Annotated in this window: 52 protein-coding genes and 2 tRNA genes (2 of these 54 cut by a window edge); 17 read left to right on the forward strand and 37 right to left on the reverse strand. The window is 55.6% G+C overall.

Features of this window, described 5'->3' with window-relative positions:
- Positions 1-26: the end of a GNAT family N-acetyltransferase gene (locus WFO64_RS09720; RefSeq protein ID WP_337011155.1), read on the forward strand. It extends 478 nt beyond the left edge of the window; only the last 26 of its 504 coding nucleotides appear in the window; its start codon lies off the left edge, out of view; it ends in the stop codon at positions 24-26.
- Here the strand turns inward: WFO64_RS09720 and WFO64_RS09725 are convergent.
- The 4 genes from WFO64_RS09725 to rraB all read right to left on the reverse strand — a co-directional run bounded on the left by WFO64_RS09725 (position 21) and on the right by rraB (position 3,752).
- Positions 21-806 (reverse strand): histidine phosphatase family protein, encoded by a 786-nt coding sequence (locus WFO64_RS09725; RefSeq protein ID WP_337011156.1) that lies wholly within the window; start codon positions 804-806, stop codon positions 21-23. The two genes, WFO64_RS09720 and WFO64_RS09725, sit on opposite strands and share 6 nt — an antisense overlap.
- A 10-nt stretch (positions 807-816) precedes the next feature.
- A complete protein-coding gene (locus WFO64_RS09730; RefSeq protein ID WP_337011158.1) occupies positions 817-2,145 on the reverse strand; it encodes an OprD family outer membrane porin in 1,329 nt (442 codons plus the stop codon).
- Between the two features lie 374 nt (positions 2,146-2,519).
- Positions 2,520-3,281, reverse strand: coding sequence for a tRNA isopentenyl-2-thiomethyl-A-37 hydroxylase MiaE (gene miaE, locus WFO64_RS09735; RefSeq protein ID WP_337011160.1), 762 nt, complete (start codon positions 3,279-3,281; stop codon positions 2,520-2,522).
- A 54-nt stretch (positions 3,282-3,335) separates the two neighbouring features.
- Complete coding sequence (gene rraB, locus WFO64_RS09740) at positions 3,336-3,752, reverse strand: ribonuclease E inhibitor RraB (RefSeq protein ID WP_337011162.1); 417 nt, start codon at positions 3,750-3,752, stop codon at positions 3,336-3,338.
- Positions 3,753-3,913: 161 nt separating this feature from the next.
- Between rraB and argF the strand changes: the two genes are divergently transcribed.
- The 4 genes from argF (at position 3,914) to ridA (ending at position 7,109) form a co-directional block, all read left to right on the forward strand.
- On the forward strand, positions 3,914-4,921 hold the full coding sequence (argF, locus tag WFO64_RS09745; RefSeq protein ID WP_337011164.1) for an ornithine carbamoyltransferase: 1,008 nt from the start codon (positions 3,914-3,916) through the stop codon (positions 4,919-4,921).
- A gap of 316 nt (positions 4,922-5,237) precedes the next feature.
- Positions 5,238-6,173 carry an aspartate carbamoyltransferase gene (pyrB, locus tag WFO64_RS09750; protein WP_337011166.1) on the forward strand — a complete coding sequence of 312 codons (936 nt, stop codon included), beginning with the start codon at positions 5,238-5,240 and terminating at the stop codon, positions 6,171-6,173.
- Positions 6,174-6,185: 12 nt separating this feature from the next.
- Positions 6,186-6,650, forward strand: a complete 465-nt coding sequence (gene pyrI / locus WFO64_RS09755; protein WP_010251684.1) for an aspartate carbamoyltransferase regulatory subunit — start codon at positions 6,186-6,188, stop codon at positions 6,648-6,650.
- Between the two features lie 72 nt (positions 6,651-6,722).
- Entirely contained in the window at positions 6,723-7,109 is a 387-nt protein-coding gene (ridA, locus tag WFO64_RS09760; RefSeq protein WP_337011513.1) for a 2-iminobutanoate/2-iminopropanoate deaminase, read from the forward strand.
- 52 nt (positions 7,110-7,161) lie between these two features.
- Here ridA and lplT read toward each other — a convergent pair whose 3' ends face one another.
- The 8 genes from lplT to WFO64_RS09800 all read right to left on the reverse strand — a co-directional run bounded on the left by lplT (position 7,162) and on the right by WFO64_RS09800 (position 24,209).
- Complete coding sequence (gene lplT, locus WFO64_RS09765) at positions 7,162-8,352, reverse strand: lysophospholipid transporter LplT (RefSeq protein WP_337011168.1); 1,191 nt, start codon at positions 8,350-8,352, stop codon at positions 7,162-7,164.
- A complete protein-coding gene (gene aas / locus WFO64_RS09770; protein WP_337011170.1) occupies positions 8,349-10,499 on the reverse strand; it encodes a bifunctional acyl-ACP--phospholipid O-acyltransferase/long-chain-fatty-acid--ACP ligase in 2,151 nt (716 codons plus the stop codon). Before aas ends, lplT begins: the two co-directional genes overlap by 4 nt.
- 90 nt (positions 10,500-10,589) lie before the next feature.
- Positions 10,590-11,978 (reverse strand): efflux transporter outer membrane subunit, encoded by a 1,389-nt coding sequence (locus WFO64_RS09775; protein WP_337011172.1) that lies wholly within the window; start codon positions 11,976-11,978, stop codon positions 10,590-10,592.
- 3 nt (positions 11,979-11,981) lie between these two features.
- Positions 11,982-15,083 (reverse strand): efflux RND transporter permease subunit, encoded by a 3,102-nt coding sequence (locus WFO64_RS09780; RefSeq protein ID WP_337011173.1) that lies wholly within the window; start codon positions 15,081-15,083, stop codon positions 11,982-11,984.
- Positions 15,080-18,289 (reverse strand): efflux RND transporter permease subunit, encoded by a 3,210-nt coding sequence (locus WFO64_RS09785; RefSeq protein WP_337011174.1) that lies wholly within the window; start codon positions 18,287-18,289, stop codon positions 15,080-15,082. Before WFO64_RS09785 ends, WFO64_RS09780 begins: the two co-directional genes overlap by 4 nt.
- Entirely contained in the window at positions 18,286-19,494 is a 1,209-nt protein-coding gene (locus WFO64_RS09790) for an efflux RND transporter periplasmic adaptor subunit (protein WP_337011177.1), read from the reverse strand. Before WFO64_RS09790 ends, WFO64_RS09785 begins: the two co-directional genes overlap by 4 nt.
- A 423-nt stretch (positions 19,495-19,917) precedes the next feature.
- Entirely contained in the window at positions 19,918-21,657 is a 1,740-nt protein-coding gene (locus WFO64_RS09795; RefSeq protein ID WP_337011179.1) for a penicillin-binding transpeptidase domain-containing protein, read from the reverse strand.
- Between the two features lie 278 nt (positions 21,658-21,935).
- Entirely contained in the window at positions 21,936-24,209 is a 2,274-nt protein-coding gene (locus WFO64_RS09800) for a molybdopterin-dependent oxidoreductase (protein ID WP_337011181.1), read from the reverse strand.
- Positions 24,210-24,398: 189 nt separating this feature from the next.
- Here WFO64_RS09800 and galR point away from each other — a divergent pair, with 189 nt between their 5' ends.
- Positions 24,399-25,400 (forward strand): HTH-type transcriptional regulator GalR, encoded by a 1,002-nt coding sequence (galR, locus tag WFO64_RS09805; RefSeq protein ID WP_337011183.1) that lies wholly within the window; start codon positions 24,399-24,401, stop codon positions 25,398-25,400.
- 8 nt (positions 25,401-25,408) lie between these two features.
- Here galR and WFO64_RS09810 read toward each other — a convergent pair whose 3' ends face one another.
- Entirely contained in the window at positions 25,409-27,781 is a 2,373-nt protein-coding gene (locus tag WFO64_RS09810) for a beta-N-acetylhexosaminidase (RefSeq protein WP_337011185.1), read from the reverse strand.
- A 249-nt stretch (positions 27,782-28,030) separates the two neighbouring features.
- On the opposite strand from WFO64_RS09810, the gene nrdD reads away from it, so the two are divergent.
- Entirely contained in the window at positions 28,031-30,169 is a 2,139-nt protein-coding gene (gene nrdD, locus WFO64_RS09815; protein ID WP_337011187.1) for an anaerobic ribonucleoside-triphosphate reductase, read from the forward strand.
- Entirely contained in the window at positions 30,166-30,633 is a 468-nt protein-coding gene (gene nrdG / locus WFO64_RS09820; protein WP_337011189.1) for an anaerobic ribonucleoside-triphosphate reductase-activating protein, read from the forward strand. Before nrdD ends, nrdG begins: the two co-directional genes overlap by 4 nt.
- Here the strand turns inward: nrdG and WFO64_RS09825 are convergent.
- Positions 30,625-31,260, reverse strand: a complete 636-nt coding sequence (locus tag WFO64_RS09825; protein ID WP_337011191.1) for an NAD-dependent epimerase/dehydratase family protein — start codon at positions 31,258-31,260, stop codon at positions 30,625-30,627. The two genes, nrdG and WFO64_RS09825, sit on opposite strands and share 9 nt — an antisense overlap.
- A gap of 146 nt (positions 31,261-31,406) precedes the next feature.
- Between WFO64_RS09825 and WFO64_RS09830 the strand changes: the two genes are divergently transcribed.
- A complete protein-coding gene (locus WFO64_RS09830) occupies positions 31,407-31,928 on the forward strand; it encodes a type 1 glutamine amidotransferase domain-containing protein (protein ID WP_337011193.1) in 522 nt (173 codons plus the stop codon).
- A gap of 35 nt (positions 31,929-31,963) precedes the next feature.
- On the opposite strand, the gene WFO64_RS09835 is transcribed toward WFO64_RS09830, so the two are convergent.
- On the reverse strand, positions 31,964-32,392 hold the full coding sequence (locus WFO64_RS09835; RefSeq protein WP_337011195.1) for a YhbP family protein: 429 nt from the start codon (positions 32,390-32,392) through the stop codon (positions 31,964-31,966).
- Positions 32,393-32,467: 75 nt separating this feature from the next.
- On the opposite strand from WFO64_RS09835, the gene WFO64_RS09840 reads away from it, so the two are divergent.
- A complete protein-coding gene (locus WFO64_RS09840) occupies positions 32,468-32,761 on the forward strand; it encodes a GIY-YIG nuclease family protein (protein WP_337011515.1) in 294 nt (97 codons plus the stop codon).
- Here WFO64_RS09840 and WFO64_RS09845 read toward each other — a convergent pair.
- Together WFO64_RS09845 and ubiT are read right to left on the reverse strand one after the other, a co-directional pair.
- Entirely contained in the window at positions 32,745-33,251 is a 507-nt protein-coding gene (locus WFO64_RS09845; RefSeq protein ID WP_337011197.1) for a GNAT family N-acetyltransferase, read from the reverse strand. The genes WFO64_RS09840 and WFO64_RS09845 overlap by 17 nt on opposite strands.
- Complete coding sequence (ubiT, locus tag WFO64_RS09850; RefSeq protein ID WP_337011517.1) at positions 33,245-33,769, reverse strand: ubiquinone anaerobic biosynthesis accessory factor UbiT; 525 nt, start codon at positions 33,767-33,769, stop codon at positions 33,245-33,247. The genes WFO64_RS09845 and ubiT overlap by 7 nt, the downstream gene beginning before the upstream one ends.
- Before the next feature lie 205 nt (positions 33,770-33,974).
- On the opposite strand from ubiT, the gene ubiU reads away from it, so the two are divergent.
- The 3 genes from ubiU to WFO64_RS09865 all read left to right on the forward strand — a co-directional run bounded on the left by ubiU (position 33,975) and on the right by WFO64_RS09865 (position 36,985).
- Complete coding sequence (gene ubiU / locus WFO64_RS09855) at positions 33,975-34,970, forward strand: ubiquinone anaerobic biosynthesis protein UbiU (RefSeq protein ID WP_337011199.1); 996 nt, start codon at positions 33,975-33,977, stop codon at positions 34,968-34,970.
- Between the two features lie 9 nt (positions 34,971-34,979).
- Entirely contained in the window at positions 34,980-35,858 is an 879-nt protein-coding gene (locus WFO64_RS09860; RefSeq protein ID WP_337011519.1) for a U32 family peptidase, read from the forward strand.
- A gap of 116 nt (positions 35,859-35,974) precedes the next feature.
- Positions 35,975-36,985, forward strand: coding sequence for a luciferase-like monooxygenase (locus WFO64_RS09865; protein WP_337011200.1), 1,011 nt, complete (start codon positions 35,975-35,977; stop codon positions 36,983-36,985).
- On the opposite strand, the gene WFO64_RS09870 is transcribed toward WFO64_RS09865, so the two are convergent.
- Both WFO64_RS09870 and WFO64_RS09875 read right to left on the reverse strand, forming a co-directional pair.
- Positions 36,972-37,274 carry a helix-turn-helix domain-containing protein gene (locus tag WFO64_RS09870; protein WP_337011202.1) on the reverse strand — a complete coding sequence of 101 codons (303 nt, stop codon included), beginning with the start codon at positions 37,272-37,274 and terminating at the stop codon, positions 36,972-36,974. The genes WFO64_RS09865 and WFO64_RS09870 overlap by 14 nt on opposite strands.
- On the reverse strand, positions 37,271-37,549 hold the full coding sequence (locus tag WFO64_RS09875) for an AraC family transcriptional regulator N-terminal domain-containing protein (protein ID WP_337011521.1): 279 nt from the start codon (positions 37,547-37,549) through the stop codon (positions 37,271-37,273). Before WFO64_RS09875 ends, WFO64_RS09870 begins: the two co-directional genes overlap by 4 nt.
- Here WFO64_RS09875 and WFO64_RS09880 point away from each other — a divergent pair.
- Positions 37,451-37,828: a hypothetical protein gene (locus tag WFO64_RS09880; RefSeq protein ID WP_337011544.1), complete on the forward strand. Its 378-nt coding sequence runs from the start codon at positions 37,451-37,453 to the stop codon at positions 37,826-37,828. The two genes, WFO64_RS09875 and WFO64_RS09880, sit on opposite strands and share 99 nt — an antisense overlap.
- A gap of 133 nt (positions 37,829-37,961) precedes the next feature.
- Entirely contained in the window at positions 37,962-38,045 is an 84-nt protein-coding gene (locus WFO64_RS09885) for a hypothetical protein (protein ID WP_337011523.1), read from the forward strand.
- Positions 38,046-38,099: 54 nt separating this feature from the next.
- Here the strand turns inward: WFO64_RS09885 and WFO64_RS09890 are convergent, their stop codons facing one another.
- The 17 genes from WFO64_RS09890 to rlmE form a co-directional block, all read right to left on the reverse strand.
- Positions 38,100-40,025 (reverse strand): DEAD/DEAH family ATP-dependent RNA helicase, encoded by a 1,926-nt coding sequence (locus tag WFO64_RS09890; protein ID WP_337011204.1) that lies wholly within the window; start codon positions 40,023-40,025, stop codon positions 38,100-38,102.
- A 16-nt stretch (positions 40,026-40,041) separates the two neighbouring features.
- On the reverse strand, positions 40,042-40,098 hold the full coding sequence (gene yrbN, locus WFO64_RS22565) for a protein YrbN (RefSeq protein ID WP_098053093.1): 57 nt from the start codon (positions 40,096-40,098) through the stop codon (positions 40,042-40,044).
- A 105-nt stretch (positions 40,099-40,203) separates the two neighbouring features.
- Complete coding sequence (nlpI, locus tag WFO64_RS09895) at positions 40,204-41,088, reverse strand: lipoprotein NlpI (protein ID WP_337011206.1); 885 nt, start codon at positions 41,086-41,088, stop codon at positions 40,204-40,206.
- Positions 41,089-41,217: 129 nt separating this feature from the next.
- Entirely contained in the window at positions 41,218-43,353 is a 2,136-nt protein-coding gene (pnp, locus tag WFO64_RS09900; protein WP_337011208.1) for a polyribonucleotide nucleotidyltransferase, read from the reverse strand.
- A 310-nt stretch (positions 43,354-43,663) separates the two neighbouring features.
- Entirely contained in the window at positions 43,664-43,933 is a 270-nt protein-coding gene (rpsO, locus tag WFO64_RS09905) for a 30S ribosomal protein S15 (RefSeq protein WP_003851063.1), read from the reverse strand.
- 131 nt (positions 43,934-44,064) lie between these two features.
- Complete coding sequence (gene truB / locus WFO64_RS09910) at positions 44,065-45,009, reverse strand: tRNA pseudouridine(55) synthase TruB (protein WP_337011210.1); 945 nt, start codon at positions 45,007-45,009, stop codon at positions 44,065-44,067.
- Positions 45,009-45,416: a 30S ribosome-binding factor RbfA gene (gene rbfA, locus WFO64_RS09915; RefSeq protein WP_337011525.1), complete on the reverse strand. Its 408-nt coding sequence runs from the start codon at positions 45,414-45,416 to the stop codon at positions 45,009-45,011. Before rbfA ends, truB begins: the two co-directional genes overlap by 1 nt.
- Before the next feature lie 65 nt (positions 45,417-45,481).
- Positions 45,482-48,175, reverse strand: coding sequence for a translation initiation factor IF-2 (infB, locus tag WFO64_RS09920; protein ID WP_337011212.1), 2,694 nt, complete (start codon positions 48,173-48,175; stop codon positions 45,482-45,484).
- A 17-nt stretch (positions 48,176-48,192) separates the two neighbouring features.
- Positions 48,193-49,680 (reverse strand): transcription termination factor NusA, encoded by a 1,488-nt coding sequence (nusA, locus tag WFO64_RS09925; RefSeq protein ID WP_337011214.1) that lies wholly within the window; start codon positions 49,678-49,680, stop codon positions 48,193-48,195.
- Positions 49,681-49,704: 24 nt separating this feature from the next.
- Positions 49,705-50,157, reverse strand: coding sequence for a ribosome maturation factor RimP (rimP, locus tag WFO64_RS09930; RefSeq protein ID WP_337011216.1), 453 nt, complete (start codon positions 50,155-50,157; stop codon positions 49,705-49,707).
- 212 nt (positions 50,158-50,369) lie between these two features.
- Positions 50,370-50,446: transfer RNA gene (locus WFO64_RS09935), tRNA-Met, on the reverse strand.
- A gap of 59 nt (positions 50,447-50,505) precedes the next feature.
- Positions 50,506-50,592 (reverse strand) — tRNA-Leu (locus tag WFO64_RS09940).
- 40 nt (positions 50,593-50,632) lie between these two features.
- Entirely contained in the window at positions 50,633-50,971 is a 339-nt protein-coding gene (gene secG, locus WFO64_RS09945; protein ID WP_009092412.1) for a preprotein translocase subunit SecG, read from the reverse strand.
- A 218-nt stretch (positions 50,972-51,189) separates the two neighbouring features.
- Complete coding sequence (gene glmM / locus WFO64_RS09950; protein ID WP_337011218.1) at positions 51,190-52,524, reverse strand: phosphoglucosamine mutase; 1,335 nt, start codon at positions 52,522-52,524, stop codon at positions 51,190-51,192.
- 2 nt (positions 52,525-52,526) lie between these two features.
- On the reverse strand, positions 52,527-53,360 hold the full coding sequence (gene folP / locus WFO64_RS09955) for a dihydropteroate synthase (protein ID WP_337011220.1): 834 nt from the start codon (positions 53,358-53,360) through the stop codon (positions 52,527-52,529).
- A gap of 79 nt (positions 53,361-53,439) precedes the next feature.
- Positions 53,440-55,365, reverse strand: a complete 1,926-nt coding sequence (ftsH, locus tag WFO64_RS09960; protein ID WP_033743100.1) for an ATP-dependent zinc metalloprotease FtsH — start codon at positions 55,363-55,365, stop codon at positions 53,440-53,442.
- 113 nt (positions 55,366-55,478) lie between these two features.
- Positions 55,479-56,108, reverse strand: a complete 630-nt coding sequence (rlmE, locus tag WFO64_RS09965; RefSeq protein WP_031375418.1) for a 23S rRNA (uridine(2552)-2'-O)-methyltransferase RlmE — start codon at positions 56,106-56,108, stop codon at positions 55,479-55,481.
- A gap of 127 nt (positions 56,109-56,235) precedes the next feature.
- Here rlmE and yhbY point away from each other — a divergent pair, with 127 nt between their 5' ends.
- The gene (gene yhbY, locus WFO64_RS09970; protein WP_010251809.1) at positions 56,236-56,529 is read left to right on the forward strand and encodes a ribosome assembly RNA-binding protein YhbY; all 294 of its coding nucleotides are present in this window, start codon (positions 56,236-56,238) and stop codon (positions 56,527-56,529) included.
- Between the two features lie 106 nt (positions 56,530-56,635).
- Here the strand turns inward: yhbY and greA are convergent, their stop codons facing one another.
- Positions 56,636-57,112, reverse strand: coding sequence for a transcription elongation factor GreA (gene greA, locus WFO64_RS09975; RefSeq protein ID WP_010251811.1), 477 nt, complete (start codon positions 57,110-57,112; stop codon positions 56,636-56,638).
- 249 nt (positions 57,113-57,361) lie between these two features.
- On the opposite strand from greA, the gene dacB reads away from it, so the two are divergent.
- On the forward strand, positions 57,362-57,671 hold the 5' portion of the coding sequence (dacB, locus tag WFO64_RS09980; protein WP_337011224.1) for a serine-type D-Ala-D-Ala carboxypeptidase. It continues 1,124 nt past the right edge of the window; 310 of the gene's 1,434 nt are visible here — the first part of the coding sequence; the start codon lies at positions 57,362-57,364; the stop codon falls past the right edge of the window.

Consider the following 57,671-nt stretch of genomic DNA (forward strand, 5'->3'; position numbering starts at 1 on the left):
AAGTGCGTATGTTGAGATCGCTATAAGCCTCGCTCGACGTAACGCATGTCGTTGATGGACTCAATCACGAACTCTCCGCTATCAGTGTAACGCAGCAGTGTCACGCTAGCATTGTGCAGCGGCTGGTTTAACGACGTATCGCCAAGCGCTTGCAATAGCGCTGTAATCGCCATGCCGTGCGTGACGACCAAAACGTTACCGCCGCCCTTCTGCCGGGCCTGCTGCGCTATTTGGGTCAGGCTCTCCACCATTCGCTTCGCCACCTGCTGATAGCTTTCGGCCATCCCTGTTGATTTAATGCCTTCAAGTGACGATGTGCCAGACGCTTCCGCCTGGCGGATAGCGTCTATCATCCGGTCGATATGAATCTTACCTTCGGCAAATGCCTTCATTAGCGCCGTAGCGGATGCAAAACTGACCTGCCTGGCGGCGGCGTCCCACATATTCTTATCCAAATCGCCCTCATACAGTCCAAAGCCAACTTCCCGCAGCCCTGTGAGTTCGTTTAACGGTAGCGGTGTTTTCCATTCGTGCATGACCAGCTGCGCGGTTTGTCTCGCTCTGCCAGCATCGCTGGACCAGACGGCGATAAAGGGCACTGTCTGCAGGCCGCGTCCCAGCTTTTCCGCCACCTCCATGCCCGCTGGCGTTAGCGGCGTATCTGCCCATCCCTGCACGCGCTGAACCGTGTTAAACATCGTTTTACCATGCCGCGTAACAAACAGAGTTACATCGGCAGCGAAAGCTTCAACTGCACCCGTCCCTATCACGACAAAAATCACCAACACTTTCAAGATTCTCTTCATCCTATTTTCCTTATTTGAACAGATTTAATTTATACTCAAATGCGATCTCGGCCGAAAGAGAGGGAGAGCGCATAGCATTTCCCTGCGCATTAAAAAGCGGCGTTTCTTTATTATTCTTGTATGACCAGCCATAACCAAATAGCGTAAAAACCGACAGATTTTTCAGGGCGGGATGGGGTTCGATAAAGCGGTTTATGAGCGCAATTTCTCCCGAACGTATAGGCTTATTTCGGTAATTAAACTGTCCATAGTTGATCTGAAATCCGCTAAAAATACCTTTTGCAATTTCAAACTCAGTCTGCGACACCAGCGCCAGTTCTTTATCACGGGTATAATCTTTTCCGGCAGAGGTAAGTGAGTTAAAACGCCCGCGACTATTTTTTGTCAGCGGGCGCGCATAATATCCCACCGCATTCTGTTTGGGCGCCGAGGTCCAGGCAGCAGCGAATTTTTGTGTCCATCCGTTGTTAATCCAGTCTGCTTCGCCAACATAGTGCCACGCATGATCATCGAATGATCTTTTGCTGGCGGCCATGCTTTTATAATTTTCCAGCCCCTGACTGCCATAGATTTGAGAGGACAAACGCCAGTGCGGAGAGAGGGAGTAATTCGCTTCGATAACGTGACGCTGCTGATAGGCTTTCGCCTCGCCAAATGCGTAGGCGAGCCGTCCACGGTCACCTTTATAGCTCAGTGCGCCCGTATAAACCGCAGCAATTGTCCGTTGGTCCTGGGTTTGCAGGGCAAGCCTATCCGGCGAGTCGTGGCGAAGCGTTTTGGTCACGTAAGCTAAATCCAGCCGTACGTTCTCCCCGTTCAACGAGCCGCTATAGCCTGAGTAACTGTTTCGTGAAAGGCGATCAGTGGTGGTCAGAACGCCGACGTTTTTTAACTCCTGCCAGCCCGCTTTCACCTCGATTCCAGCCTGTTCGTCACCCAGCTTCATTTTCAGATAGTGCTGACCAAACTTGCTAAAGCCGTGAGCGTCAGCTTTTTTCCGGTTGCCGCCGCTGTCATAAAGCAGGCCGCGTGATGCAAAGTTATCGCTGGCCCCGAGCCTAATCGCACGGATGTAGGTTGCATCGAAACCCAGCCAGTCCCACAGATAACCGGAACGAAAATTCAGGCTTGCTGCTTGTCCCCAGGCGTTATGAACGGCTTTAGGCTGCGCTTCATTTTCTTTGAGATACTTCCAGTGATTACGCAGCTTCAGCTCTAACTGCGCATCGTGCAGGAAAGCATTGTCAGAACGTGAAAATGCGTCGGAATAGTCAGCCCATGCCAGAGGCGGCGGTAAAAGCAGTGGAATAAATAACAGAATATAGATCTTTTCCCTCATTTTATTACCCCTTCCATTAAATACTTGTTAATAAAACTGACCGTCAGGAATAAGGTGGCTGGCCTCTTCCCATCGGTGGACAGAGCAAAAAAAAACCTGATTCATAATTCCTCTCTGGCAAAGAGGAATTATGAATCAGGTTTTGCTTAAAATAATAACAACCCTGGTTTGGCAACGGCTACTATACTTATCCCTCAGAGAAAAAAAAGAAGAGAAAAAACATTCTGTGAGGGATGACTCAAATAATATCCCGCAAAAGTAACTAATACGTATTAAATTGATAATTAACGTTTGTCTTTTTGTTATTAACTAAATCAACCCGATTCAATTTAAAACAGTAACGACCGCCAGAAGAGCGGCCGTGTTGACTATTATCAAAATGCCGGTATGCCGCTGTGAAAGCGTAATTCGCTGTCGGGTTCGCTGATTAACCGCCCTTCTGTTACCCCAATCGCCTGCACCCGTGGCGCGATATCTTTGGTGGAAATCTGCGCTGCCAGAGTCAGATAGTCCTGATAATGCCGCGCCTCGGAGCGCAGCAGCGACAGATAGAACTTCGCCAGTTCATCATCAAGATAGGGCGCCAGACTGGCGAAACGCTCACAGGAGCGCGCCTCAATGTAAGCGCCACAAATCAGCTTATCTACCAGCGTTTCCGGCTCATGAGTCGTGACTTCGCGCAGCAGCGATTTGGCATAGCGGCTGGAGGTGATCTTCTGATAGACCAACCCGCGCGACTGCATAATCTCCCACACCTGATAGAAATGATGCAGCTCCTCTTTAATCAGCAGCACCATCTTCTCCACCAGTTCATCCGCCCACGGCATCGCATTGCGCATGATGATACGTTTCGTCAGGTTCTTATGGGCGTTGATAAAGTCGCTGTCGCCATCTTCGCGGAAGATAAAATCTTCATAGGGTTTCAGCCATGCCAGAATGGCGTCGCCGCTGGGTTTGTCAGCAACATATTTGCGGATCAACCACACCGCAGTCTGAGCGGCTTTCAGCTCGCATACCAGATGATCGGTTAACAGAAGAGTCAGATTTTCCGGCTTGCGCGCCTCATCAATCCAGGCTTGTGGCGTGCGGCAGCGCAGAAACTGATAGATCGGTTCAAGTAAGGGTGCGTAGTTCATGATGTCAAAATAAGTGGCTGAGGTGACAGGCGGAGAACTCTCCGCCCCGGCTACTTAGTGGCGAATGCCATCATCTTCTTCGTCGATGGCATCTTCATCATCTTCATCTTCGGCATCGGGGTCTTCAAAGTAGGTGCCCCAGCCGTCGTAATCCACGTTGTATTTACCAATCAGGTTCACCAGTTGCTCAACCTGCACATCGATCAGTTCAGACTTCAGCGCGGATTCACTGATGATGTCGACGCACATGACGGTGGTGCCATCTTCCAGCTCCAGCTCTTCCGGCTCGGTGACTTCATAACCCAGCTTGAACGCATCAACAGCGGCTTTTTCCAGTGAATCAAAATTATTGCATGAGAGATGGTGCTCAATGGTATAGAGCGCTTCAGGATCGCTGCCATCCTCCAGCAGCTCTTCGATAATCTGCCGTGTCTCTTCCTGCTGCTCTTCCAGTAATGCTTCATATGCCATGACGATGTCCTCTCTGAGTTCGGCAATAAACAATTATTTTCCCACACTGCCTGTCGCGCCACTACACAAAACAAAAAGTTTATTAGCCCCCACACTTGAAAATGCATATTCATACGGTTAAATTGAATTTTAATTCACTTTAATGATTACCGGAGTGTTGTATGAGTCAGCTTTATCAGCGTCATTTCCTCAGGCTTCTGGATTTTACCCCCGCCGAAATTAATCACCTGCTCACCCTTTCTGCTGAATTAAAACAGGCCAAAAAGAGCGCCAGCGAAGTACAGTATCTGAAAGGTAAAAACATTGCGCTCATCTTCGAAAAAGACTCGACCCGTACCCGATGCTCTTTCGAAGTTGCCGCTTATGACCAGGGTGCGAACGTCACTTATCTTGGCCCGAGTGGCAGTCAGATCGGCCATAAAGAGTCGATGCGCGACACAGCACGAGTGCTGGGCCGAATGTACGATGGCATTCAGTATCGCGGTTACGGCCAGGAACTGGTGGAAACGCTGGCGGAACATGCCGGTGTACCGGTGTGGAACGGCCTGACCACTGAGTTTCATCCCACTCAACTGCTGGCCGATCTGCTGACTATGCAGGAGCATCTGCCAGGCAAAAAACTCAGCGAGATGACGCTGGTCTACGTCGGCGATGCACGCAACAACATGGGTAACACCATGCTGGAAGCCGCGGCAATGGCAGGGCTGGATCTGCGTCTGGTGGCACCAAAGAGCTGCTGGCCAGAGGAAGAACTGGTGGCACATTGCCGTGACGCCGCGCAGCAGACCGGCGGGGAAATCACCCTCACTGAAAATATTGCCGACGGCGTGAAAGGCGCTGACTTTATCTACACCGATGTCTGGGTGTCGATGGGCGAAGACAAAGCAGTGTGGGCTGAGCGTATTGCCCTGCTGCGTGACTATCAGGTCAACCGGGCGATGCTCGATCTGACCGGCAACCCGCAGGTTAAATTCCTGCACTGCCTGCCCGCCTTCCACGACGACCAGACCACACTGGGCCAGCAGATGGCAGAACAGTACGATCTGCCCAACGGTATGGAGGTAAGCAACGAGGTGTTTGAGTCGCCGCACAGCATTGTGTTCGACCAGGCGGAGAACCGCATGCACACGATCAAAGCGGTGATGGTGGCCACGCTGGGCCAGCGCTGAGTGACGGGTCTCGTTGAACCGATCTCACTCAACAGCGTTCGCTGGTGCCGGGCTGTTTGTCCGCCCGACCACTGCCGGGCGCTTATCGTCAAAGCAGCCGCAAACGTTTTCCTCTTGCTGCACTACCGCGAACGGGTATAATGCGGCCCAATTTGCCGGAGGAAATATGCTACAGCACAGCGGACAATTTGATGCTCAATCACGCCTGACCGCAGGCGGTGCTGCTGTTTCTTTCGGTCATCGACCCGATCATAAAAAAGCCCCTTAAGCAGGGGCTTTTTTTTGTCCGCAATCCGGCCGCGCAGAGGAGACAGCTATGGCTAACCCGCTATATCGCAAGCACATTATTTCAATCAACGACCTCAGTCGTGAAGAGCTGGAACTGGCGCTGCACACCGCCGCAAAACTCAAAGCCTGCCCGCAGCCGGAACTGCTGAAGCACAAGGTTATCGCCAGCTGCTTCTTTGAGGCGTCGACCCGGACTCGCCTCTCGTTTGAAACCGCGATCCATCGCCTTGGCGCGTCAGTGGTGGGCTTTGCTGACGGCAGTAATACTTCGCTGGGCAAAAAAGGCGAGACTCTGGCCGACACCCTTTCAGTGATCAGCACCTACGTTGATGCGATCGTGATGCGTCACCCGCAGGAAGGCGCCGCGAGACTGGCGACCGGGTTCTCCGGCGGCATCCCGATTCTCAACGCCGGTGACGGCGCGAACCAACATCCGACCCAGACGCTGCTCGATCTCTTCACTATTCAGGAGACGCAAAGTCGTCTTAATCAGCTGAATGTGGCGATGGTCGGCGACCTGAAGTATGGCCGAACCGTGCACTCGCTGACGCAGGCGCTGGCGAAATTTGATGGCAACCGCTTCTTCTTTATCGCGCCCGATGCGCTGGCGATGCCGGCTTATATCACCGACATGCTGGATGAGAAGAATATCGCCTGGTCACGTCACGACAGCTTTGAAGAGGTGATGCCGCAGCTCGATATCCTCTACATGACGCGGGTGCAGAAAGAGCGGCTCGATCCGTCAGAATATGCCAACGTCAAAGCGCAGTTCATTCTGCGCGCTGCCGATCTCAATACGGCGCGCGACAACATGAAAGTGCTGCACCCACTGCCGCGCATCGACGAGATCACCACCGATGTCGATAAAACCCCATACGCCTGGTATTTTCAGCAGGCAGGTAACGGCATCTATGCGCGCCAGGCTCTGCTGGCACTGGTTTTAAACAGCGAACTCGCCCTGTAAGGAGATTCCCCCATGACGCAAGACAACAAATTGCAGGTCGAAGCGATCAAACGCGGCACGGTCATCGACCATATTCCGGCGCAGATCGGTTTTAAATTGCTCTCCCTGTTCCGGCTGACTGAAACCGATCAGCGCATTACCATTGGCCTGAATCTGCCCTCGGGGGAGATGGGCCGCAAAGATCTGATCAAAATTGAGAACACCTTTCTCACTGACGACCAGGTGAATCAGCTGGCGGTCTATGCGCCCCATGCTACGGTTAATCGCATCGACGACTATGAAGTGGTGGCAAAGATCGCCCCAACACTGCCGGATCACGTTGAACGGGTGCTGACCTGCCCCAACAGCAATTGCATCAGCCGCAGCGAGCCGGTCTTCTCCAGCTTTGCCGTTAAGCAGCGCGCCGACGATGTACATCTGAAGTGCAAATATTGCGAAAAAGAGTTCGCTCGCCATGTGGTGCTGGGTCACTGGTAATCGCCCTGCCCGATCTTATAATGGGCAGCACTGGCGGCATCGCCGCCTGACGACATAATCAAAGGAGCAATGATGTCTCGTGAAATCAGTACTGAAAAAGCCCCTGCCGCTATCGGTCCCTATGTTCAGGGAGTCGATCTGGGCAGCATGATCATCACCTCGGGTCAGATTCCGGTCGATCCGGCGACCGGCCAGGTGGCGGATGACGTTGCCGCACAGGCGCGTCAGTCACTGGAAAATGTGAAGGCGATTGTGGAAGCGGCGGGCCTGAAGGTCGGTGACATCGTAAAGACCACGGTGTTCGTGAAGGACTTAAATGATTTCGCCACGGTCAACGCGACCTATGAAGCGTTTTTCACGGAGCATAAGGCTCACTTTCCGGCGCGTTCCTGTGTCGAGGTGGCTCGTCTGCCAAAAGATGTGAAGATCGAAATCGAAGCGATTGCCCTTCGTCGCTAAGTGGGTTCTCACCGCCTCTCTCCGCTAATGCCGAAGAGAGGCGGTGAATCGCTTAACGTTTAGCCGGTCGCCACAGCCACAACAGCGCTATTGCCAGCGCAAACAGCACGCCAAAACCGACGCCGGTCGCCACCGCAGGCGCACCCGCCTTGATCGCCAGCGTATAGAACCCCAGCATGATCAGCATGGCGCTGTTCTCACCCAGGTTCTGCACCGCAATCGCATTGCCTGACCCGACGCTCTCTTTGCCCCGCGCCTGCAACAACGCATTCAGCGGCACGACAAAGAACCCCCCCAGCGCACCAATCAGCATTAGCACCAGATACGCATTCAACAAGGAATGCTGCAACGCAAAGACCACGACCATCACGCCAATCAGCACACCGGCGGGCATACAGCGACGCACCGTCTCCAGCGTCACCAGCTTCGCGGCCGCCGCGGCCCCCATCACAATCCCGATCGCGACCATGGCATTAAGGGTGGTGGGGGTTGTGTTGTCACTGATGCCCAGCGCCACCGGCACCCACAGCACCAGCAGGAAACGCAGCGTCACGCCTGCGCCCCAGAACAGGCTGGTGCCGAGCAGCGAGAAGCGCGTCTCTGCGTCGCGCCACAGCAGCGTGGCGGCGCTGAAAAAGCGGCGCACCATCACGCCGAACTGCCAGCTCTGACCAGGACGTGCCGCCTGCAGTTTTGGGATGAACAGGTTAGCCACCACCGCGATGCCGTAGGTCAGCGCACAGATCACCAACGCCGCCAGCAGATGCCAGTCAGCCAGCATACCGCCCGCCACCGAGCCGAGCAGAATGGCGGCGATGGTCGATGCCTCCATCAGCCCGTTAGCTTTTACCAGCTTCTCGCCGTGGGTAATTTCACCGAGGATGCCATACTTCGCTGGAGAGTAGGCCGCTGCGCCCGCACCCACCAGGGTATAACCCAGGAAGGGATTAAAGCCGAAGCAGATCACCAGTGCGCCCAGCAGCTTCAGGCTGTTGGCGAGCATCATCACCCGCCCTTTCGCCATGCTGTCCGCCACCTGCCCGACAAAGGGCGCCAGCAGAATGTAGGCCGCGACAAATAGCATCTGCAGCACCGGCTGACTCCACTCGGGATAGTACTGACTTTTCAGCACGGCCAGCGTGGCAAACAGCAGCGCGTTATCGCCGAAGGCCGAAAAGAACTGGGCGATAATCACGGCGATCATGCCGCGTGACATCAACGGTGCATTACGATCAAGGCTCATGCCTGCTCCTCTTCCGCCATTTTTTTCAGCGTCACGTAATCGGGTTTACCGCTGCCCAGCTGCGGCAACGCCTTCATCACCCGGATATCACGCGGCAGTGCCAGTTCTGGCGCACCCAGCTCACGGGCCGCTTTCTGCAGTCGGTCGCGCGCCAGTTCGTTATCGGTGGTGAACAGCACCAGCGCTTCACCGCGCTGACCATCCGGGCGCAGCGAAGCGGCATGGTGTTTGTCCGGCGACGCCTTCAGGGCGATCTGCTCAACGATCTCCAGCGACACCATCTCACCGGCAATCTTCGCAAAGCGTTTGGCACGCCCCTGAATCTGGCAGAAACCGCCCTCATCGAAGCTGACAATATCACCGGTGTCATACCAGCCCGCTTCCTGATTGCCTTCGCCATCGTCGGCGACCGGCGCTTCCAGCACGCCAGGGTTCTCAACCCGCAGATAGCCTTTCATCACGTTCGGTCCACGCAGCTGCAGCCGTCCGCCCTGCTCAATGCCCGGCATCGACATCAGCCGCGAATCCATGCCCGGCAGAATGCGTCCTACGGTATGTGCCTTCGCCGCCATCGGCACGTTGATTGCCACGACCGGCGCGCACTCGGTGACGCCGTAGCCTTCGAGAATGCGAATGCCATACTTATCAATATAAAGCTGACGGGTGTTCTCCTGAAGCTTCTCCGCACCGGCAACGACATAGCGCAGGCGGGCGAAATCATAGGGCGCGGCAAAGCGTGCGTAGTTACCCAGGAAGGTTGAGGTGCCAAACAGCACGGTGCAGTTACGGTCGTAAACCAACTCCGGCACGATGCGATAGTGCAGCGGGCTGGGATAGAGGAAGACCTGAGCGCCGGTCATCAGCGGCGTAAACAGCCCGACGGTCAGACCAAACGCATGGAATAGCGGCAGCGCCGACATAAAGCGGTCGCGCGGGGTGAAGTCCGCTATGGTGCGGATCTGTTCGACGTTCGCCAGCAGGCTTTTATGCGAGTGCACCACACCTTTGGGATTGCCTTCAGAGCCGGAAGTAAACAGCACCATCGCGGCGTCTTCCGGCTGCTGGAGCAGCTGCGCGCGATGCGGCATCAGCAGATGCGCGATAATCCACAGCTTGTCCTTTCCCGTCACCGTATCTTTCAGGTCTTCCAGATAGATCCACTGCACGTCGTCAAGCCCCTGCGGCAGATGCCACAGATTGCCTTTGTCCAGGAACTGCCGCGACGTGAAGACGGTTTTGATCTGCGCGGCGGTCAGCGCCGCCCGCATGCCGTTAACGCCTGCGGTGTAGTTGAGCATCGCCGGAACGCGGCCGCGCAGTGATGCGCCGAAAATCGCCGCCGCCGTGACGGTGGTATTGGGTAATAGCAGCCCTACCACTTCACGCGGCTGGCTGTAGCGCTCCAGAATACGGCCTACGCCCAGCGACTTCTTCAGCAGGCCGTTGTAGCTGTCGGGTTTAAAATTCACATCTTCGATGCAGCGCTTAAACGCGCCATAACGAGTACGCGCCGCCAGAAACGCCTCAAACAGGGTTTCACGCGGACGCACCGCCATGCGCGCTTCCATCATCACGTGATGCAGATGCTCACCAGCCAGCACGCGCCGATCGCGCGCCCGTTTCGCCTCCGGCATGGGAATGCGGGTGGCAGGCAGAATGGTCAGGGTAATGCGCGGGAACAGGCGACGTTTAAACACACCAGCCAGACGTCCAAACGGCGTGAACTCTGCGCCTTCAATCCGCATCGGCACCACGTTAGCGCCCGAACGCGCCGCGACAAAACCCGCCCCGCTGTAGATCTTCATCAGCGATCCGGTGACGGTGATCCGTCCTTCCGGGAAGATCACCACCGGGCGGCCACTGTCGATCAGCCTGACCAACTGCTTCAGCGCCATGGGCCGCGTCGGATCCAGCGGCACAAAGTCGATAAAGGGTTTAACCAGACGCATAAACCAGCTTTCGCTGATGGTCGAATAGACGGCAAACACCGGCTTAACAGGCAAAAAAAGCGCCAGCAACATGCCGTCGAGAAATGACATATGGTTCGGCGTGATCAATACCTTCTGCTTTTGCAGTTCGGCGACGTCGCCACGCAGTTCGACCCGCCATAACAGGCGAAATACCAGGCGTAATAATGTGAAAATCATGCCGGCTCCTTAGCATCGTGAAAAATAGCCCCTCACGATGCAGGATTTGATGCGGTTCGACAACAGAATTATCGGCAACCGGCTCCTCCTTCAGGGGGCCTGCCAGCCACCGCCCAGCGCCGCAATCAGTGCCACGCTGCTGACCCACTGCGTGCTCTGCAGCGTCAGCAAACTCTGCTGCGCACTCAGACTGCTGTTTTCAGTGGTTGCCACATCCAGATAGGTAATCATGCCCGCCTCATACTGCATCCGTGTCACCCGCGCGGAAGTCTGCGCCGCCTCAGTCGCACGCTGCTGCGCAGCGATCTCGCCCTGTAGGGTGTTCAGCTCCACCAGCTGATCTTCCACCTCCTGCATCGCGGTCAGCACCGTCTGACGATAGCTGGCGACGCTGGCATCCCAGCTGGCGCGCGCCTGATCGACCTGTGCGGAGGTCGCACCAAAGTCCAGTAGCGTGCCGCTCAGCTCCGGCCCCAGCGACCAGACCCGGTTCGGCAGCGAGAACAGCGAATGCAGCACCGAGGAGCTGGTGCCACCACTGGCACTCAGGGTCAGGTCAGGATAGTAACCGGCTACCGCCACACCCACCGCGGCATTGGCGGCGGCCATATTACGTTCAGCGTAAGCGATGTCGGGACGTCGCTGTAATAGCTGACCTGGCAGGCCCGCCGGCATAGCGGGCAGCGTGGCCGTCAGCGGCGCGGCGCTCAGACTGAATTCGGCGGGGGCTTTACCCACCAGCAGCGCAATGGCGTGCTCCATCTGCGCGCGCTGCCACTGATAATCCTGCGCCGAGGCACTGGCACTCTCCAGCTGCAGCTGTGCCTGAGCCAGGGTCGCGCGCGACGCGGTGCCCGCCTGATACTGGCTATTAATCACTTTCAGGTAGCGCTGATAGGCGTCAACGCTCTGCTGATAGAGCGCGATTTTCTGATCCATGATGCGCAACTGGAAATAGTCCTGAGCAAGCTCAGACTGGGCGCTCAGGGTGATATTGGCCAGTTCGGCCGCGCTGGCCGAAGCACTGGCGCGGTTCTCCTCCAGCGTGCGCCGCAGTTTGCCCCATAAATCCAGCTCCCAGCTGGCACTCAGCGACGCCTGATGGCTGCTGCTGGTGGTACGCACGCTGCTATCAGTGGCAGGGCTGCCGCTGCGCGTTATGCTGCCGTCATAGCCCAGCGAGGGAAACAGCGCCGCACGTGACTCTGCCGCCAACGCCTGCGCCTGCCGGTACAGCGCGGCATAATTCGCCACGTTCTGATTCGACACACTGACCTGACTCAGCAGCCCGCTCAGCGTGGCATCGTGATAAATCGCCCACCATTCGCCTTTGCGCTGATCATCAAGCGGTGTCGCCTGCTGCCAGCCTCTGGCCTCTTTATAGTGAATCGGCATCGCCACCGCCGGGCGCTGATAGTCGGGACCGACGCTACAGCCGCCCAGCAGCAGCATCACAACAAACGGGATAACAGGTTTCATGAATCAGGATTCCGCATGGCGCAGACGACGCCATTGACGTTGAGTGGCACGGCCCAGACGATCGAGCCAAAGATAAACAACCGGCGTGGTAAACAGCGTCAGCAGCTGGCTGAGCGCCAGTCCGCCCGCAATAGCGATCCCGAGTGGGCTGCGCAGGTCGGCATCACCGCCGCTGCCCAGCGCCAGCGGCAACGCGCCGAAAAAAGCAGCCAGCGTGGTCATCATGATGGGCCGAAAGCGCATCAGGCACGCCTGGGTGATCGCCTGCTGCGGCGACATGCCCTGCTGCCGCTCTGCGTCGATGGCGAAATCGATCATCATGATGGCATTCTTTTTCACGATGCCGATCAGCAGGATGATACCAATCAGCGCGATCACCGTGAGTTGCGTGTTGGTCAGCAGCAGCAGTAACATCGCCCCTACTCCCGCCGACGGCAGGGTCGAGAGGATCGTCAACGGATGGATGTAGCTCTCATAGAGCACGCCTAGCACGATATAGACCGCTGCCAGCGCTGCCAGAATCAGCCACGGCATGGTCGCGGTAAGCTGTGAAAAAGCGGCAGCGGTGCCAGCAAAACCGGCATGAATGGTTGACGGCAGGCCCAGCTTCGCCATCGCCTGTTTGATCAGTAACTGCGCCTGTTCCAGCGAGACACCCTCATTGAGATTGAATGCTACCGTGCTGGTGGCGGACTGTGCCTGATGCGCCACCGACAGCGGCGCGTTGCCACCGCTGAAGCGGGTAAAGGCGGAAAGCGGCACACGGTCACCGCTGTCGTTAATCACGTAGAGCTGCTGCAGCGTCTCCGGATTGGCGGTGTCGCTATCCTGCAGTGACATCACCACGTGATACTGATTCAGGGTGTGATAGAGCGTGGCGATTTGCCGCTGGCTAAACGCATTGTTCAGCAGCGTATCCAGCATTTCAACGTCGACGCCAAGCCGCGTAGCGCGGTCACGGTCAATTGTCAGTTCCACCTCCTGACCGCCGGTCTGCGAGTCGGAGTCCACGCTGTTAAGCTGGGGGATCGCCGCCAGCGCCGCCTGCACTTTCGGCGTCCAGACTCGCAGCAGCTCAAGATCGTCCGCCTGCAGGCTGTACTGGTATGTCGCGTTAGCGCTGCGTCCGCCAATGTGCAGATCCTGCGCCGCCATCAGGAACATCTGCGCCCCGGCGATGTGACTGGTTTTACGCGTCAGCCGGTTTGCCACTTCGGTGGCGGTGGCATCGCGCTGGCTAAACTCCTTAAGCCGCACAAAGAAGTTGGCGCTGTTGCGGGAGCCAAACATCCCGCTGCCCATCGACGACATCACGCTCTCTACCGCCGGATCTTCCTGAATGATCTGCGTGAACATCAGCATTTTCGGCTTCATCGCCTGAAACGAAATGTTCTGATCTGCGCGCAGCGCGCCCATCAGCAGCCCGGTATCCTGATTGGGAAAAAAGCCCTTCTGCACCACGGTGAAGAGAAAAACATTCAGCAAAACGGTCAGCAACAGGCTGAGTAGTGTCAGTTTCTGGTGGCGCATCACCCACTCCAGCCCGCGCCCGTAAGCAGCCAGCAGGCGATTCAGCTGGTTTTCAATATACTGATAGAGCGGATGCGGCCGCTGGCTGACGGGCGGTTTCGGTTTCAGCAGGCGCGCGCAGAGCATCGGCGTGAGGCTCAGCGAGACAAACAGCGAGATCAGTAGCGACACGGTGAGCGTCACGGCGAATTCGCGGAACAGCCGCCCGACAATGCTGCCCATCAGCAGGATCGGGATGAACACGGCGATCAGTGACACGGTCATCGACAGCACGGTGAAGCTCACCTCCTGCGCCCCGCGCAGAGCCGCCCGCAGCGGGCTCAGCCCGCGCTCAATATGACGGGTGATGTTCTCCAGCACCACAATTGCATCATCCACCACGAAGCCAGTGGAGATAATCAGCGCCATCAGCGACAGGTTATCCAGACTGTAACCGAGCAGGTACATCACCGCACAGGTGCCGATTAGCGACACCGGCAAGGCCAGCGCCGGAATGATCACCGCCTGCAGATTGCGCAGGAAAATAAATACCACCGCAATCACCAGCAGCACCGCAATCAGCAGCGTCTCTTCGGTGTCATACAGCGAGGCACGCACGCCAGGCGAACGATCAACCACCACTTTCAGCTGGCTATCAGCAGGAAGACTTTTTTCCAGCAACGGCAACTGCGCTTTTATCGCGTCGATGGTTTCCAGCATGTTGGCACCCGCCTGACGTTTGATGCCGATCATGACCGCAGGCGTGGCATTAAGAAATCCCGCCTGATAGCGATCTTCTACCGAGTCATAGACCGTGGCGACGTCGCGCAGCCGCACCGCATTGCCCTGCTGATAAGTGACGATCAGATCGCGATAACTGGCGGCCTTCTCCAGTTGACCATTACTGTCCACCAGCCACGACTGGTCACTGCCCTGTAAGATCCCTTTGGGCAGATTGGTGGTGCTGTTGGCAACGGCGGCGCGTACCGTCTCCAGCGAGATGCCATAGTGGATCAGCTTCAGCGGTTGCAGATCAATCCGCACCGCCGGTAAGGCGCTGCCCATCAGCGACACTTCGCCCACGCCCTGCACCTGCCCCATCGCCTGTTCGATTTTGCTCTCCGCCAGATCGTAGAGCTCACCTGGCGTGCGGGTGGCAGAGGTCAGCGCCAGCATCACAATCGGCGCATCTGAAGGGTTGGCTTTGCGATAGGTCGGCAGCGACGCCATCGCGCTCGGCAGTAAGCTGCGCGCCGCGTTAATCGCCGCCTGCACGTCGCGCGCCGCGCCGTTGATATCGCGGTCCAGCTCAAACTGCAGGATGATGCTGCTGGAGCCCTGCGAACTGCTGGAGGTCATCTCGCTGATACCGGCAATCTGCCCCAGCGACCGTTCCAGTGGGGTGGCGACCGTCGCCGCCATCGTTTCCGGGCTGGCTCCGGCCAGGCTAGCGCTGACCATAATGGTCGGGAAATCGACCTGCGGCAGGGGTGCCACCGGCAACAGCCGGTAGCCCAGCGCGCCGAGCAGCAGGATTGCCAGCGTCAGCAACAGCGTCGCCACCGGACGAAAGATAAACAACCGGGTCAGATTCATTGTCCGCTCCGGGCCTGATGCTGGCGACGTTTCACCCAGGCATTGCCGCGCTGTGCCAGCGCATCAAACCAGAGGTAGATCACCGGCGTGGAGAAGAGCGTCAGCACCTGACTGACAATCAGCCCGCCGACAATCACCAACCCCAGCGGCTGTCGCAACTCTGCGCCCGAGCCGGAAGCCAGCATCAGCGGTAACGCACCGAGCAGTGCCGCCATCGTCGTCATCAGAATCGGCCGGAAACGCAGCAGGCAGGCCTGATGAATCGCGTCTCGCGCGCTGAGGTGCTGTTGCTGCTCCGCCTCCAGCGCGAAGTCGATCATCATAATGGCGTTCTTTTTCACGATGCCGATCAGCAGGATCACCCCAATCAGCGCAATCAGGCTGAATTCGGTGCCCGCCAGCAGCAGCGTCAGCAGCGCGCCCACCGCCGCGGAAGGCAGCGTAGAGAGAATAGTGACCGGATGAATAAAGCTTTCGTAAAGGATGCCGAGCACCACATACATGGTGATCAGCGCTGCCAGTATCAGCCACAGGGTATTGCCGGTGGCGCTCTGAAACGCCGAGGTTTCTCCCTGATAACGCAGGGTGGTACTCTCCGGCAGATGCAGTTGCTGCCGCACCTCCGCTATCGCCCGCTGTCCATCCTCCAGCGAATAGCCCGGATTAAGGTTGAAAGAGATCATTACCGCCGGGAACTGGTTCAGCCGCATGTGCATCAGCGAGCCGGTGCGCTGATGAATAGTGGCGATAGCAGTGAGTTTCACCATCCCGCTGCTGGTGGTGGTGGTGTCAGAGGATGAGGTGGATGCTGACGTTGATGAGGATGTGGAGGTTGATGAAGCCGTGCTGGTGGATGACGACGACGAACTGCTGCTGGAGGACGGCTGCAAATAAACCTCATCAAACGACGCCGGGCCCTGCTGATAGGCCGGTGCCACTTCCAGTACGACCCGATACTGATTCGATTGGGTAAAAATGGTCGACACCAGACGCTGACCAAAAGCGTTATAAAGTGCGGTATCCACGTCCGACGCGGTGATACCGAAGCGCGCTGCCTTGTCGCGATTCAGTTCAACGTAAGAGACACGCCCCTGATCCTGCAGATTACTCACCACACCATTAAACTCGGGCCGCTGCTGCAACGCCGCGACCAGTTTCGGTGAAGCGCTGACCAGATTTTCACTGTCAGCATCGTCGAGTGTGAACTGATACTGACTCGGCGACACCTGATCGTTGACGGTGAGATCCTGCGCCGGCTGGAGATAGAGCCGGATACCCGCCACGTCGGCCGTTGCCTGTTGCAATTGTTTAATCACCTCATCCGCCTTCACATCACGCGAGGCAAACGGCTTAAGGTTTATCTGCAACCGCCCGCTGTTGAGGCTGGTATTCGTGCCATCGATACCGATAGTCGATGACACGCTCTCCACCGCCGGGTTTTTCAGGATCAGCTTAGAGAGCGCCTGCTGCCGCGTTGCCATGGCCTTGAACGAGACATCCTGTGAAGCAACGGTAATGCCCTGAATCAGCCCGGTATCCTGGGTCGGGAAGAAACCTTTTGGCACCACCAGATAGAGCAGCGCCGTCAGGCCGAAGGTCGCCAGCGCCACCAGCAGCGTCAGCTTCTGATGGTTCAGCACCACGGTCAGCAGCCGATCATAGCCGCGTACCAGATTGTCAAACAGCTCGCCGCCCTTGCGGGCAAACACCGACTGCTGCTCTGGCGGAATGTGACGCAGCAGATAAGCGCACAGCATCGGCGTCAGGGTCAGTGACACTAACATTGATACCAGAATCGCCACCGCCAGGGTAATCGCGAACTCCCGGAAGAGTCGCCCGACCACATCGCCCATAAACAGCAGCGGGATCAGCACTGCAATCAGCGAAAAGGTCAGTGAGATAATGGTGAAACCAATCTGCTGTGAGCCTTTCAGCGCCGCCTCCATCGGTGACTCGCCCTGCTCCAGCCGTCGTGAAATGTTTTCCACCACCACGATGGCGTCATCAATCACAAAGCCGGTAGCGATAGTCAGCGCCATCAGCGACAGGTTGTTAAGGCTGAAACCGGCCAGATACATCACACCAAAGGTGCCGACCAGTGACAGCGGTACCGCCACGCTGGGAATCAGCGTTGCCGCGACATTGCGCAGGAACAGGAAGGTCACCATCACTACCAGCGCAATCGACAGCATCAGCTCAAACTGTACATCGTTGATCGAGGCGCGAATGGTCTGAGTACGATCGGAGAGAATCGTCATCTTCACGCCATCCGGCAGTGCCGCCTGCAGCGCAGGGAGTTGCGCCTTAATGTTGTCTACCACCTGGATCACGTTAGCCCCCGGCTGGCGCTGCACGCTGATCACAATCGCCGGCTGGTTATTGGCCCATGCCGACTGGAAGCTGTTTTCCGGACCCTGTTCGATATGAGCGATATCTTTCAGGCGCAGCGCAGCACCATTCTCATAGCTGAGGATCAGGTTGCCGTACTCTTCAGCAGTGCGCAGCTGGTCGTTGGCGTCAATGGTCACTGAATGATATTTACCGTCAAAGCCGCCTTTGGAGCCATTGACGTTGCTGTTGCCAATCAGCGTATTCACCGCCTCCAGCGTCAGATGATGCGCCGCCAGAGCCTGAGGATTCATCTGCACCCGGATTGCTGGCTGATGACCGCCCGCCAGTGTCACCATGCCGACACCCGAAATCTGCGACAGCTTCAGCGCCACCCGGGTATTCACCAGATCCTGCACCCCAGTCAGCGGCAGAGTGTCGGAACTGGCCGCCAGCGTCACCACCGCGCTGTCCGCCGGGTTGACCTTTTTATAGGTCGGCGGATTAGGCAGGTCGTCGGGCAGCAGGTTATTCGCCGCATTGATCGCCGCCTGCACCTCCTGCTCGGCGACATCCAGCGACAGATCGAGGCTAAACTTCAGAGTAATAATCGACGAGCCGCTGGCGCTGGTGGAGCTCATCTGGCTCAGCCCCGCCATCTGCCCTAACTGCCGCTCCAGCGGCGACGTGACTGACGACGCCATCACATCCGGACTGGCGCCGGGATAAAGCGTGGTGACCTGAATAGTCGGATAGTCGACCTGCGGCAGCGCCGAGGTCGACAGGAATTTATAAGCAAAGATGCCCGCGATCAGCACACCGACCATCAGCAGAATGGTGGCGACCGGACGCAGAATAAACAGGCGTGATGGATTCATTTCGACACAGCACCGGTAGCGGGCGTCTCATCCGCCAGCGACACTTTGCTGCCGCTGGTCAGACGATCGATCCCTTCGGTGACCAGTCGATCGCCCGGCGACACGCCGCTGAGGATCGCCTGCTGATCGTCACCGAAAGTGGGGCCGGTGGTGACGGCTTTGCGCGTGACGCTGTGGTCCTGATTGATCACGAACACAAAGCTGCCGTCGCTGCTCAACTGCAGCGCCTGCGCCGGGATCACCGTCGCGCCTTTCAGCACCTGGGTTTGCAGCCGCAGATTGACAAACTGGTTAGCAAACAGTGACTCATCCTGGTTGGCAAACACCGCTTTCAGCGCCACGGTGCCGGTGGCGGTGTCGATCTGGTTGCTGATGAACTTCACTTCGCCACTGCCGATCTGATGCTGGTTTTCCTGATCAAACAGCGTGGCGGGCAGGCTCTTCCCCTGATGCAGTACGCTGACCAGGGTCGGGATTTCGCTTTGTGGCACGCTGAAGGTCACGGCGGCGGGCTGCATCTGAGTAATAGTCACCAGACCGGTGCTGTCAGAGGTTTGTACCATGTTACCGGGATCGACCTGCCGCAGGCCGACGCGTCCACTGATCGGTGCCGTGATGCGGGCATATTCAATGCTCAGCTTCGCACTGGCGATCTGTGCCTGATCGGCGGCGACGGCACCGCGATACTGCCCGACGGTGGCAATCTGGCTGTCCAGATCCTGGCGCGCCAGCGCATCCTGCGCCGCCAGTTTGCGGTAGCGCGCCAGCGTCAGCTCGGCGCTTTTCAGCAGCGCCTGATTTTCGCTGAGTTCGCCCTGATACTGGTTCAGCGTCGCCTGATAGCTGCGCGGATCGATCTGCGCCAGCAACTGCCCGGCACTGACCTTCTGACCCTCGGTAAAGAAAACCTGTTCCAACTGGCCATCAACCCGGCTGGTCACCGTCACGCTGGCGTTGGGGATCACCGTGCCGAGCGCATTCAGCCATACCGGCACATCCGCCGTGCTGGCGACACCGCTGTGTACCAGCGTCGCCCCTCCACCCATCGAGCCAGGCGTACCGGGCTTGCCCGGCGGCATCCCCTCGCCCGGCCCGTGACCCGCCGACAGCAGACGCCAGATAATGCCAGCGATAATCGTGGCCACCAGTAACAGGAGCAGCCATTTAAGCCCAAAAGTACGCGCCGGGCGAGAAAGGTGAGTCATCGTCAAACTCTTCAGATAAGCAAAAAAAGAAATCCCGGAACGTGCGGAATGCGGCAGTGAAAACCCATTGCGGCGAGCAAAAAACCGCCAGGCTTCACGGCGGCCATTATCGGTGAAAGGCGGCACGCCTTTCTATTGGTAAACTGTCAGGATTTCGTTAAGAACAATGATGATTTAGCGACTGTTTTTACAGTGGGAATGCCAGGGTTAGCCAGGCAAAAGAACACCACGCATCTGCGTGGATTGGTGTAATAACAGGATTCTCACTGCCGAAGCGGTGTTGCTATCACACTTATTAATCCCTCTGGGGCAGCTATCCTCGCACTGATTGACCTCGCGAAAAAAGCGGGAAAACGCAACCAAATTATGGTAAGTGTAACGAGTTGTGAATCTCTTTCACACCTCGCTTACACTCTGATTTTTCTAGGATTTAACCGGAGGATTGGCCGGTGGTTTGGTATAGATGGCATCCGGCGCAATGTTCATGTGTTTCAGTACCGGCCCCATGATATTACCGAATACCGGTGCGGCAACCGAGCCACCAAAGTGATCGCCCGCCGTCGGATGGTTGATCATAACCACCAGTGCTACTTCAGGATGGCTGGCTGGAGCAAGACCAGCGGTATAGTTGACGTACCCGCCATCATATTTGCCGCTGGCGCCCATTTTTTCAGCCGTACCGGTTTTGGTCGCCAGACGGTAGCCCGGTACAGCTGCTTTCAGCCCGGTTCCGCCCGGCAGGACATCGCTCTCCAGCATATGCACCACTTCTTTCACCGTTTCCGGATTAGCCACCTGCCGTCCCATGACCGGTGGCGTGACGCGGGTGATCGACAGCGGACGGTAAATGCCATAAGAGCCGAGCGTGGCGTATTCGCGGGCAATCTGCAGTGGCGTCACTCGCAGGCCATAGCCAAAGGAGAAAGTGGCCCGCTCAATATCGGCCCAGCGGGTGCGGTGCAACGGAAAGTAACCGACGCTTTCGCCAGTCAGCCCTAATCCGGTCGGTTTGCCCAGGCCGAACGCATGATAAGTATTCACCAGCGCTTCGGCGGGCATCGCCAGTGCGAGGTGTGATACCCCGATGTCGCTCGATTTTTGCAAAATGCCGGTCATGGTCAGGCGCGGCCAGTGGCCGACGTCGCGGATCAGGTGGCCGTTAACGCTGTAAGGCGTGGTGTCGATCACCGAGTCCGGGCGCACCAGGTGGCGCTCCAGCGCTTCCATCACCACTAACGGCTTGACGGTTGATCCCGGTTCATAGCTGTCATTGATGGCAGAGTTACGCATCTGCGCCGGAGTGGCCCCTTCATAGTTGTTGGGGTTAAACGACGGATAGGAGGCCATTGCCAGAATCTCGCCGGTGTCGATCTTCACCAGCACGGCGGCACCCGAATCCGCCTTGTTAATCAGCACGCCATCACGCAGTTTGCTGTAGAGCGTGTACTGGTCATATTTGTCGATGCTGAGCTGCACCGTCGGCGGCTGCGTCGGCGGCTGGTAGTTGATCATCGCGATGATATTGCCCGCCGCATCCTGACGATAGACCTCTTTGCCCGGCTCGCCCTGCAACACTTTATCAAAGCCTTTTTCCAGTCCGTTCAGACCGACGTTATCCGCCCCCACGATGCCGATCAGCGGCGCAGAGGCTTCGCTCATCGGATAGAAACGGCTGTCGTCATAGACTTCGCTGATGCCTTTCAGCTTCAGCTCTTTAATGTCTTTGGCGATGCCCAGTTCGACTTTACGCCCCAGATAGAGGAAGCGACGTTTCGGGTTGGCGGTGATCTGTGCGGCCAGCTCTTCGGAACGGGTGTTAAGCGCCGCAGCAAGGTAGGTCCATTTAACACTGGTAAAATCCGGGTTGCTCTCCAGCACGCGCTGCGGATCGGCGATGACGTCGCGCGAAGGCACGCTAAGCGCCAGCGCTTCACCGTTACGATCCAGCAAGGTTCCGCGGCTGGTGGGCAGTGTCACCGTACGCAGCGATCGCTGATCTGCTTCATGCTCCAGCATCGGCTGATTCAGGAACTGCAGGTCCGCTACGCGCGCCAGCAACACCACCAGACAGGTCATGACACCCAGGCAGATCAGCCGAAAACGAAAAGGGTTAAACGGCGCTTTTATCTGGTCTTTTCCCAGTAGTTTTTTAATCCGGGGCATGGCATTCCGCTGCGCAAAATAAAGAGAAAGGGGTAAGTGCCAGCAGTTATAAAGAAAGCGCTGGCCGTATAACAGGAAAACTGTGTATCAGTTCGTTATCGGCAGCAAATTTTGGGCAAAAAAAACCTGCGCATCTGCGCAGGTTGGTGTAATCAAAAAAATTTATTGATGTTCACCCATCAATACCTCTGGGACCCTGACTGTAGCAAGGGGGATTGATCGGCTGCCATCACTCAAACGCAACAGTTACCGGCAAAATGTAACCAGCCATGAGATCCTTACGCTATTGTGCAATCCTGATGTTTTTTGATTTCCACCAGGCAACTCATGGCGTTTGGCCCCTGCGTCAGTGACGAGGTCCCGATGTCGAGCGTCAGCACGTTGGGGTTACCCGCGCGATCATGTGGCTGCCACACCCTGCCGAAGCCGGGATCAAACCAGGCGCCGGTGGCGATAATCACCACGCCCTGCGTCACGCCCTCCGTGATCCGCACGCCCGCCAGCATCACGCCGCGCGCGTTGCTTACCTCAATCTCGTCGCCCTCCACCAGCCCGCGCGCTGCCGCATCGTGCGAATGCATGTAAAGGGTTTCGTGTCCGGCAGTTTTATTGCCCTGCACCGTGTTGGTGGCATCCAGCTGGCTGTGTAAACGGTCGGACGGCTGAATCGAGATCATATGCAACGGATAATCGCGGCTGACCGACGAACCGAGCCACTCCTGCGGTTCACGCCATTCCGGATGGCCGGCGAAATCGTCCAGCTGGTAATCCGCAATGGTCTGACTGAAGAGCTCTATTTTGCCGCTGGCGGTGTTGATTGGATTCGCCTGTGGATCGGCACGGAAATCATCCATAAACTGATAGGGCTTGCCACCTTCGGGGATTTCTACAAAACCGCGCTGCCAGAACGCCTCAAATTCAGGGAAGTCGATGCCTTTGCGCTGGTGTGCGGTCGCGCACTGCTGATAGAGGTGCGCAATCCACTGCATCTCGTTGCGCCCTTCGGTGAAGGTATCACGGTAGCCCAGGCGCTCTGCGAGATCGGCAAAGATATCAAAGTCATTGCGCGCCTGATGCTGCGGTTTAATCGCCTGATGCATCGCCAGCACAAAGCGATCACGTGAGGAGCCGCCGATGTCATTGCGCTCCAGCGTGGTGGTGGCGGGCAGCACAATGTCCGCCATCTGCGCGGCGGGCGTCCAGACGATATCCTGCACCACGACCGTATCGGGGCGTTGCCAGCCCTCCACCAGCCGGTTCAGCTGCTGGTGATGGTGAAAAGGATTGCCGCCCGCCCAGTGCACCATATGAATGTCGGGATAGTGCAGAGTTTCGCCCTGGAAGCGGTAAGGCTGGCCGGGATTGAGCAGCATATCGCTGATTCGCGCCACCGGAATCGACAGCCCGGCAGGATTGGGGCCGGTGCTCATCATCGGGGCTGGTCCCTCCTGGCGTGGGTTGCCGACGCTGTTCATCGAACCGTGACCAAAGGAGAAGCCCGCGCCAGGCAGGCCAGGCTGACCGAGCATCGACGACAGCGCAATCATCATCCAGTAAGGCTGTTCACCGCGATGGGCGCGCTGAACGGAATAGGAACAGGTGATAAAACTGCGCTTACCGGTAAGTTGCTGCGCCAGCTGCACAATGCGATCGGCCGGGATACCGGTAATGCGACTGGCCCAGCCGGCCGTTTTCGCCACGCCGTCCGTCTCGCCCAGCAGATAGGCGCGCAGCTGCGGCCAGCCGGTGCAATGGCTGGCGAGAAACGCTTCGTCAACCGCGCCACGCTGGGTAATCTCATGACCCAGCGCCAGCATCAGCGCCACATCGGTATTAGGGCGTATTGGGATCCACTCGGCGTTAACAAATTCCGGACAGTCATCGCGCATCGGGCTGATGTTGATCACCGGCGTACCTTTTGCCGCCAGCTGCATTAACGCCGGTTTCAGGCTGTGCTGCCCTGCACCACCCGAGGCGACCTGGGCGTTTTTCAGCGCCAGACCACCAAAGGCGACAAAAATTTCTGCATGATCCACCACCTGCGGCCATTCGGTAACGCGCCCGGTCAGCGGCATATAGGTGCCAATCACATAGGGCAGGAAGAACTGCGCAGCGCCCCAGCTGTAGTTACCCTGTTGATCAACGCCGCCGCCGCCCTGAAAGTAGAAGCGACGAACCAGCGTGCGGGCATGATTGACGCGACCGGCCGATGACCAGCCGTAAGAGCCGTTGAAAATGCCCGACGCACCATAGCGCTCGCGAATGCGGCGATTCTCCTCCGCGATCAGATCCAGCGCGGTTTCCCAGTCGACTTCAACAAAATCTTCCCGGCCACGCAGCGTACGGTCGCTCTTCTCGCGTGACTTCAGCCACGAGCGCCGCACCATTGGCTGGCGAATGCGTTTATCGGAATAGACCAGTTCGGGAATGGTGTGGATCATCGGCGACGGATCGGCATCGGCGAAGAAAGGTTCGCAGCCAATCAGGCGATCGTTTTCAGTGACGGCGGTAAAGGCGCCCCAGTGCGCCAGATGTGGCACTTTGGTTTTCATCGTTGTTTTTCACGGTAGCCTGATGGGAGATTGAGCATAACATGGTGCGACGTCTCAGCAGAAGATGTGCCTGCGGGTCCGATTTTGCCCCTTTTGCGACGACGCTGACATTCTGCCGGGTTGATGTGTCCGCCCTTTTCCGTAACACTGATGCGATGTGTAAACGTTTTCCCCCAAGCAGGTCAACGCATGGCTACCATAAAGGATGTTGCGCGACTGGCTGGCGTTTCTGTCGCCACAGTCTCCCGTGTAATCAATAATTCTCCCAAAGCCAGCGACAGCTCCCGACAGGCCGTAGGCCAGGCGATGGAGCAGCTTCAGTATCACCCAAATGCCAATGCACGCGCGCTGGCCCAGCAATCAACCGAAACGCTCGGGCTGATTGTCGGTGACGTCTCCGATCCCTTTTTTGGCGCAATGGTTAAAGCCGTGGATGAGGTGGCAGGCAACACCGGGAACTTTTTACTGATTGGTAACGGTTACCATAATGAGCAAAAAGAGCGACAGGCGATTGAACAGCTGATGCGTCACCGCTGCGCAGCGCTGGTGGTTCACGCCAAGAAAATCCCCGACGCAGAACTGGAAGTGCTGATGAAGCAGGTGCCGGGTATGGTACTGCTGAACCGACTGATAAAAGGCTTTGAAAAGCGCTGCATCGCGCTTGACGATCGCTATGGTGCCTGGCTGGCGACCCGTCATCTGATCCAGCTTGGCCATCAGAATATTGCCTTTATCTGCTCGACTCACACCATTTCCGACGCCGAAGATCGCCTGCAGGGTTACTACGATGCGCTGAAAGAACACGGCTTGCCGTGCAGCGATCGGCTGGTCACCTGGGGTGAACCGGATGAAGTAGGCGGTGAGCAGGCGATGACGGAACTATTGGGTCGCGGCAGGAGTTTTACCGCCGTCGCCTGCTACAACGACTCAATGGCGGCAGGGGCACTGGCGGTGCTGAGCGATAACGGCGTCCGCGTGCCGGAAGAGATGTCGTTGATCGGCTTCGACGATGTGCTGGTTTCGCGTTATGTGCGACCGCGCCTTACCACCGTCCGCTATCCGATTGTCACCATGGCACAGCAGGCGGCCCAGCTGGCACTGGCGCTGGCCAACGATCTGCCGCTGCCGGAAGTGACCCACATGTTCAGCCCGACGCTGGTACGCCGCCACTCGGTCAGCGGCCCGGCCTGACGCCGCGGTTACTGAAAAGCACGCAACAGCGTCTCCAGCGGCCTGACCAGCGCAATCACCGTTTCATCCTGTACCTCGGCGGCGGCATCCAGTGTCGCCTGCATCTTCGCCACTTCGCTGGCACCAAACGCCTGATTGCGTCCGTAAGCATTAACCAGCGCGATGCCCATGGCGGTCAGTACCTCAATCTGCTGTACGCTGTGTGCCAGCGGCTTCAGCGTTGCGCTGGCGTTAATCATCGGCAGCACCGCGATGGTGTTGTCCTGCCAGCGCTGCAGCGGGGCGCGAACCGCAGAGGCGGCAGCCGGATTTTTACGATTGGCGATCAACACGGCGACCTGCTGTTGCAGCTGGCGTACCGCTTCACTCTCAGCGGGCAGCACATCTGCCAGCCGGTTTAAGGGTTCATGGTAGTCGTAGTGGCCCGCCTGATACTTGAGATGCTGGCGCGTGTAGTATTGCGCCGGTTCCAGCACCTCGGCCAGAACCCGTAGTGGGGCGATATCGTGACCATCGGCCAGCCGCATCATTTGCTGCTCTGTCTGCGCATGTTGCAGCGTACCAACCGATATGCTGCTCCAGCTATCCATCGCCGCCAGCCGCGAATACAGGGAGTCGGTGTTGGTGACATTCGGTGCCGACCATAACCGCTCAGCCACCACAAAGGCACGTGGCCACAATTTGGTATCAATAATCTGGCTGTTGATGTTTTCCGCCCACAGCGCCGCCTCACCACCCAGCAGATTTTGCTGTACCTGTTCTGGCGAGGGCAGCACGGGCGCGATGCCCGCAGGCGGCTGTGTCAGACGTTGACCGCTGGTGGGATAACGCACGTTGCCCACCTCGATATAACCCTTGAGTGCCTGCTGTTGCAGCGTGACCACCGGCTGGAACGGCCCCATCCAGCTATCCACGCTAAATTGCACCTGCCGGGTAGAGAGCCAGTTGATCTGATTGACCATCCGCCGGGCTTTGCCATCAAAGTCGATATAACCGCGCCAGCCTGCCTCTCCCTGAATCAACGTAAAGCTGCCCTTTACCGGGCTGCCTTTCAGCCGTGGCATAGTGAATGACCAGCTCTGCGCCTGATCGCCTGGCCGCAGACGATCCTGGCCGTTAAGCCCCTGCGGCATGATCTCATTGCTGTAGTGATAGCGGGCAGGCTGGGGCTGGTCGAGGTAGAAGCCGGTGGAGAGGATGCCGCGGTAATTCTCTTTTGCCAGCGCACTTAGCGCATCCTGGCCCTGCCACGACTGGATCAGAATGCTGCGCGGCAGATCGGGATGGGCAATCTCATCCCAGCCCACCATCTGACGGTGATGGGCTTCCAGAATTTTTTCCACCCGCTGATTGAAGTACGCCTGTAGCGCATGGGCATCTTTCAGATCGTGGTCGCGCATAAACTGCTGAATAGCGGGTGAGTCGTTCCACTGTGCTGGATCCACCTCATCGCCACCAATGTGCAGCCAGGGATCGGGGAAAATCGCCGCCATCTCACCCACCAGGGTGTCGATCACCTGATAAACCTGTTCGTTGCTGGGATCGAGCAGCGGTTTAAAGACGCCCCAGCCGCGCTCCATCTGATAATTTCCCGGCGCGCTGATAAGCTCAGGCATCGCCACCGCAAGCGCAGAGGCATGTCCCGGCATATCCAGTTCTGGTACCACACGCACCCCGCGATCGGTGGCATATTTCACAATCTCACGCATCTGCTGCTGGCTGTAATAGTTGCCATCGCTGGCTTTCTGCTGCAGCTGGGGATAGTGGCTGGAGGCGAAGCGCCAGCCCTGATCATCGGTGAGATGCCAGTGAAAGACGTTCATTCGCGCGGCGGCGATGCCGTCGATCTGACGCTTAAGCGTCTCCACCGGCATAAAGTGACGCGCAGTGTCGATCAGCACACCGCGCCATGGGAAGCGCGGGTAATCGTGGATGGTGACATAAGGAATAGTCGTGCCCTGTGCGCCATTTTGTATTAGCTGTAGCAGGGTTTCCATGCCGCGCATCGCGCCAAAACGGTCGGGCGCAGTTAACACGACGCCTTCGCCATCGACCTGTAAATGATAGCTCTCGTCGCTATCGGGCAGCGGCAGCGGGTCCACTGCCTTAGCGATCACGATGCGGATAGTCGGTGCTGTCACTGGCTGGGTGGCGGGTAACAGCGGCCAGCCGGTCTGATTGCTGATGCGCTCCAGCCAGCGTGCTTCGGCACCCGCCAGATGATCACCAGAGATTTGCAGCGTCAGCTGCGGCGTCAGAGTGAGTGCGCCGCCGCTGGTGGTCTGCTCCACCTGTTGCGGCCAGGGCATTAGCGGCAGCGCACTGGCCAGGGTTATCGGGCTAAGGGCTGAGAGCAGAAGCAGAGAACGGGGTAACCACATTGGCGGGCGTCCTTGTAACGTCAACGGTTTGACAGCGCAGAACTTTGATTAAAGTTGCTGCACGCCGTTCCGCCAGTGAATCCTGCAGGAAACCTGAAAAATGACCCGATTTTTTTACATTAGTCGGAATTTCTGCCGGGTTGAAGCTTCCTTGTTTCAGGTCAAATCAGATCGCAATAATTCTCAGCAATCACTACATGTAGGTAATAGAATCCTTTTTACCCCCATATGTAGTTTACGGAGAGAGAAATGGCGACGGTGGTAATCAAGCGGGATGGATGCAGGACAGGCTTTGATGCGCAGCGTATTGAGCAGGCCGTGGCGGCAGCGGCAGGAGCAGCAGACGTCGACGATGTGGCCTGGTGCGCGCAGGTCGCCGAGCGCGTGGCATTGCGGCTGGCCGATCGTCCCGAAGTGGATATCCGTGAAATTCAGTGTGCGGTAGAAGAGACGCTGATGGCGGGCCCCTACCCTCAACTGGCCCGCGCCTACATTGAATACCGCCACGATCGCGATGTTGCCCGCGATCGTCAGAGCCAGTTACACCACGCTATTCGCGGACTGGTCGATCAGACCAATCCGGCGCTGCTGAACGAGAATGCCAACAAAGACAGCAAAGTGATCCCGACACAGCGCGATCTGCTGGCCGGGATCGTCGCAAAGCATTACGCACAACAGCAGATCCTGCCGCGCGATGTGGTGCTGGCGCACGAGCGCGGCGAGATCCACTATCACGATCTCGACTATTCGCCGTTCTTTCCGATGTTCAACTGCATGCTGATCGATCTTAAAGGCATGCTGACCAACGGTTTTAAAATGGGCAATGCCGAGATCGAGCCACCTAAATCGATCGCCACCGCCACCGCCGTGACAGCACAGATCATCGCGCAGGTCGCCAGCCACATTTATGGCGGCACCACCATTAATCGTATTGACGAAGTGCTGGCCCCGTTTGTTGAGCAGAGCTATGCCCGGCATCTGGCGATTGCTAAGCAATGGCAGATCCCGCAAGCAGAGCAGTATGCGCGCCAGCGTACAGAGAAAGAGTGCTACGACGCCTTTCAGTCGCTGGAGTATGAGGTAAACACCCTGCACACCGCCAACGGTCAGACCCCATTTGTCACCTTTGGTTTCGGACTGGGAACGGACTGGGCTGCCCGCCTGATTCAGCAATCGATTCTGCTTAACCGACTGGCTGGACTGGGTAAAAATCGCAAAACAGCAGTGTTCCCAAAACTGGTTTTCAGCATTCGCGAAGGTATCAACCGACGGGCGGGCGACGTTAATTATGACATCAAGCAACTGGCGCTGGAGTGCGCCAGTAAGCGGATGTATCCCGACATACTCAATTACGATCAGGTGGTTAAAGTCACTGGCTCGTTCAAAACGCCGATGGGCTGCCGCAGCTTCCTTGGCGTGTATGAAGAGAATGGTGAACAGATTCATGAGGGGCGCAACAATATTGGGGTGATTAGCCTGAACCTGCCGCGCATCGCACTAGAAGCAGGCGGTGATGAAGCGCGCTTCTGGACCCTGCTCGATGCGCGACTGCTGCTGGCTAAGCGGGCGCTGATGACGCGGGTGGCACGGCTGGAGAAGACCAAAGCACGCGTTGCCCCCATTCTTTATATGGAAGGGGCTTGTGGCGTTCGGCTGAATGCGGATGATGAAGTGGGTCCCATTTTCCGTAATGGCCGGGCGTCCCTGTCGCTGGGCTATATCGGCCTGCACGAAACACTGAATGCGCTTAGCGGAGGGCATCAGCATCCTTATGATGATGCGGCACTGCGCGCCAAAGGGGTGGAGATCATTGCCTATCTGCGTGAGGCAACCGAGCGCTGGAAAGCGGAGACCCACTACGGTTTCAGCCTCTATAGCACGCCAAGCGAGAATCTTTGCGACCGCTTCTGCCGCCTTGATGCGGCGCAGTTTGGTCTGGTGCCGGGCGTCACTGACAAGGGCTATTACACCAACAGCTTCCATCTCGACGTAGAGAAGAAAGTGAATCCTTACGACAAAATCGACTTTGAAGCGCCCTATCCGCCGCTGGCGAATGGCGGATTCATCTGTTACGGCGAATACCCGAACGTGCAGCACAACCTCAAGGCGCTGGAAGATGTCTGGGATTACAGTTACGACCGCGTGCCTTACTACGGCACGAATACCCCAATTGATGAGTGCTACGAGTGCGGCTTCAACGGCGAGTTTACCTGTACCAGCCGCGGCTTCACCTGCCCGAACTGCGGTAACCACGATCCGGCGCGTGTCTCCGTCACCCGGCGGGTCTGCGGCTATCTGGGCAGCCCGGATGCGCGACCCTTTAACGCCGGTAAACAGCAGGAAGTACAGCGTCGGGTGAAGCATCTCGCAGAAGGGCCGCAGGGATGATGCATATCCATCGCTACTATGATGTGGATATCGTTAATGGCCCTGGCACCCGCTGCACGCTGTTTGTCGCCGGTTGCGAACATCAGTGTCGCGGCTGCTACAACCAGCGCACCTGGCGCACCGATTCCGGCGTGCCCTTTACGCTGGCGATGGAGGAGCAACTGCTGGCGGATTTGCAGGACACACGCATTCCGCGCCAGGGATTATCGCTGAGCGGCGGCGATCCGCTACATCCGCATAACGTGCCGCACATTCGCCGTCTGGTGAAACGGGTTCGGCAGGCGTGTCCCGGTAAAGATATCTGGCTCTGGACCGGTTATCGAATGCAGGAGCTGAATGCGGCGCAACGCGCGGTGCTGGACTATCTCGATGTGCTGATTGATGGCCGTTTTATCGAAGAAGAGAAGGATGCCACGCTGCAATGGCGCGGCAGCCGTAACCAGATAATCTGGCAGTTACGCTGAGTGACGCGGAATTTCGCCCGACTCAATGACAGTGACGCGCTCGCCACCCTGCGTGAAAGCCTGCTGGTGCAGACAGCGTGCCACGTCGCGCGCATGCACCGCCCGCCAGTTTCCTGGCAGCAGTGAAAACATCGGTGCCATCAGGCTTTCACCCCGGCGCTTCTGCGCGCGATCACCTAACAGCAATGAAGGCCGCACCAGCGTCAGGTGTGGCCAGCCCTGATGGCGCAGCGCATTCTCCATTTCGCCTTTGACGCGATTATATAAAAATGGTGAGTGACGATGGGCACCGTGCGCGCTGATCACCAGCATCTGCTTCGCCCCTAAACGTAATCCGCTTAACCCGCTGTCCACCACCAGGGTGTAATCGACGTGGATAAAGGCCTGTTTGCTGCCCGCCTGCTTACGCGTGGTGCCCAGGCAGCAGAACACCGTATCCAGCGAACTCTGCAGCGGCCCCAGCACATCCGTGAGATCGGCTTCAACCGGATTAACCACTTTATGCATCGCTGGCAAGGGTCGGCGGGTTGGTGCGATGATCTCATCGACGCGCGGATCCTCAATCAGTAAGCGCAGCAGATGCGACCCGACTAAGCCGGTAGCACCGGTCAGTAATACGCGATTCATCTCAGATTCGTCCTTATTTCACTGCTGACAGGTTAAAAGATAGCTGATCTTAACGGGCTGGCTTGCGTTCTCACCCTCAGCGACCAGACTTACATTGTTATCAGGATAGCGCGGCTCGCGCTCCACTCGTTTTAAGGAGGAAAAAAATGAGCAAGAAAGTGGCGGTTTTGATTACCGATGAATTTGAAGACTCAGAATTTACCTCACCCGCTGAGATTTACAAACGCGCTGGTTTTGAGGTGGTTACCATTGAGAAACAAGCCGGCAATGTCGTTAAAGGCAAAAAAGGCGAAGCGGAAGTGACCATCGATCGTAGCATTGATGATGTCAGCCCGGCGGAATTTGATGCCCTGCTGCTGCCAGGCGGCCACTCGCCTGATGCCCTGCGCGGTGACGATCGTTTTGTGGCTTTTACCAAAGAGTTTGTTGCCAGCGGCAAGCCAATCTTTGCCATCTGCCACGGGCCACAGCTGCTGATTAGCGCTAATGGCGTGCGCGGTCGCAAGATGACCACCGTTAAAGCCGTTGCCATTGACCTGATCAATGCCGGTGCTGACTTCCATGACCTGGAAGTGGTGGTAGACAGCGATAAGCTGGTCACCAGCCGTACTCCAGCCGATTTACCGGCCTTTAATCGTGAATCCCTGCGGATACTCGAAGCGCTGTAAACTCGCTACGCCCTTTTCTGCTGAAAAGGGCGTTTTTATTTCTCCCGCTGCCAGGCAATTTTCTTCCCGAATCCCAGTGCATTATCCGTCATCTTCATCTCATCCAGCGTAATCTCCCATAACGGTGCCGACACTTTGCGTGAGACCGGAAAACGTTTCTGGTAAGCGGCTCGGGCGACCTTCTCTGTTTCCTCCTCCAGCCGGGTGATACGGCCACGATATTGCACCCCTTTAATCAGGAGCACGCTTCTGGGCTGGCCATTAACGGTGCCTGCAACCTGCGAATTCTGCAGCATTAACTCACCATGGCGGGTATCGGGTTCGGTCATGATCCAAAAAGCCATACGCATCTCATCAAAGACGTAGTAGCAATTAGCGCACCACAGTTGATCGTCGAAGGTACAGCAGAGTGAAAGCACATGCTGCTTTCTGAGGTAGCGAACCAGATGGGCGTGTTCGGACAAGATAAACTCCTGACGGTGCGCCGAAGAGTGAAGCGCGCTACACTGCCCGGCACCTTTTTTTGGGAAATGATTGCGATGAGTCAGCAGTGGCAACTCTACATCGTCCGTACGGCGAAAGGGAGCCTGTACACCGGCATCACCACTGATGTGGTACGCCGGGTCGCTGAGCACCAGAGCGGACGCGGTGCCCGCGCACTGCGCGGCAAAGGGCCGCTGGACCTGGTGTTTCACTGTGAAGCGGGCGATCGTGCCAGCGCCTCCAGACTGGAATATCAGGTTAAGCAACTGACCCGTCAGCAGAAATTACTGCTGGTGGCGGGTCAGCCGATGAGTCTGGAAAGCTGGCTGAGTATTACCGCTGGCGATTAAAAGGGTCGGCGTAGTCAATCTGCCCTTCCGCGCCGTCATAGGCATTATCCGCCAGACGGTAGACCTGGAACGCAGCCTCTGTGCCCGGCCAGCGGCTGCGCAGGCCGTGACGTGCAGCCGGTTCAAAACCAAAACGGTTGAACAATGCCGGAGCACCCAGCACGACCACAGCGCTGTAGCCAAATTCATTAAGCGTATCCAGCCCCTCATAAATCAGTTTGCTGGCAATACCCTGGCCGCGCAGCGTTTCATCGACGGCCAGCGGAGCCAGGCCAACCCAGCCGCGATCTTCACCCTGAATGCTGACCGGACTGAATGCGGCATAACCCAGCACCTGTCCCTCGTCATCAGTGGCGACCACGCCTAAGGTTAGCAGGCCATCTTCACGCAGCGTCTGAATCAGTTCCGCCTCTGCTGAGGTACTGAAGCAGCGTCTGAGCAGCGCGTCGATGCCTGCGGCATCAACACCAATTTCGCTACGGATTAACATGCGGCACCTGCGCGCGCCTGTGCGGCCTTCGCGTCCTGTTTCATGCCGGCGTCGACAAATGCCGCCATCTGTTCAATGGCCGTGCGTAACGCGGTGGGCATAGCCTCGGGTTCAATAGCATCCATTACGTTCTTCACCTCAAGTCCCAGTTCAGTGTCACCTTCAATCACCAGCCGGCGTTGAAAGAACAGCATGTCGGGGTCTGCTTTACGTGCTGCCACCAGCAACAGATCATTGGCATTGCCCCGAAACCAGACATCCGCTTCGGACTGATGCAATACCGCCAGTCGGCCGTCCTGCAGCGTGGTTATCCATTGCAGATTGAGATCGGCAATCTCGATACCCAGCAGGCGACCATCCAGAAAGTCTAACTCACCTTCAGCCAAAGCATCATGAAATTGCCAGTTTAAGAGTTGTTGCAGAAGCAACTTCTTGACCGGGAATGGGGTGAGTGCCGCAGGTAACCCTAAGATTTTTGGACCATTTTTTACAAAGTGGGCATGTATCCGCTCTAACACTTTCATCACTCCCTTTAGAAAATTTTACGTATATTGCCATATCCTTTTCAGCACGCCTCCTCTGAGATCAATAAAAACCGCTGCGAAAAGAGGGAAAAAAACGCCGCCAGGGCGGATGAATTGGAATTTCACTGCCTCAAATCAACACGCTACCCGCACCAGATGCCTAGACTCAACGCCCATCTGCATGTTGAGAGGAACACCTATGGAACTGCTCTGCCCGGCAGGCAACTTACCCGCAGTGCGCACCGCCGTAGAGAATGGCGCGGATGCAGTGTATGCGGGGCTGAAAGATGACACCAATGCCCGCCACTTTGCGGGTCTGAATTTCACCGATAAAAAGCTGGCTGAAGCGGCACGCTATCTGCATCAGCATCGCCGCAAACTGCATGTCGCGATCAACACGTTTGCCCATCCTGATGGCATGAACCGCTGGCAGCGGGCGATTGATGTGGCAGCGCAAAACGGGGCCGATGCGCTGATCCTGGCCGATATCGCCACGCTGGAGTATGCCGCGACGCACTATCCACAGGTTGAACGTCATCTTTCTGTACAGGCTTCGGCGACCAATCTGGAGGCGATTCGCTTTTATCACCGTCACTTCAACCTGCAGCGTGTGGTGCTGCCGCGCGTGCTGTCGATTCATCAGGTTAAACAGCTGGCGCGCAGTACGCCGGTACCGCTGGAGGTTTTCGCCTTTGGCAGCCTGTGCATTATGGCGGAAGGCCGCTGCTATCTCTCTTCCTGGCTGACCGGCGAATCGCCTAACAGCGCAGGTGCCTGCTCCCCGGCAAAGTTTGTGCGCTGGCAGCAGACGCCACAGGGCATGGAGTCACGTCTTAATGAAGTGCTGATTGATCGTTACGCTGCTAACGAAAGCGCGGGTTATCCGACGTTGTGCAAAGGACGGTATGAGGTTGACGAGCAGCGTTATCATGTGCTGGAAGAGCCCACCAGCCTGAACACGCTGGAGCTGCTGCCAGAGCTGCTGCGCGCAGGCATCGCCTCGGTGAAAATCGAAGGCCGTCAGCGCAGTCCCGCCTATGTCGCTGACGTGGCGCGCGTCTGGCGTCAGGCGATCGATCGCTGCCAGGCGCAGCCGGAACAGTTTGAAGTCGCGCCACAGTGGATGCAGACGCTGGGCGATCTCTCTGAAGGCACGCAAACCACGCTGGGTGCTTATCACCGTGAATGGCAATAAGGAGTCATGATGCAATATGCCCTTGGGCCGGTGCTCTGGTACTGGCCGACCGATACACTGGAAGATTTTTACCAGCAGGCTGCCTGCAGTAGCGCGGATATTGTCTACCTCGGCGAAGCAGTATGCAGTAAACGCCGTGCTACCCCCTATGCCCGCTGGATGGCGCTGGCACGCGACGTGGCGGCCAGCGGCAAACAGGTGGTGCTGAGCACGCTGGCGCTGCTGCAGTCGCCCTCTGAGCTGAAAGAGTTGCAGCGTTACGTAGAGAACGGTGAGTTCCTGATTGAAGCCAATGATATTGGCACGGTAAACATGGCTGCTGAGCGCCACCTGCCTTTTGTCGCTGGCCCGACGCTCAATGTCTATAACGCCGACACGCTGCAACTGCTGGTCAAAGAGGGTATGACCCGCTGGTGTATGCCGGTGGAAATGTCGCGGGACTGGCTGCTACAGCTTCTGGAGCAGTGCGAGACACGAGGTATCCGGCAGCAGTTTGAGGTGGAAGTGCTGGGCTACGGTCATTTGCCGCTGGCGCTCTCAGCGCGCTGCTTCACCGCCCGCTCGGAAAACCGCGCTAAAGACGATTGTGAAACCTGCTGCATCAACTACCCGAAAGGCCGTCGCGTCAACTCCCAGGAGGGGCAACAGGTGTTCGTCCTTAATGGTATTCAGACCATGAGTGGCTACTGCTACAACCTGGGCAATGATCTGGCGGGCATGCGCGACCAGGTCGACTGCGTACGACTCTCTCCACAGGACAGATCGACGCTGGCGGAGATTGACCGTTTCCGCGCCAATGAAAAGGGTCAGGCACCACTAATGGTCGCGAAAGGCAGTGATTGTAACGGTTACTGGCACAAACTGGCGGGCATGACGCTGGCATCCTGAGTAAAAGCACATACCGGCTATATTCCTGCTGAGGTTAGCAGTTTTAATATAAGGAATGATGCGTAATACTAAATGGTGCAGGTTTTTTACGCCTGCGCCATACAACGGGAGTAGTCATGTCTGATAAAAAACCTCTTCGCCTGTCCGTGTTGGATCTTGCGCCGATTCCACAGAGCGCGACCGCACGGGATGCGTTCCACAATTCACTGGCGCTGGCGCGTCAGGCTGAAAAACTGGGCTACCAACGCTACTGGCTGGCTGAACATCACAACATGACGGGAATTGCCAGCGCCGCAACGTCGGTGCTGATTGGCTATCTGGCAGCCAACACCGAGACACTTCAGCTGGGATCGGGCGGCATCATGTTGCCCAACCATGCGCCCTTGGTGATCGCCGAGCAGTTTGGTACGCTGGCTTCTCTCTATCCTGGCCGTATTGATCTTGGTTTAGGTCGCGCGCCAGGTTCTGACCAGCGCACCATGATGGCGTTGCGCCGTCACCACGCCAGCATGCACGCTGACACCTTTCCCGAGGATGTGGCTGAACTGATTAACTGGTTTGATGCTGACACAGATGCGCAGCCGCCAGTTCAGCCGGTGCCCGGTCTGGGCCTAAAGATCCCGATCTGGCTGCTCGGCTCCAGTCTCTACAGCGCCCAGTTGTCCGCGAAAATGGGCCTGCCGTTTGCGTTTGCCTCCCACTTTGCCCCTGACCAGCTGTTCCAGGCGCTACATGTCTACCGCGAGCACTTCCAGCCTTCCGCGCGTCTCGACAAGCCTTATGCCATGGTCTGTATTAACGTGGTCGCCGCTGACAGTGAGCGTGATGCGCGCTTCCTGTTTACCTCGCAGCAGCAGCAGTTTATTAACCTTCGCCGCGGAAAACCGGGACCGTTACCGGCACCAGTTGAAAACATGGATAACCTCTGGTCGCCGTCAGAGCAGTATGGCGTGCAGCAGGCACTGAGCATGTCGCTGGTCGGCGATACAGATAAAGTGCGTCATGGCCTGGCCTCACTGATGCGTGAAACCCAGGCGGATGAAATTATGGTTAATGGCCAGATTTTTGACTCCGAAGCGCGTCTGCGCTCCTTTGCCATTGCGATGGAAGCGGCTAAAAGCCTTTAATCAGTTTTGCGGTGGGCGCAATGTATCCGGGCTCACCGCCAGCTAATGACTCTCCCTGACTGGAGATTGCCCATCCAGGTGGCGATACTCCCGACTGGACTCTGCTGCGATCTAATCCCCCCACCCGATAGCCTGCGGAACCTGTATCCAGTTTTTCCACCATCATCAAACGTCGCGCCTCATTCAGAGGGAGTTGTTTTTGGTATTGCATCGGCGTCATGGCCATTACAGCGTTGAAGTGATAATGCAGCGAAGAGAGACTCATGCCGACACTACTGGCGAGCTTCATCGGCTGATAGAAATTTCCTGCTCGATGAGCGGGGCCTGCGCCTCAATATCTTCAGGGTGGTCAGAGCGGGAGACCAGCAGAATGACTGCCTTCACCAGCAAGGGACAGACCTTATGCACGGTGACGCCGCGTTTATCCCCTGCTGTCGCCAGCGGCAGCGCCGGAGGAAACTGTTCATGATAGTGCATCAGCCGGGATTCATTGATGGCGATACCCCTACTCGTCTTTTCCGGCGTAGCGACGGTCGCGCAGACGCGCACCGGCATATCCAGCATCACCCGCAGATCACCCCGGCCATACATAGCAGCACCTTGCCTGCGCCACCGGCGCTGACGCAGGAGGAGGTGCAGCAGCAAATTAACGTTAGCCTGATTGGCGCGCTGATGGTCTGTCCGCAGGCGATTCGTCACTGCCCCGCGCACGGCGGCACTATGATTAACCTTAGCGCCCTGAACAGTAAAAAACAGCAAGCCTGGTTCCGTACTCTGGGCGGCGACCAAAGACGTGGTGGATACCCTGACCCAGAGATTGGCGCGCGAACTGGGTGCCAGTAACATCCGGATTAACGCTTCAGCGCGGGGGACGATCCTGACCGAGGGATTACTGGCTGTGATGAGGATGAGCCCGTAGCTCAAGGCACAACTGCTGGCTACCACGCCGCTCGGGCGTTTAGGTCTGCCGGAGGATGTGGCTCAGGTTGCGCTATTTCTGGCGCCTGAAGAATCTGACCGGATCAGCGTCGAATGCGTCATGATGAGCGGCGGTGCCTGACAGGCATAAAAAAGGGAAGCCAGTGGCTTCCCTTTTTATTACGACGTCAAGTCGTTATGCATCACGACGACGTGGAGCGGCGGCTGCGCCATCTTCACGACGTGGACCACGGCTACCTTCACGGTTAAAGCTGCGTCCACCGCCTTCACGACCACCTTCACGGCGCTCAGAAGAGAAGCGACGACCACCTTCACGGTTGGCTGCACCCGGACCGCTGCGACGTTCACCGCCAGCACCGGCTGGACGACGATCACCACGGCCTTCGTTTGGCTGTGCATCACCCAGCAGCTGCATATTCATCGGTTTGTTCAGAATACGCGTACGGGTAAAGTGCTGAAGCACATCGCCTGGCATACCTTTAGGCAACTCGATAGTCGAGTGGTTACCGAACAGCTTGATGTTACCGATATAACGGCTGCTGATATCGCCTTCGTTAGCGATAGCACCAACAATGTGACGAACTTCAACACCATCATCGCGGCCTACTTCGATGCGGTACAGCTGCATTTCGCCAACGTCACGACGTTCGCGACGTGGACGATCGCCATCACGGCTTTCGCGGTTTTCACGCGGACCACGAGAATCGCCACGCGCTTCACGGCTGTCACGACGGCCATCACGCTCGTCACGATCGCGGTATTCACGACGTGCCGGACGTGGTGCTTCCGGTGGCAGAATCAGAGGACGTTCGCCCTGTGCCATCTTCAGCAGTGCGGCTGCCAGAGTTTCCAAATCCATTTCGTCTTCTGGCTGCATTTTAGCCAGCAGAGCACGGTATTGATCCAAATCGCTGCTTTCCAGCTGCTGCTGAACTTTCGCAGCAAACTTGGCCAGACGACGCTCACCCAGCAGTTCTGCATTGGGGAGTTCAACTTCAGGAATGGTCAGCTTCATCGTACGTTCGATGTTGCGCAGCAGACGACGCTCGCGGTTCTCAACGAACAGCAGCGCACGGCCAGCACGACCGGCACGACCGGTACGGCCGATACGGTGAACGTAAGATTCTGCATCCATTGGGATGTCGTAGTTTACAACCAGGCTGATACGCTCAACGTCCAGGCCGCGGGCCGCAACGTCGGTTGCAATCAGGATGTCGAGACGACCATCTTTCAGGCGCTCCAGCGTCTGCTCACGCAGTGCCTGGTTCATATCACCGTTCAGCGCTGCGCTGTTGTAACCACTACGCTCCAGCGCTTCTGCCACTTCCATGGTTGCATTTTTAGTACGCACAAAGATGATGGCAGCATCAAAGTCTTCTGCTTCCAGAAAGCGAACCAGTGCGTCTGTTTTACGACCATAAGCGGTCCAGTAGCTCTGGCTGATGTCAGGACGCGTCGTCATGCTTGACTGAATACGCACTTCCTGTGGATCTTTCATAAAGCGCTTGGTGATACGACGAATCGCTTCCGGCATGGTTGCAGAGAACAGCGCAGTCTGATGACCGGCTGGAATTTGCGCCATGATAGTTTCAACGTCTTCGATGAAGCCCATACGCAGCATTTCATCGGCTTCATCCAGCACCAGGCCGCGCAGGTTAGAAAGGTCTAACGTGCCACGTTTCAGGTGGTCAAGCAGACGACCAGGGGTACCTACAACAACCTGTGGTCCCTGACGCAGTGCGCGCAGTTGTACGTCATAACGCTGGCCACCGTACAGGGCAACTACGTTCAGGCCACGCATATGTTTAGCGAATTCGGTAACTGCTTCAGCAACCTGTACCGCCAGTTCGCGGGTGGGTGCCAGCACCAGGATTTGTGGTGCTTTAACAGTAGGGTCGATGTTATTTAACAGCGGCAGAGAGAACGCCGCAGTTTTACCACTCCCGGTCTGCGCCATGCCTAACACGTCACGGCCCGCCAGCAGGTGAGGAATACACTCTGCCTGGATTGGGGATGGCTTTACGTAGCCCATGCCATTCAGTGATTCAAGGATGTCGGCGTTAAGGCCAAGGTCAGCAAAAGTGGTTTGAATATCAGTCATGTAGTACACGTGCCTCTTAGATTGCGGCGGCCAGTCTACATAACTCGTCGTGAAAACTTTCAGTCATTTTCATCAAAAAGTGTGAACCGGCTCAAATTAGAAGTTTTGACGAACAGAAAAGCCTTCATCCTTTAAGATGATGACTTAACAGGTTTTACAGGCAAATTAAGTTCGTCAGCTATTGCTGGTCAGATTCTGATAGATCGTCTTGTGCCTGGCCGAGTTGCGCCAGTTCCAACAATGCGTATCGGTGTTCAACAAAGTTATTAACGTTGTTAGCCACCGCCAGTTTGAACAACGCTTTCGCGTCGTCCTTCTCCCCCAGACTTAGGTAGTACTTACCTAAATAGAAGTTGGTTTCACTGAGATGTTCAGCGAGCGAGGTGTTATCCGTTGCGTCCGCCTTGAGACTTTCCATCAACGATTTCTCGTTGATATCTCCAAGGTAGAACTCGACAATATTCCATCCCCATTGGTCTCTGACCGCTTTGTCGTGACGCTGTTGAAGCGCGACTTTTGCCTTGTCGGCATCCATCTCACGTTCAACGAGATAGAGCCACAGACTGCGGAAAGGATCGTTAGGATCGTCTTGATAAAACGCCAGCAGATCATCTTGCGCTAACTTGTATCGACCGCCGTAATAGAGGGCGATACCACGGTTTAAATGCGCATAGTTGTAAGTTGGATCAAGCTCAAGTACAGAATCGAACGCTTCATAGGCGGCATCAAAGTTGCCCGCCTGCGTTAAATATATGCCTAAGTAGTTAAACACTTCGGGCATATCAGGTCTTATAGACAGCGCTTGCGAAAAATCGTTCCGCGCTAATGCCCGCAGACCTAAACTATCATACAACACTCCGCGCTCATATAATAGCTGTGCGCGTTCATCATCGGTGAGAGCGCGACTGGCAAGAATTTGTTCCATACGCGCCAGTATCACTTCCTGCTGCAGTGTGGGCTGTAAAGGCACTGCAAGAACGTCGTTCTTACGCCAATTGGAGTTGCTGCATCCTGCCAGCGTCAAAGCTGTCGCAACAAAACACCAGCGCAGAAAAGGCTTCATTTCCCACTCCCGAATACAAACATTGGGATAACCATCCTGTCATCCGCCTGCTGTGCACAAGGATTCCCGCCCTCGCGATGATACAAACGCCCCTCTCTGCCAGGCAAAAAGGGGCAAATCAGCAACGACTTATTCAGCGTCAGGCGTGGTCACCGCTGCAGCTTCTTCAGTCTGCGGCTTAGATTCTGTCGCTTCTTTGATGCTCAGACGTACGCGGCCCTGGCGATCAACTTCCATCACCTTAACCGGTACTTCCTGCCCCATCTGCAGATAGTCAGTCACTTTCTCAACCCGCTTATCAGCGATTTGTGAAATGTGAACCAGACCTTCTTTACCACCGCCGATTGCGACGAAGGCGCCGAAGTCTACGATACGGGTTACTTTACCACTGTAAACGCGACCCACTTCGATCTCTGCGGTAATCTCTTCGATACGACGAATCGCTTCTTTCGCTTTCAGACCATCGGTCGCTGCGATTTTCACGGTGCCGTCATCTTCAATTTCAATCGTAGTGCCGGTTTCTTCGGTCAGTGCACGAATCACTGAGCCGCCTTTACCGATCACATCTTTGATCTTGTCAGAGCTGATTTTGATGGTGTAAATGCGCGGAGCGAATTCAGAAATCTCAGTACGCGGCGTGCTAATAGCCTGTTCCATAACACCCAGAATGTGCAGACGCGCACCCTTGGCCTGGTTCAGGGCTTCCTGCATAATTTCACGCGTGATGCCTTCGATTTTGATGTCCATCTGCAGCGCGGTGATTCCTTCACGGCTACCGGCTACTTTGAAGTCCATGTCGCCCAGGTGATCCTCATCGCCCAGAATGTCAGACAGAACAACAAACTTCTCATCTTCTTTCACCAGACCCATTGCGATACCGGCTACGGCGGCTTTGATTGGCACACCTGCATCCATAAGAGCCAGTGAGGCACCACAAACCGAGGCCATTGAAGAAGAGCCGTTAGATTCGGTGATTTCAGAGACAACACGAACGGTGTAAGGGAAATCTTCTGCTTTAGGCATTACAGCTAACACGCCGCGCTTAGCCAAACGACCATGACCAATCTCACGCCGCTTCGGCGAACCTACCATGCCTGTTTCGCCGACAGAGTAGGGAGGGAAATTGTAATGGAACAGGAAGCTGTCGGTACGTTCGCCCATCAGCTCATCCAGGTTCTGTGCATCGCGGGTCGTACCCAACGTTGCAGTTACCAGCGCCTGCGTCTCACCACGAGTGAACAGTGAAGAACCGTGCGTACGCGGCAATACGCCGGTACGCACGTCCAGACCACGGATCATATCTTTTTCACGACCATCGATACGTGGCTCGCCATTCAGGATACGAGTACGAACAACATTCTTTTCAAGACTATGCACGATGTCGCCGATTTCTGCGCTATCCAGTGTTTCATCTTCAGCCAGCAGCGCAGCGATGGTTTCGTCTTTGATGACGCCAACCTGCGTGTAACGCTCCTGCTTATCAGTGATGCGGTAAGCATCGCTGATGCGCGCCTCTGCCAGGACAGCAACGCGAGAAATCAGTGCGGTATTGGCCGCTTCTGGCTGCCAGTCCCAGCGTGGTTTGCCTGCTTCAGCAACCAGAGCATTGATGTTTTCGATGACGATCTGCTGCTGATCATGACCGAAGACCACGGCGCCCAGCATCTGCTCTTCTGACAGGATCTCAGCTTCAGATTCAACCATCAGAACGGCATTCTGTGTACCTGCAACCACCAGATCCAGACGAGACTGTTTCAGCTCATCTGCGGTTGGATTCAGAACATATTGATCGTTGATGAAACCAACACGTGCAGAGCCAATTGGGCCATTGAACGGCAGACCAGAAAGTGCCAGTGCTGCAGAGGCACCGATCATTGCCACGATGTCCGGATGAACCTGGGGGTTCACAGAGACAACGGTGGCTATAACCTGAACTTCGTTAACAAAACCTTCCGGGAACAGCGGACGAATTGGGCGGTCAATCAGACGTGAAATCAGGGTTTCGCCTTCGCTTGGACGGCCTTCACGACGGAAGAAGCTGCCTGGGATACGACCAGCAGCGTAAGTACGCTCCTGATAGTTCACAGTCAGCGGAAAGAAGTCCTGACCTGGTTTAGATTTTTTTTGACCTACAACAGTAACGAACACTGCAGTATCGTCCATGCTCACCATGACAGCGGCTGTCGCCTGGCGAGCCATCATGCCGGTTTCCAGCGTGACGGTATGTTGACCATATTGGAATTTGCGTACGATCGGATTCAGCAAAATCAAAGTCCTTAACTTCGGGGCATGGCTATCTGAAGCCCGCCATTGATTACCAATCTTCAGTTGCATCCTCGCGACTAATGACAACCCTCGACCGCACCTGCGGTAAAGCCTCTCATTAGCCGCGCGAAATTCTGCAAACTAAAGATCACACTAAGCAACAATACATCAGTTTGGCCCGGATTGCTGCCGATTGCTCGAAAAAAGGGGCCATAAAGGCCCCCTCTTCACGAAACTCGCACAAATCTGATCGTAGGATGCATACAGTGCAAAAGCCCGCATTACGCCTTGACGAACAGATTCTTCAGACTTAACGACGCAGACCGAGACTTTCGATCAGGCTGCTGTAGCGTGCAACGTCTTTACGCTTCAGGTAGTCCAGCAGCTTACGACGCTGAGATACCATGCGCAGCAGACCGCGGCGGCTGTGGTGGTCTTTTTTGTGCTCAGAGAAGTGACCCTGCAGATGGGTAATCTGCGCGGTCAACAGGGCAACCTGAACTTCAGTTGAACCGCTGTCGTTAGCACCACGGCCATATTTAGCAACGATCTCTGCTTTAGCTTCTACGCTTAGAGACATAATAAACTCCAGTAATAAATGAATGTATGGGTGCCGATCTCTAATTCAGCATCCCGCTTTAAAGCGGCGTTATTCTACTCTGCGCCCGATAGCAACGCAAATGCTCCATCAGCGATAAGTGATGACGCGGCTTAATCCTGATACTCAACCACTAAACGACGTGGCGCAAGCCGACCATCATCGGCAATTTCTGCCATGCCGATAAATTTACGCGCTTCGCCTTCCGATACCCTTACCAGCCCCTGCGCAGGCGCATTACTGGCCTGCACCGGCTGTCCCTGGCGGAAAAAATCTGCCACGGCAGGCGAGATATTCACTTCAGGAAAATCAGAGGCGGGGCTGTCCATCGGCAACAATAACGGATCGAGCTGCATTTCCAGTGGGATGCCGGTTTCTGTGGCTTCCAGCAGCAGGGTGTTGAGCTGTTCCAGCGTCACCATCCTTTCATACGGATAACGGGCAACCTGAACGCGACGCAACATAATTACGTGCGCACCGCATCCCAGCTTTTCGCCCAGATCATCAATGATGGTGCGGATATAGGTGCCTTTGGAACAGTGAATTTCCAGTTCCAGCTGATTATGCTGCCAGCGAATAAACTGCAGCTCATACACAGTGATCGGACGCGGTTCACGTGCAATCTCAATGCCCTGACGCGCATATTCATACAACGGACGCCCCTGATGCTTCAGTGCCGAAAACATTGATGGCACCTGCAGCGTTTCGCCGCGGAAGCTCTCCAGAGCGCTGTCCAGATCGGTCTGACTGAAGCTGATCGGACGCGTCTGCACAATGTTGCCATCGGCATCTGACGTGTCAGTCCGCTCACCCAGCCGGGCAATCACGCGGTAGCGTTTGTCGGAATCCAGTAAATACTGCGAAAACTTGGTCGCTTCACCCAGACAGATAGGCAACATGCCGGTAGCCAGAGGATCAAGCGCGCCAGTGTGTCCTGCGCGATTGGCATTGAAAATACGCTTCACTTTCTGCAGAACATCATTCGACGAGACGCCTTGTGGCTTATCCAGCAACAACACGCCATGGACGTCGCGACCGCGACGACGCGGACGACTCATTACGCCTCCTCGTCATCGCCAGTGGCGTCCGGACCACGGCGCTCAGTATCGTTCTTCACGACGCTGGTGACGAGATTGGACATGCGCATTCCTTCGACTAACGAGTTGTCGTAGAAGAACGTCAGCTCAGGCACGATACGCAGACGCATCGCTTTGCCGAGCAGAATACGGATATAGCCTGACGCTTCTTTCAGCGCTTTCAGACCATGTTTAACCGCGTCTTCATCTTTGTCGTTAAGGAAAGTCACGAACACTTTTGCGTAAGCGAGATCGCGTGACACTTCAACGCCTGATACGGTCACCATCATGCCAAGACGTGGATCTTTGATCTCACGCTGCAGGATCATCGCAATCTCTTTTTGCAGCTCTTGTGAAACGCGCTGCGGGCGACCAAATTCTTTCGCCATCATTATTTCTCCCAAATAATTCGGGAGGCCAGAGGCCTCCCAAATTGCAACACATCAGCAGTCAATTACTCGATGGTGCGTTTAATTTCGATGATTTCAAACACTTCGATCATATCGCCAACGCGAACGTCGTTGTAGTTCTTCACGCCGATACCGCACTCCATGCCGTTACGCACTTCGTTGACGTCATCTTTAAAGCGACGCAGAGATTCCAGTTCGCCTTCGTAAATCACCACGTTGTCGCGCAGGACACGGATTGGATTGTGACGTTTGATGTTACCTTCCGTCACCATACAACCAGCAATCGCGCCAAACTTCGGTGATTTGAACACATCGCGCACCGCAGCCAGACCGATGATCTGCTGTTTGTACTCTGGTGCCAGCATGCCGCTCATCGCCGCTTTAACTTCGTCAATCAGGTTATAAATGACAGAGTAGTAGCGCAGATCCAGGCTTTCTGCGTCAATGACGCGACGCGCAGAGGCATCGGCACGAACGTTGAAGCCAAGGAGGATAGCGTTAGAGGCCGCAGCCAGGGTCGCATCGGTTTCGGTAATCCCGCCCACACCTGAACCAACAATCTTCACCTTCACTTCGTCGGTAGAGAGTTTCTGCAGAGAGTCGGAAATCGCTTCCACAGAACCCTGAACGTCAGCTTTCAGAACGATGTTCAGTTCAGATACTTCGCCTTCGGTCATGTTAGCAAACATGTTCTCGAGCTTAGATTTCTGCTGGCGAGCCAGTTTAACTTCGCGGAATTTGCCCTGACGATAGAGCGCAACTTCACGTGCTTTCTTCTCGTCACGTACCACGGTCGCTTCATCACCCGCAGCCGGCACGCCGGACAGGCCCAGAATCTCAACCGGGATAGAAGGACCCGCTTCCATGACTTCGCGACCCAGTTCGTCACGCATTGCACGAACACGGCCATATTCGAAACCACAAAGAACGATGTCGCCTTTGTTCAGCGTACCTTCACGTACCAGCACGGTGGCAACCGGACCACGACCTTTGTCGAGGAACGATTCGATCACCACGCCGCTCGCCATACCTTCACGGATAGCGGTCAGTTCCAGCACTTCCGCCTGCAGCAGAATAGCGTTTAACAGGTCATCAATGCCGGTACCCGCTTTCGCAGAGACATTAACAAACATGTTTTCACCGCCCCACTCTTCCGGAATGATACCGTACTGAGTCAGTTCGTTTTTAACACGATCCGGATCCGCTTCTGGCTTATCGCACTTGTTCACTGCAACCACAACCGGCACTTTAGCGGCTTTGGCGTGCTGAATAGCTTCGACAGTCTGTGGCATCACGCCATCGTCTGCTGCAACCACAAGGATAACGATATCGGTCGCCTGAGCACCACGTGCACGCATCGCGGTAAACGCGGCGTGGCCCGGGGTATCCAGGAAGGTGACCATACCGTTGTCGGTTTCAACGTGGTAAGCACCGATGTGCTGAGTAATGCCGCCCGCTTCGCCAGAGGCGATTTTAGTGGAACGGATATAGTCCAGCAGGGACGTTTTACCGTGGTCGACGTGACCCATGATGGTGACAACCGGCGCACGAGACTCCTGCGCGGCATCAGTATCACGATCGTCCATTACTGCTTCTTCCAGCTCGTTCTCACGACGCAGGGTCACTTTGTGGCCCATCTCTTCGGCAACGAGTTGTGCAGTTTCCTGGTCGATGACCTGGTTGATAGTCGCCATTGCGCCCATCTTCATCATTGCTTTGATGACCAGAGAACCTTTCACTGCCATTTTGTTAGCCAGTTCGGCTACGGTGATGGTTTCGCCAATCACAACATCGCGGTTAACGGCCTGCGCTGGCTTGTTGAAGCCCTGCTGCAGTGCGCTAGGTTTGCGATGCTTACCGCCTTTACCACCACGGACCTGCGCACGTGCTTCTTCACGGTCGGTTTTGGCTTCAGAATGTTTGTTGCCTTTTTTCGCAGGACGCGCAGCTTTAGCAGTAGTCCGCGCACGCGCACGACCTGCTTCAACCTGACGGTCATTTTCGTCTTCCGCCTGACGGGCATGGGTCGAAGTGGTGACGTGATAGTCGCCTTTATCCTCTTCTTCCGGTTTTTCCCATTCAGCTGATTTCTCTTCAGCCAGACGGCGGGCTTCTTCTGCTACGAGGCGGGCAGCCTCTTCAAGCTTACGGCGGGCTTCTTCTTCAGCTTTACGCTTCAGTTCAGCGGCTTCAGCTTCGCGACGGGCTTTGTCTGATTGCGCAGCCCTGGTCACTTCATCGGTAGGTTGATTTGTCACTTTGTCATTTTCCGCTGCTGCACGTTTGGCCTTGTCAGCGGCTTCGCGCCTGGCTTTGTCTTCGGCTTCACGTTGCGCTTTCTGTTCAGCTTCGCGACGGGCTTTTTCTTCAGCCTCGCGTTGCGCCTGCTCTTCCGCTTCACGCTGCGCCTCGGCTTCAGCTTCTGCCTGAGCTTGCTCAGCCTCTGCATCACCCTTCACATAGGTACGCTTTTTGCGGACTTCAATTTGCACCGACTTACTTTTACCCCCGGTGCCTGGAATATTCAAGGTGCTGCGCGTTTTCCGTTGCAGCGTCAGCTTAGCTGAACCGACCTGACCATGTTCACGGTTCAGATGAGATAGTAAGGTTTCTTTCTCTTGCTGGGTCACTGCGTCGTTTTCAGACTTAGGCATCCCCGCATCAGCAAATTGCTGTACCAGGCGATCGACCGGAGTCTGAATTTCTGCGGCCAGCGATTTTACGGTTACATCTGTCATGCTGTTCCTTCCTGTTATTACGCGTCATCGCCGAACCAGCAGATATTACGTGCGGCCATAATCAGCGCGCCGGCTTGTTCATCAGACAGGCCTTCAATATCTGTCAGATCGTCAACACCTTGCTCAGCGAGATCTTCCAGCGTGCAAACGCCTTTCGACGCCAGGCGGAACGCCAGCGCACGATCGAGGCCTTCAAGATTCAGAAGATCCTCAGCGGGCTCCTGATTTCCAAGACTCTCTTCTTTCGCCAGTGCCAGGGTGGTCAACGCATTTTTTGCTCGTTCACGCAGGGCTTCAATGGTCTCTTCGTCGAGGCCGTCGACTTCCAGCAGCTCGTTGATTGGCACATAAGCCAACTCTTCCAGCGAGGAGAAGCCCTCTTCCACCAGTACGGTGGCGAACTCTTCGTCGATGTCGAGATATTTAGTGAACATATCGATCGCTGCATGTGCTTCAGCCTGATGCTTAGCCTGCAGATCATCGACAGTCATCACGTTCAGCTCCCAGCCACTTAGCTGCGAAGCGAGACGCACGTTTTGGCCGTTACGGCCGATCGCCTGAGCCAGATTGCCAGCTTCTACGGCGATATCCATGGTGTGGTTATCTTCATCAACCACGATTGACGCCACATCAGCCGGAGCCATGGCGTTAATAACAAACTGCGCCGGGTTATCGTCCCACAGCACGATATCGATACGCTCACCGCCCAGTTCACTGGAAACTGCCTGAACACGCGCGCCGCGCATGCCCACACAGGCACCCACCGGGTCAATACGTTTGTCGTTGGTTTTAACTGCAATTTTAGCGCGCGAACCCGGATCACGAGCTGCGGCTTTAATTTCAATCAGTTCTTCGCCAATTTCTGGCACCTCAATGCGGAACAGTTCAATCAGCATTTCCGGTTTGGAACGCGTCACGAACAGCTGCGCGCCACGCGCTTCCGGCCGTACAGAGTAAAGTACGCCACGAATACGGTCGCCTGGGCGGAAGTTTTCACGCGGCAGCATATCTTCGCGCAGAATCACCGCTTCGGCATTGCTGCCTAAGTCGAGAGAAATGTTGTCGCGGTTAACTTTCTTTACCACGCCCGTGATGATTTCGCCTTCCTGCTCACGGAACTGATCAACCACCATCGCGCGCTCAGCTTCGCGCACTTTTTGCACGATAACCTGCTTGGCGGTCTGGGTGGTGATACGGTCAAAGGTGACCGATTCAATCTGATCTTCGACATATTCGCCCAGATTGAATGCTTCATCTTCGAAGCGGGCCGCATCCAGCGTGATCTCGCGCGTCGGTTGTGTAACCTCTTCTACGATTTCCCAGCGGCGGAAAGTATCGAAATCGCCACTGCGGCGATCAATGCTGACACGTACCTCAATTTCCTGCTCGTACTTTTTCTTGGTCGCAGTCGCCAGCGCGCTCTCCAGCGCTTCGAAGATTTTCTCACGCGGCAGGGCTTTTTCGTTAGAAACGGCTTCTACAACAGCTAAGATCTCTTTGTTCATCCTGGTTAGCCTCAATCCGGACTTTTAAAAGTGGGGGACCAGGTTCGCTTTCTGAATATTACTCAGCGCGAACACTTCATCGCTACCCTCAACGTGCACCGTGATCATCTCGCCATCTACTGACTTAATGATTCCCTGCCATTTACGGCGGTTCTGAACGGCCATACGCAACACCAGACTCACTTCTTCACCCATAAAGCGGGTGTAGTGTTCTGCGGTGAACAGAGGACGATCGAGTCCCGGTGAAGAGACTTCAAGGTTGTAAGGTACCGTAATGGGATCTTCAACATCCATTACAGCACTTACCTGGTGGCTGACATCGGCGCAATCATCGACATTGATGCCATCTTCACTATCAATATAGATGCGCAGGATAGATGTGCGACTACGAACGAATTCAATTCCAACCAGTTCGTAACCCAGCGCTTCTACGGGAGCCGATACCAACTCTGTCAATTTTTGCTCTAATGTGGACAAGCCCACCCCCAAGACATAAAAAAAGGGCCTATAGCCCAGTATTACGATTCGCTAATAACAAAAAACCCCGAATATTCGGGGCTTTTAATCACTGGACCCTGTATGCCGCAAAGCGGCCCGGACTCCATCCAAAGAATTTTCTTTCAAAAAATAGCCGTGAATGCGTCCGTCGATGCATACAGTATATTTGAAAAAGAACTCAAAGGGAAAATTGGTTGCGGGGGCCGGATTTGAACCGACGACCTTCGGGTTATGAGCCCGACGAGCTACCAGGCTGCTCCACCCCGCGTCCGAAAACGTGGCGAATAATACGCCAGACCTGCATAAAATGCAAGGAATACTGCTATTTGGTACCGAGGACGGGACTTGAACCCGTAAGCCCAATCGGGCACTACCACCTCAAGGTAGCGTGTCTACCAATTCCACCACCACGGCACTTCTGCACTGACCACAACGATTCGTTGTGATGACGATCTTACTTAGGAATATCGCTGCCCGGAGTGACCGGTTGAGCTGGCTTTTCAGTCTGTTGAGATGACTGCGCCGGCGCAGAAAGATTTTCCCACTCGCTTCCTTTAGAAGCTTTATTGCTGTTCAGATTACCCAGAACAAGGCTGATGATGAAGAACAATGCCGCTAAAATGCCAGTTGTACGTGTCAGGAAATTTCCTGAACCCGAAGAACCAAACACCGTACCGGATGCGCCTGCACCGAATGAGGCTCCCATATCAGCGCCTTTGCCTTGCTGCAGCATAATCATACCCACGAGGGCGATAGCTACAATAAGGAAAACAACTAAAAGAGCTTCGTACATATTCAACCTGTTCCTTGCACGACAATCGTACAGTTAAAGCTTCAGCCAGTATTGATGGGGAGTCTCGTCATCACCCATCAGAAGCGGGTGTGAATACTAACCAAAGGCGCATATCTCTGCAAGTGCAATTTTTACTACTCATACTGATTGCAGAAAAAAGCGCCACCCAGGTGATTTTACAGGCAGTTCAACATTCTGCGGACTGCCTGTTAGGGGTTTTAATCGGCTTTGACCTGATTGGCGATGCGGTTAGCCAACTCTGTTACCTGCGCCTCATTTTCGCCTTCGACCATCACCCGAATTAGTGGCTCAGTCCCTGACTTACGCAGTAAAACGCGCCCGCGACCCGCCAGAGCTTTTTCTACATCAGCGGTTACGGTTTTTACTGCGTCGCTTTGCAGCGGATCATGCTCGCCCGCAAAGCGTACGTTAACCAGTACCTGCGGCAGCATCTTCATGCCACTGCAGAGATCGTGCAGACTCATGTGGTTGCGCACCATTGCAGTGAGTACTTGCAAACTTGCAACAATCCCATCGCCGGTTGTAGTTTTGTCCAGCAGGATCACATGGCCGGAGTTTTCTGCGCCGAGACGCCAGCCCTTCTCCTGCATTTTCTCCAGCACATAACGGTCACCGACTTTGGCACGGGTAAACGGAATGCCGAGCTGTTTCAGCGCTAACTCCAGTCCCATGTTACTCATCAAGGTGCCCACTACGCCACCGCGTAACTGTCCCTGGCGCAGTGCTTCACGCGCAATAATGTAGAGGATCTGGTCGCCATCAACTTTGTCACCCAGATGGTCAATCATCATGATGCGATCGCCGTCGCCATCGTAGGCCAGGCCAATATCGGCTTTCTCCGCCAGCACGCGCTGCTGCAGCAGTTTGAGATCGGTTGCGCCACACTCTTTGTTGATGTTCATGCCGTCTGGCTGGACACCGATAGCAATCACGGTCGCGCCCAGTTCACGCAATACATTCGGCGCAATGTGGTAAGTAGCGCCATTGGCGCAATCGACCACAATTTTCAGGCCATTCAGATTCAGTTCGCTGGGGAAGGTACCTTTGCAGAACTCAATGTAACGCCCCGCTGCATCAACGATGCGGCTGGCGCGGCCTAACTGCGCTGATTCAACACAGGTAATTGGTTTTTCCATTTCCAGCTCAATCGCTTCTTCGACATCATCAGGCAGTTTGGTACCCTCAGAAGAGAAGAATTTAATCCCGTTGTCGTCAAACGGATTGTGCGATGCTGAAATTACAATACCCGCCTCTGCGCGGAAAGTACGTGTCAGATAGGCGATGGCTGGCGTTGGCATCGGGCCGGTAAAGGCGGCCGACAGGCCTGCCGCAGCGAGACCCGCTTCCAGCGCGGACTCAAGCATATAGCCAGAGATTCGCGTATCTTTACCGATGATGATCTTCTTTGAACCGTGGCGCGCCAGCACTTTACCTGCAGCCCAGCCCAGCTTCAGGACAAAATCGGGGGTGATGGGTGTTTCGCCGACTTTGCCGCGAATGCCGTCTGTACCGAAATATTTACGATTACTCATGATTATCCTTTTGCTCTTCGGGTCGCTTCGACCACGCGCATCGCTTCGGCCGTCTCTTTGACGTCATGCGCGCGAATAATCTGCACGCCCTGCATGGCAGCAATCACCGCGCAACTCAGGCTGCCGGTTAAACGCTGTGACGGGCCGACATTTAACAGCTGACCAATCATCGACTTACGCGACATCCCCACCAACAGCGGCAGGCCGAAGTGGTGAAAATTGCCCAGATGAGCCAGCAGTTTATAATTGTGGCTGAGATTTTTACCGAAACCGAAGCCTGGGTCGAGTATCAGCCGCTCTTTTTTAATTCCTGCCGTTTCACAGCGTGCAATTTGCTGAGTGAAGTAAGTGTCCACTTCGCTTAAGATGTTTTCGTAAAGAGGTGCCTGCTGCATGGTGCGCGGTTCACCCTGCATATGCATCAAACAGACGGGAAGACCTGTTGCGGCTGCAGCTTCCAGCGCCCCAGATTCAGAAAGGGATCGCACGTCGTTAATGATGTGAGCACCTACTCGCGCGGCTTCCCGGATGACTTCTGCTTTAGAGGTGTCCACTGAAATCCAGACTTCGAAACGCTGGGCAATGGCATCGATTACTGGAATCACCCGCTCCAGCTCCTCCTGCACACTCACTTCATCAGCACCGGGACGGGTTGATTCACCGCCTACGTCTATGATGGTTGCACCTGCATTCACCATCTCATTGGTGTGCGTCAGCGCATCGACCAGCGCGTTATGCTTACCACCATCAGAAAAGGAGTCCGGCGTGACATTCAGAATACCCATCACATGGGGAAAAGATAAATCGAGATGGGAATCACGGGCGAACAACTTCATGGCGGAAACTCCTTACTGATCAATATCTGGATATAAAAAACCCCGGACCAGCCGGGGTTTTGTCTGACGATGTTGCGTCTTATTTGTTGTACTGCTCTGACATGGTATTGCCTGGGTTTGGCGTACGCGGTTCATCAACCGGACGAGGTGCCTTAGGCGTACCGTTGCTGTCTGAGTTGCTGCCTGGATCTTCCCAGCCCGCTGGCGGACGCACTTCACGGCGCGCCATCAGGTCGTCAATCTGCGGTGCATCAATGGTTTCATACTTCATCAGCGCATCTTTCATGGCATGAAGGATGTCCATATTCTCACCCAGAATGCGGCGAGCACGCTGATAGTTGCTGTCGATCAGGTGCTTAACTTCCTGGTCGATGATGCGGGCAGTTTCATCAGACATATGTTTCGCTTTTGCGACAGAACGTCCAAGGAAGACTTCCCCCTCTTCTTCTGCATAAAGCAACGGGCCCAGTTTTTCAGAGAAGCCCCACTGCGTTACCATGTTACGTGCCAGATTAGTGGCGACTTTGATGTCGTTGGACGCACCGGTAGAAACGCGTTCTGCACCGTAGATGATCTCTTCTGCCAGACGACCGCCGTAAAGCGTTGAGATCTGGCTTTCCAGTTTCTGACGACTGGCACTTATCGCGTCGCCTTCAGGCAGAAAGAAAGTCACACCCAGCGCACGACCGCGCGGAATAATTGTCACTTTGTGTACCGGATCATGTTCTGGCACCAGGCGACCAATAATTGCGTGGCCTGCTTCGTGGTAGGCAGTTGATTCTTTCTGCGATTCCGTCATCACCATGGAGCGACGTTCTGCACCCATCATGATTTTGTCTTTCGCTTTTTCGAACTCCACCATTGACACTACACGCTTGTTTGAACGGGCAGCAAACAGCGCCGCTTCGTTAACAAGGTTGGCCAGATCGGCACCCGAGAAGCCTGGCGTACCACGTGCAATGATCGCTGCATCAATATCAGTGGCCAGTGGCACGCGACGCATGTGCACTTTAAGGATCTGCTCACGACCGCGCACATCTGGCAGGCCGACTACCACCTGGCGGTCAAAGCGTCCCGGACGCAGCAGCGCAGGGTCCAGTACGTCAGGACGGTTAGTCGCGGCGATAACGATAATACCTTCGTTACCTTCGAAACCATCCATCTCAACCAGCATCTGGTTCAGCGTCTGCTCACGTTCATCATGACCACCACCTAAACCGGCGCCACGCTGACGACCGACTGCATCGATTTCATCGATGAAGATGATGCACGGCGCTGCTTTTTTGGCCTGTTCAAACATGTCGCGCACACGAGATGCACCGACACCCACAAACATTTCCACAAAGTCAGAACCGGAGATGGTAAAGAAAGGCACTTTCGCTTCACCGGCAATCGCTTTGGCCAGCAATGTTTTACCGGTGCCCGGTGGCCCCACCATCAGAACACCTTTTGGAATTTTACCGCCCAGCTTCTGGAAACGGCTTGGCTCACGGAGATATTCTACCAGCTCGGCTACTTCATCTTTCGCTTCGTCACAACCCGCTACGTCGGCGAAAGTGGTTTTAATCTGGTCTTCCGTCAACATGCGGGCTTTGCTTTTGCCGAAGGACATCGCGCCCTTACCGCCCCCGCCCTGCATCTGGCGCATAAAGAAGATCCACACACCGATCAACAGTAGCATCGGGAACCACGAAATGAAGATTGAAGCCAGCAGGCTTGGTTCTTCCGGTGGTTCGCCAACCACTTTGACGTTTTTTGTCAAAAGGTTATCGAGCAACTTAGGATCGTTGACAGGAATGTAGGTGGTATATTTATTGCTGTCTTTTTTAACAACGTTAATTTCACGCCCGTTAATACGTGCCTCGCGGACCTGATCCTGGTTCACTTCCGACAGGAAGGTTGAATAATCAACCCGACGGCCATTCGACTCGCTGGGCCCAAAGCTCTGGAATACTGACATCAGCACGACCGCGATGACTAACCAGAGAATCAGGTTTTTCGCCATGTCACTCAAGGGATTAACCTCATATTACAACGGTGTTAACAGATAGCGTAGGGTACTATAGATCCTGCATACATGGAATCGCAGCAAAGCTGCGGACTTCTCCAGCAATTTGGTTATAGTTTGCGCCCAGTCGCCACAATATACACTTCACGTGAACGTGAACGTGAAGCGTCCGGCTTACGAATTTTCACTTTCGTAAACAGGGAGCGAATTTCCCGCAGGTATTCATCGAAGCCATCTCCCTGAAACACTTTCACTACAAAACTGCCGCCAGGTGCCAGGATATCCCGACACATCTCCAGCGCCAGCTCTACTAAATACATCGACCGGGGAATATCTACGGCAGGTGTACCACTCATATTCGGCGCCATATCGGACATGACCACCTGAACTTTTTGATCGCCAACGCGCTCAAGCAGCGCATTGATCACCGATTCTTCACGAAAATCGCCCTGAAGGAAATCGACACCGACTATCGGATCCATTGGCAGGATATCACAGGCGATGACTCGCCCTTTGTTCCCGATTTGCTGTACGACATATTGCGACCAGCCACCAGGTGCAGCACCCAGATCTACCACGGTCATGCCGGGTTTGAAAAGCTTGTCACCCTGTTGTATTTCATCAAGTTTAAACCAGGCACGCGAACGCAACCCTTTTTTCTGCGCCTGAAGCACATATTTATCGCTAAAGTGTTCCTGAAGCCAGCGGCTGGAGCTGGCCGAACGCTTTTTACCCGTCATAATATTTCCAACTAAATCGTCATCGTAGCGATAAACCTGCACGCAATGGGTTGCGTCGATTTGGTGATATACCCGAGATGGCGGTAGAATGAACCGTTTTCAATCCCTGAGTAAGTAAAAAACTACGATGAATCTAAGTACCAAACAAAAACAGCACCTCAAGGGCCTCGCCCATCCGCTCAAGCCAGTGGTTATGCTGGGTGGCAATGGCCTGACTGAAGGCGTGCTGGCCGAAATCGAGCAGGCTCTGTCGCATCATGAACTGATCAAGGTAAAAATCGCCTCGGAAGATCGTGAAACGAAACAGCTGATCGTTGAGGCAATCGTGCGTGAGACCGGTGCCAGCAACGTACAGGTGATCGGCAAAACGCTGGTGCTGTATCGCCCCTCTAAAGAGAGCAAAATTTCTCTGCCACGCTAAGTGGGCAAAGAAAGTGACATGCTCTTACCTCAGATAAAAGGCCGCAACGCGGCCTTTTTCCTTTCTTTACATTGTGCTTTTACGCTTTTCAAAGCGTAGCAACATCTTAAAGGTATTCCACCTTCAGGATTTCATACTCAACATCGCCGCCCGGGGTTTTAACGATAGCCACATCATCGGCCTCTTTACCGACCAGGCCGCGCGCCATCGGCGAGTTGACCGAAATCAGATTTTGCTTAAAGTCTGCTTCGTCATCGCCCACAATACGATACGTTGCTTCTTCGTCGGTTTCGACGTTCAGCACGGTAACGGTTGCACCGAAAATCACGCGTCCGGTTTTCGGCATCTGAGTGACGTCGATAACCTGCGCATTAGAGAGTTTGGCTTCAATCTCCTGAATACGGCCTTCACAAAAACCCTGCTCTTCACGCGCAGCGTGATATTCCGCGTTCTCTTTTAAATCGCCATGTTCGCGTGCATCAGCGATAGAGGCGATAATGCGCGGGCGCTTCACGGTTTTCAGCTCGTTCAGCTCTTCGCGCAATCTTTCAGCGCCTCTTAACGTCATCGGAATCTGATTCATTTAAGCTCCTCGCCATCTTTCCTGTTTAACGATGTCATCCTGACCGGTGACTGCAGAAAAAAGCGTTCTGCGGCGCATTAGCCCGTTTTTGCAAATAAAAGAATCCTGACCCGGAGATGCTTCCAGGCCAGAAAAGAGTTTTGCAATTTGATACGTATTTTACCCCAGAGTTCCCTGCGGGTCATCGTTTACTTTGCACCGTCCAGCAACGTAGTATTGACGCCCTCACCTGCCAGTTACCGCGAGATTATGCGATTTTCACGACTTGTTACCGGATTAAGCTGCGCATTTATGTTGCAGGCACACGCAGCGCCAGTTGATGAATACATGCAGTACCTGCCAGACGGCGCCAATCTGGCGCTGATGGTGCAGAAAGTGGGTGCATCAACACCGATCATTGATTACCACGGAAAACAGATGGCCCTGCCCGCCAGTACCATGAAAGTAGTGACGGCGCTGGCGGCATTGCTGGAACTCGGTGGCGACTACCGTTTTCAGACCACCTTTGAAACCCGTGGCGCCATTATAGATGGCACCCTGAACGGCGATTTAGTGGCAC

Source organism: Pantoea sp. AS142, from assembly GCF_037152305.1.
Classification (GTDB): Bacteria; Pseudomonadota; Gammaproteobacteria; order Enterobacterales; family Enterobacteriaceae; genus Pantoea.

What these genes read in the sequence shown, in the direction of transcription:
- WFO64_RS09840 (WP_337011515.1), top strand. Translation starts at nt 32,468, where the DNA reads ATGAGTCAGCAGTGGCAACTCTACATCGTCCGTACGGCGAAAGGGAGC.
- WFO64_RS09865 (WP_337011200.1), top strand. Translation starts at nt 35,975, where the DNA reads ATGTCTGATAAAAAACCTCTTCGCCTGTCCGTGTTGGATCTTGCGCCG.
- WFO64_RS09830 (WP_337011193.1), top strand. Translation starts at nt 31,407, where the DNA reads ATGAGCAAGAAAGTGGCGGTTTTGATTACCGATGAATTTGAAGACTCA.
- nlpI (WP_337011206.1), bottom strand. Translation starts at nt 41,088, where the DNA reads ATGAAGCCTTTTCTGCGCTGGTGTTTTGTTGCGACAGCTTTGACGCTG.
- aas (WP_337011170.1), bottom strand. Translation starts at nt 10,499, where the DNA reads ATGATTTTCACATTATTACGCCTGGTATTTCGCCTGTTATGGCGGGTC.
- WFO64_RS09875 (WP_337011521.1), bottom strand. Translation starts at nt 37,549, where the DNA reads ATGCTGGATATGCCGGTGCGCGTCTGCGCGACCGTCGCTACGCCGGAA.
- pyrI (WP_010251684.1), top strand. Translation starts at nt 6,186, where the DNA reads ATGACGCAAGACAACAAATTGCAGGTCGAAGCGATCAAACGCGGCACG.
- WFO64_RS09800 (WP_337011181.1), bottom strand. Translation starts at nt 24,209, where the DNA reads ATGAAAACCAAAGTGCCACATCTGGCGCACTGGGGCGCCTTTACCGCC.
- yhbY (WP_010251809.1), top strand. Translation starts at nt 56,236, where the DNA reads ATGAATCTAAGTACCAAACAAAAACAGCACCTCAAGGGCCTCGCCCAT.
- rpsO (WP_003851063.1), bottom strand. Translation starts at nt 43,933, where the DNA reads ATGTCTCTAAGCGTAGAAGCTAAAGCAGAGATCGTTGCTAAATATGGC.
- rbfA (WP_337011525.1), bottom strand. Translation starts at nt 45,416, where the DNA reads ATGGCGAAAGAATTTGGTCGCCCGCAGCGCGTTTCACAAGAGCTGCAA.
- WFO64_RS09725 (WP_337011156.1), bottom strand. Translation starts at nt 806, where the DNA reads ATGAAGAGAATCTTGAAAGTGTTGGTGATTTTTGTCGTGATAGGGACG.
- glmM (WP_337011218.1), bottom strand. Translation starts at nt 52,524, where the DNA reads ATGAGTAATCGTAAATATTTCGGTACAGACGGCATTCGCGGCAAAGTC.
- WFO64_RS09870 (WP_337011202.1), bottom strand. Translation starts at nt 37,274, where the DNA reads ATGAAGCTCGCCAGTAGTGTCGGCATGAGTCTCTCTTCGCTGCATTAT.
- nrdD (WP_337011187.1), top strand. Translation starts at nt 28,031, where the DNA reads ATGGCGACGGTGGTAATCAAGCGGGATGGATGCAGGACAGGCTTTGAT.
- WFO64_RS09860 (WP_337011519.1), top strand. Translation starts at nt 34,980, where the DNA reads ATGCAATATGCCCTTGGGCCGGTGCTCTGGTACTGGCCGACCGATACA.
- WFO64_RS09775 (WP_337011172.1), bottom strand. Translation starts at nt 11,978, where the DNA reads ATGAAACCTGTTATCCCGTTTGTTGTGATGCTGCTGCTGGGCGGCTGT.
- pyrB (WP_337011166.1), top strand. Translation starts at nt 5,238, where the DNA reads ATGGCTAACCCGCTATATCGCAAGCACATTATTTCAATCAACGACCTC.
- WFO64_RS09890 (WP_337011204.1), bottom strand. Translation starts at nt 40,025, where the DNA reads ATGACTGATATTCAAACCACTTTTGCTGACCTTGGCCTTAACGCCGAC.
- infB (WP_337011212.1), bottom strand. Translation starts at nt 48,175, where the DNA reads ATGACAGATGTAACCGTAAAATCGCTGGCCGCAGAAATTCAGACTCCG.
- WFO64_RS09795 (WP_337011179.1), bottom strand. Translation starts at nt 21,657, where the DNA reads ATGCCCCGGATTAAAAAACTACTGGGAAAAGACCAGATAAAAGCGCCG.
- WFO64_RS09785 (WP_337011174.1), bottom strand. Translation starts at nt 18,289, where the DNA reads ATGAATCCATCACGCCTGTTTATTCTGCGTCCGGTCGCCACCATTCTG.
- secG (WP_009092412.1), bottom strand. Translation starts at nt 50,971, where the DNA reads ATGTACGAAGCTCTTTTAGTTGTTTTCCTTATTGTAGCTATCGCCCTC.
- ubiU (WP_337011199.1), top strand. Translation starts at nt 33,975, where the DNA reads ATGGAACTGCTCTGCCCGGCAGGCAACTTACCCGCAGTGCGCACCGCC.
- WFO64_RS09810 (WP_337011185.1), bottom strand. Translation starts at nt 27,781, where the DNA reads ATGTGGTTACCCCGTTCTCTGCTTCTGCTCTCAGCCCTTAGCCCGATA.
- rraB (WP_337011162.1), bottom strand. Translation starts at nt 3,752, where the DNA reads ATGGCATATGAAGCATTACTGGAAGAGCAGCAGGAAGAGACACGGCAG.
- WFO64_RS09845 (WP_337011197.1), bottom strand. Translation starts at nt 33,251, where the DNA reads ATGTTAATCCGTAGCGAAATTGGTGTTGATGCCGCAGGCATCGACGCG.
- WFO64_RS09880 (WP_337011544.1), top strand. Translation starts at nt 37,451, where the DNA reads ATGATAGTGCATCAGCCGGGATTCATTGATGGCGATACCCCTACTCGT.
- WFO64_RS09780 (WP_337011173.1), bottom strand. Translation starts at nt 15,083, where the DNA reads ATGAATCTGACCCGGTTGTTTATCTTTCGTCCGGTGGCGACGCTGTTG.
- greA (WP_010251811.1), bottom strand. Translation starts at nt 57,112, where the DNA reads ATGAATCAGATTCCGATGACGTTAAGAGGCGCTGAAAGATTGCGCGAA.
- rlmE (WP_031375418.1), bottom strand. Translation starts at nt 56,108, where the DNA reads ATGACGGGTAAAAAGCGTTCGGCCAGCTCCAGCCGCTGGCTTCAGGAA.
- miaE (WP_337011160.1), bottom strand. Translation starts at nt 3,281, where the DNA reads ATGAACTACGCACCCTTACTTGAACCGATCTATCAGTTTCTGCGCTGC.
- folP (WP_337011220.1), bottom strand. Translation starts at nt 53,360, where the DNA reads ATGAAGTTGTTCGCCCGTGATTCCCATCTCGATTTATCTTTTCCCCAT.
- nrdG (WP_337011189.1), top strand. Translation starts at nt 30,166, where the DNA reads ATGATGCATATCCATCGCTACTATGATGTGGATATCGTTAATGGCCCT.
- lplT (WP_337011168.1), bottom strand. Translation starts at nt 8,352, where the DNA reads ATGAGCCTTGATCGTAATGCACCGTTGATGTCACGCGGCATGATCGCC.
- WFO64_RS09730 (WP_337011158.1), bottom strand. Translation starts at nt 2,145, where the DNA reads ATGAGGGAAAAGATCTATATTCTGTTATTTATTCCACTGCTTTTACCG.
- truB (WP_337011210.1), bottom strand. Translation starts at nt 45,009, where the DNA reads ATGAGTCGTCCGCGTCGTCGCGGTCGCGACGTCCATGGCGTGTTGTTG.
- argF (WP_337011164.1), top strand. Translation starts at nt 3,914, where the DNA reads ATGAGTCAGCTTTATCAGCGTCATTTCCTCAGGCTTCTGGATTTTACC.
- ridA (WP_337011513.1), top strand. Translation starts at nt 6,723, where the DNA reads ATGTCTCGTGAAATCAGTACTGAAAAAGCCCCTGCCGCTATCGGTCCC.
- WFO64_RS09790 (WP_337011177.1), bottom strand. Translation starts at nt 19,494, where the DNA reads ATGACTCACCTTTCTCGCCCGGCGCGTACTTTTGGGCTTAAATGGCTG.
- WFO64_RS09825 (WP_337011191.1), bottom strand. Translation starts at nt 31,260, where the DNA reads ATGAATCGCGTATTACTGACCGGTGCTACCGGCTTAGTCGGGTCGCAT.
- ftsH (WP_033743100.1), bottom strand. Translation starts at nt 55,365, where the DNA reads ATGGCGAAAAACCTGATTCTCTGGTTAGTCATCGCGGTCGTGCTGATG.
- galR (WP_337011183.1), top strand. Translation starts at nt 24,399, where the DNA reads ATGGCTACCATAAAGGATGTTGCGCGACTGGCTGGCGTTTCTGTCGCC.
- nusA (WP_337011214.1), bottom strand. Translation starts at nt 49,680, where the DNA reads ATGAACAAAGAGATCTTAGCTGTTGTAGAAGCCGTTTCTAACGAAAAA.